The 56,705-nt window shown below is 72.0% G+C and carries 50 protein-coding genes and 2 pseudogenes (1 of these 52 running past the window's edge); 19 read left to right on the top strand and 33 right to left on the bottom strand.

The window, feature by feature from the left end:
• A partial coding sequence (locus tag ACIBBH_RS37085; protein ID WP_399412458.1) for an adenosylhomocysteinase occupies positions 1–1,038 on the bottom strand: 1,038 nt, incomplete at its 3' end.
• 418 nt (positions 1,039–1,456) lie between these two features.
• Here ACIBBH_RS37085 and ACIBBH_RS37090 point away from each other — a divergent pair.
• Together ACIBBH_RS37090 and ACIBBH_RS37095 are read left to right on the top strand one after the other, a co-directional pair.
• On the top strand, positions 1,457–3,568 hold the full coding sequence (locus ACIBBH_RS37090; protein WP_399412460.1) for a fructose-specific PTS transporter subunit EIIC: 2,112 nt from the start codon (positions 1,457–1,459) through the stop codon (positions 3,566–3,568).
• A gap of 82 nt (positions 3,569–3,650) precedes the next feature.
• Complete coding sequence (locus tag ACIBBH_RS37095; protein WP_399412462.1) at positions 3,651–3,824, top strand: hypothetical protein; 174 nt, start codon at positions 3,651–3,653, stop codon at positions 3,822–3,824.
• Here the strand turns inward: ACIBBH_RS37095 and ACIBBH_RS37100 are convergent.
• From ACIBBH_RS37100 to ACIBBH_RS37125, 6 genes are all read right to left on the bottom strand, one after another.
• Positions 3,821–4,801 (bottom strand): cation diffusion facilitator family transporter, encoded by a 981-nt coding sequence (locus tag ACIBBH_RS37100; RefSeq protein ID WP_399412464.1) that lies wholly within the window; start codon positions 4,799–4,801, stop codon positions 3,821–3,823. The two genes, ACIBBH_RS37095 and ACIBBH_RS37100, sit on opposite strands and share 4 nt — an antisense overlap.
• A gap of 133 nt (positions 4,802–4,934) precedes the next feature.
• On the bottom strand, positions 4,935–6,086 hold the full coding sequence (gene manA / locus ACIBBH_RS37105) for a mannose-6-phosphate isomerase, class I (protein WP_399412466.1): 1,152 nt from the start codon (positions 6,084–6,086) through the stop codon (positions 4,935–4,937).
• 96 nt (positions 6,087–6,182) lie between these two features.
• Positions 6,183–7,310 carry an SIS domain-containing protein gene (locus ACIBBH_RS37110; RefSeq protein WP_399412468.1) on the bottom strand — a complete coding sequence of 376 codons (1,128 nt, stop codon included), beginning with the start codon at positions 7,308–7,310 and terminating at the stop codon, positions 6,183–6,185.
• 57 nt (positions 7,311–7,367) lie between these two features.
• Positions 7,368–7,538 carry a Trm112 family protein gene (locus ACIBBH_RS37115; protein ID WP_360347509.1) on the bottom strand — a complete coding sequence of 57 codons (171 nt, stop codon included), beginning with the start codon at positions 7,536–7,538 and terminating at the stop codon, positions 7,368–7,370.
• Positions 7,539–7,687: 149 nt separating this feature from the next.
• Complete coding sequence (locus ACIBBH_RS37120) at positions 7,688–9,052, bottom strand: phosphomannomutase/phosphoglucomutase (RefSeq protein WP_399412470.1); 1,365 nt, start codon at positions 9,050–9,052, stop codon at positions 7,688–7,690.
• A 128-nt stretch (positions 9,053–9,180) separates the two neighbouring features.
• Positions 9,181–9,603, bottom strand: coding sequence for a DUF3499 domain-containing protein (locus ACIBBH_RS37125; protein WP_399412473.1), 423 nt, complete (start codon positions 9,601–9,603; stop codon positions 9,181–9,183).
• A gap of 308 nt (positions 9,604–9,911) precedes the next feature.
• Here ACIBBH_RS37125 and ACIBBH_RS37130 point away from each other — a divergent pair, with 308 nt between their 5' ends.
• Positions 9,912–10,364 (top strand): metallopeptidase family protein, encoded by a 453-nt coding sequence (locus tag ACIBBH_RS37130; RefSeq protein ID WP_399412581.1) that lies wholly within the window; start codon positions 9,912–9,914, stop codon positions 10,362–10,364.
• Between the two features lie 265 nt (positions 10,365–10,629).
• On the opposite strand, the gene ACIBBH_RS37135 is transcribed toward ACIBBH_RS37130, so the two are convergent.
• The 3 genes from ACIBBH_RS37135 to ACIBBH_RS37145 form a co-directional block, all read right to left on the bottom strand.
• Positions 10,630–12,147, bottom strand: a complete 1,518-nt coding sequence (locus ACIBBH_RS37135) for a DUF5719 family protein (RefSeq protein WP_399412475.1) — start codon at positions 12,145–12,147, stop codon at positions 10,630–10,632.
• The gene (locus ACIBBH_RS37140) at positions 12,144–15,833 is read right to left on the bottom strand and encodes a glycosyltransferase (RefSeq protein WP_399412477.1); all 3,690 of its coding nucleotides are present in this window, start codon (positions 15,831–15,833) and stop codon (positions 12,144–12,146) included. Before ACIBBH_RS37140 ends, ACIBBH_RS37135 begins: the two co-directional genes overlap by 4 nt.
• Positions 15,834–16,021: 188 nt before the next feature.
• The gene (locus ACIBBH_RS37145) at positions 16,022–16,285 is read right to left on the bottom strand and encodes a WhiB family transcriptional regulator (RefSeq protein WP_003975777.1); all 264 of its coding nucleotides are present in this window, start codon (positions 16,283–16,285) and stop codon (positions 16,022–16,024) included.
• A 676-nt stretch (positions 16,286–16,961) separates the two neighbouring features.
• On the opposite strand from ACIBBH_RS37145, the gene ACIBBH_RS37150 reads away from it, so the two are divergent.
• Genes ACIBBH_RS37150 through ACIBBH_RS37165 form a run of 4 tightly spaced genes read left to right on the top strand, consistent with a single transcriptional unit; the run spans position 16,962 to position 20,880 of the window.
• A complete protein-coding gene (locus ACIBBH_RS37150) occupies positions 16,962–17,504 on the top strand; it encodes a cysteine dioxygenase (RefSeq protein WP_399412479.1) in 543 nt (180 codons plus the stop codon).
• A gap of 33 nt (positions 17,505–17,537) precedes the next feature.
• Complete coding sequence (gene cofD / locus ACIBBH_RS37155) at positions 17,538–18,497, top strand: 2-phospho-L-lactate transferase (protein ID WP_399412481.1); 960 nt, start codon at positions 17,538–17,540, stop codon at positions 18,495–18,497.
• The gene (locus tag ACIBBH_RS37160) at positions 18,494–19,801 is read left to right on the top strand and encodes a coenzyme F420-0:L-glutamate ligase (protein WP_399412483.1); all 1,308 of its coding nucleotides are present in this window, start codon (positions 18,494–18,496) and stop codon (positions 19,799–19,801) included. Before cofD ends, ACIBBH_RS37160 begins: the two co-directional genes overlap by 4 nt.
• A 59-nt stretch (positions 19,802–19,860) precedes the next feature.
• The gene (locus ACIBBH_RS37165; protein WP_399412485.1) at positions 19,861–20,880 is read left to right on the top strand and encodes a DNA-3-methyladenine glycosylase family protein; all 1,020 of its coding nucleotides are present in this window, start codon (positions 19,861–19,863) and stop codon (positions 20,878–20,880) included.
• 251 nt (positions 20,881–21,131) lie between these two features.
• Here ACIBBH_RS37165 and ACIBBH_RS37170 read toward each other — a convergent pair whose 3' ends face one another.
• Together ACIBBH_RS37170 and ACIBBH_RS37175 are read right to left on the bottom strand one after the other, a co-directional pair.
• Positions 21,132–22,214: a sugar phosphate nucleotidyltransferase gene (locus ACIBBH_RS37170; RefSeq protein WP_399412487.1), complete on the bottom strand. Its 1,083-nt coding sequence runs from the start codon at positions 22,212–22,214 to the stop codon at positions 21,132–21,134.
• Positions 22,215–22,376: 162 nt separating this feature from the next.
• Positions 22,377–23,774: a peptidoglycan recognition protein gene (locus tag ACIBBH_RS37175; RefSeq protein ID WP_399412584.1), complete on the bottom strand. Its 1,398-nt coding sequence runs from the start codon at positions 23,772–23,774 to the stop codon at positions 22,377–22,379.
• A 111-nt stretch (positions 23,775–23,885) separates the two neighbouring features.
• On the opposite strand from ACIBBH_RS37175, the gene ACIBBH_RS37180 reads away from it, so the two are divergent.
• The 4 genes from ACIBBH_RS37180 to ACIBBH_RS37195 all read left to right on the top strand — a co-directional run bounded on the left by ACIBBH_RS37180 (position 23,886) and on the right by ACIBBH_RS37195 (position 29,727).
• Entirely contained in the window at positions 23,886–24,641 is a 756-nt protein-coding gene (locus ACIBBH_RS37180; protein WP_399412489.1) for a TIGR03089 family protein, read from the top strand.
• Positions 24,642–24,810: 169 nt separating this feature from the next.
• The gene (locus ACIBBH_RS37185) at positions 24,811–26,022 is read left to right on the top strand and encodes an LCP family protein (protein WP_399412491.1); all 1,212 of its coding nucleotides are present in this window, start codon (positions 24,811–24,813) and stop codon (positions 26,020–26,022) included.
• 233 nt (positions 26,023–26,255) lie between these two features.
• On the top strand, positions 26,256–28,022 hold the full coding sequence (locus tag ACIBBH_RS37190; RefSeq protein ID WP_399412493.1) for an LCP family protein: 1,767 nt from the start codon (positions 26,256–26,258) through the stop codon (positions 28,020–28,022).
• Positions 28,023–28,149: 127 nt separating this feature from the next.
• Positions 28,150–29,727, top strand: a complete 1,578-nt coding sequence (locus tag ACIBBH_RS37195; protein ID WP_399412495.1) for an LCP family protein — start codon at positions 28,150–28,152, stop codon at positions 29,725–29,727.
• A gap of 30 nt (positions 29,728–29,757) precedes the next feature.
• Here the strand turns inward: ACIBBH_RS37195 and ACIBBH_RS37200 are convergent, their stop codons facing one another.
• A complete protein-coding gene (locus tag ACIBBH_RS37200; protein ID WP_399412497.1) occupies positions 29,758–30,786 on the bottom strand; it encodes a glycosyltransferase family 2 protein in 1,029 nt (342 codons plus the stop codon).
• A 139-nt stretch (positions 30,787–30,925) separates the two neighbouring features.
• Here ACIBBH_RS37200 and ACIBBH_RS37205 point away from each other — a divergent pair, with 139 nt between their 5' ends.
• Positions 30,926–32,398: an LCP family protein gene (locus ACIBBH_RS37205; RefSeq protein WP_399412499.1), complete on the top strand. Its 1,473-nt coding sequence runs from the start codon at positions 30,926–30,928 to the stop codon at positions 32,396–32,398.
• A gap of 41 nt (positions 32,399–32,439) precedes the next feature.
• Here the strand turns inward: ACIBBH_RS37205 and ACIBBH_RS37210 are convergent, their stop codons facing one another.
• Complete coding sequence (locus ACIBBH_RS37210) at positions 32,440–32,997, bottom strand: acyl-CoA thioesterase (RefSeq protein WP_399412501.1); 558 nt, start codon at positions 32,995–32,997, stop codon at positions 32,440–32,442.
• Positions 32,998–33,116: 119 nt separating this feature from the next.
• On the opposite strand from ACIBBH_RS37210, the gene ACIBBH_RS37215 reads away from it, so the two are divergent.
• On the top strand, positions 33,117–34,430 hold the full coding sequence (locus ACIBBH_RS37215; RefSeq protein ID WP_399412503.1) for an LCP family protein: 1,314 nt from the start codon (positions 33,117–33,119) through the stop codon (positions 34,428–34,430).
• Here the strand turns inward: ACIBBH_RS37215 and ACIBBH_RS37220 are convergent.
• The 5 genes and pseudogenes from ACIBBH_RS37220 to ACIBBH_RS37240 form a co-directional block, all read right to left on the bottom strand.
• On the bottom strand, positions 34,427–34,879 hold the full coding sequence (locus ACIBBH_RS37220; protein ID WP_399412588.1) for a hypothetical protein: 453 nt from the start codon (positions 34,877–34,879) through the stop codon (positions 34,427–34,429). The two genes, ACIBBH_RS37215 and ACIBBH_RS37220, sit on opposite strands and share 4 nt — an antisense overlap.
• Positions 34,880–34,925: 46 nt before the next feature.
• Positions 34,926–35,228: pseudogene (locus ACIBBH_RS37225) on the bottom strand (class I SAM-dependent methyltransferase); the annotation flags it as partial.
• 131 nt (positions 35,229–35,359) lie between these two features.
• Entirely contained in the window at positions 35,360–35,731 is a 372-nt protein-coding gene (locus tag ACIBBH_RS37230) for a four-helix bundle copper-binding protein (protein ID WP_399412505.1), read from the bottom strand.
• A gap of 85 nt (positions 35,732–35,816) precedes the next feature.
• Complete coding sequence (locus tag ACIBBH_RS37235) at positions 35,817–36,638, bottom strand: SAM-dependent methyltransferase (RefSeq protein WP_399412507.1); 822 nt, start codon at positions 36,636–36,638, stop codon at positions 35,817–35,819.
• 112 nt (positions 36,639–36,750) lie between these two features.
• Entirely contained in the window at positions 36,751–37,908 is a 1,158-nt protein-coding gene (locus ACIBBH_RS37240) for an acyl-CoA dehydrogenase (RefSeq protein WP_399412509.1), read from the bottom strand.
• 182 nt (positions 37,909–38,090) lie between these two features.
• On the opposite strand from ACIBBH_RS37240, the gene ACIBBH_RS37245 reads away from it, so the two are divergent.
• Entirely contained in the window at positions 38,091–39,434 is a 1,344-nt protein-coding gene (locus tag ACIBBH_RS37245; RefSeq protein ID WP_399412511.1) for a UDP-glucose dehydrogenase family protein, read from the top strand.
• A gap of 137 nt (positions 39,435–39,571) precedes the next feature.
• On the opposite strand, the gene ACIBBH_RS37250 is transcribed toward ACIBBH_RS37245, so the two are convergent.
• Positions 39,572–40,078: a CGNR zinc finger domain-containing protein gene (locus ACIBBH_RS37250; RefSeq protein WP_399412512.1), complete on the bottom strand. Its 507-nt coding sequence runs from the start codon at positions 40,076–40,078 to the stop codon at positions 39,572–39,574.
• Positions 40,079–40,181: 103 nt separating this feature from the next.
• Between ACIBBH_RS37250 and ACIBBH_RS37255 the strand changes: the two genes are divergently transcribed.
• Positions 40,182–40,541 (top strand): VOC family protein, encoded by a 360-nt coding sequence (locus tag ACIBBH_RS37255; protein ID WP_399412514.1) that lies wholly within the window; start codon positions 40,182–40,184, stop codon positions 40,539–40,541.
• Between the two features lie 14 nt (positions 40,542–40,555).
• Positions 40,556–40,960, top strand: coding sequence for a VOC family protein (locus ACIBBH_RS37260; protein ID WP_399412516.1), 405 nt, complete (start codon positions 40,556–40,558; stop codon positions 40,958–40,960).
• Positions 40,961–40,973: 13 nt separating this feature from the next.
• On the opposite strand, the gene ACIBBH_RS37265 is transcribed toward ACIBBH_RS37260, so the two are convergent.
• From ACIBBH_RS37265 to ACIBBH_RS37285, 5 genes and pseudogenes are all read right to left on the bottom strand, one after another.
• The gene (locus tag ACIBBH_RS37265; RefSeq protein WP_399412518.1) at positions 40,974–42,089 is read right to left on the bottom strand and encodes a dipeptidase; all 1,116 of its coding nucleotides are present in this window, start codon (positions 42,087–42,089) and stop codon (positions 40,974–40,976) included.
• 110 nt (positions 42,090–42,199) lie between these two features.
• Positions 42,200–42,534, bottom strand: a pseudogene (locus ACIBBH_RS37270) (MerR family transcriptional regulator).
• A gap of 72 nt (positions 42,535–42,606) precedes the next feature.
• The gene (locus ACIBBH_RS37275) at positions 42,607–43,794 is read right to left on the bottom strand and encodes a dipeptidase (RefSeq protein WP_399412520.1); all 1,188 of its coding nucleotides are present in this window, start codon (positions 43,792–43,794) and stop codon (positions 42,607–42,609) included.
• Positions 43,791–44,315: a 5-(carboxyamino)imidazole ribonucleotide mutase gene (purE, locus tag ACIBBH_RS37280; protein WP_399412522.1), complete on the bottom strand. Its 525-nt coding sequence runs from the start codon at positions 44,313–44,315 to the stop codon at positions 43,791–43,793. The genes ACIBBH_RS37275 and purE overlap by 4 nt, the downstream gene beginning before the upstream one ends.
• On the bottom strand, positions 44,312–45,451 hold the full coding sequence (locus tag ACIBBH_RS37285) for a 5-(carboxyamino)imidazole ribonucleotide synthase (protein ID WP_399412524.1): 1,140 nt from the start codon (positions 45,449–45,451) through the stop codon (positions 44,312–44,314). The genes purE and ACIBBH_RS37285 overlap by 4 nt, the downstream gene beginning before the upstream one ends.
• Before the next feature lie 173 nt (positions 45,452–45,624).
• Between ACIBBH_RS37285 and ACIBBH_RS37290 the strand changes: the two genes are divergently transcribed.
• Positions 45,625–46,128, top strand: coding sequence for a GtrA family protein (locus tag ACIBBH_RS37290; protein WP_399412526.1), 504 nt, complete (start codon positions 45,625–45,627; stop codon positions 46,126–46,128).
• A 17-nt stretch (positions 46,129–46,145) separates the two neighbouring features.
• Here the strand turns inward: ACIBBH_RS37290 and ACIBBH_RS37295 are convergent, their stop codons facing one another.
• On the bottom strand, positions 46,146–47,417 hold the full coding sequence (locus ACIBBH_RS37295; protein ID WP_399412528.1) for an ATP-binding protein: 1,272 nt from the start codon (positions 47,415–47,417) through the stop codon (positions 46,146–46,148).
• Between the two features lie 160 nt (positions 47,418–47,577).
• Positions 47,578–48,255 carry a response regulator transcription factor gene (locus ACIBBH_RS37300; RefSeq protein WP_399412529.1) on the bottom strand — a complete coding sequence of 226 codons (678 nt, stop codon included), beginning with the start codon at positions 48,253–48,255 and terminating at the stop codon, positions 47,578–47,580.
• Positions 48,256–48,667: 412 nt separating this feature from the next.
• On the opposite strand from ACIBBH_RS37300, the gene ACIBBH_RS37305 reads away from it, so the two are divergent.
• Entirely contained in the window at positions 48,668–50,164 is a 1,497-nt protein-coding gene (locus tag ACIBBH_RS37305; RefSeq protein WP_399412531.1) for an oligopeptide:H+ symporter, read from the top strand.
• Between the two features lie 63 nt (positions 50,165–50,227).
• Here ACIBBH_RS37305 and ACIBBH_RS37310 read toward each other — a convergent pair whose 3' ends face one another.
• From ACIBBH_RS37310 to ACIBBH_RS37335, 6 genes are all read right to left on the bottom strand, one after another.
• Positions 50,228–51,547, bottom strand: a complete 1,320-nt coding sequence (locus ACIBBH_RS37310; RefSeq protein ID WP_399412533.1) for a hypothetical protein — start codon at positions 51,545–51,547, stop codon at positions 50,228–50,230.
• On the bottom strand, positions 51,544–52,629 hold the full coding sequence (locus ACIBBH_RS37315; protein WP_399412535.1) for a hypothetical protein: 1,086 nt from the start codon (positions 52,627–52,629) through the stop codon (positions 51,544–51,546). Before ACIBBH_RS37315 ends, ACIBBH_RS37310 begins: the two co-directional genes overlap by 4 nt.
• Positions 52,626–53,483 carry a hypothetical protein gene (locus tag ACIBBH_RS37320; RefSeq protein ID WP_399412537.1) on the bottom strand — a complete coding sequence of 286 codons (858 nt, stop codon included), beginning with the start codon at positions 53,481–53,483 and terminating at the stop codon, positions 52,626–52,628. The genes ACIBBH_RS37315 and ACIBBH_RS37320 overlap by 4 nt, the downstream gene beginning before the upstream one ends.
• Before the next feature lie 29 nt (positions 53,484–53,512).
• Entirely contained in the window at positions 53,513–54,223 is a 711-nt protein-coding gene (locus ACIBBH_RS37325; RefSeq protein WP_399412539.1) for an LPXTG cell wall anchor domain-containing protein, read from the bottom strand.
• Positions 54,224–54,754: 531 nt separating this feature from the next.
• Positions 54,755–55,303: an ATP-binding protein gene (locus tag ACIBBH_RS37330; protein ID WP_399412541.1), complete on the bottom strand. Its 549-nt coding sequence runs from the start codon at positions 55,301–55,303 to the stop codon at positions 54,755–54,757.
• Positions 55,304–55,689: 386 nt separating this feature from the next.
• Complete coding sequence (locus tag ACIBBH_RS37335; RefSeq protein ID WP_399412543.1) at positions 55,690–56,067, bottom strand: STAS domain-containing protein; 378 nt, start codon at positions 56,065–56,067, stop codon at positions 55,690–55,692.
• A 282-nt stretch (positions 56,068–56,349) separates the two neighbouring features.
• Between ACIBBH_RS37335 and ACIBBH_RS37340 the strand changes: the two genes are divergently transcribed.
• On the top strand, positions 56,350–56,705 hold the beginning of the coding sequence (locus ACIBBH_RS37340; protein WP_399412545.1) for an RNA polymerase sigma factor SigF. 538 nt of this gene lie beyond the right edge of the window; only the first 356 of its 894 coding nucleotides appear in the window; the start codon lies at positions 56,350–56,352; its stop codon lies beyond the right edge, outside the window.

The following is a 56,705-nucleotide window of genomic DNA, read 5'->3' on the forward strand; positions in this document are numbered from 1 at the left end:
CGCCTGGTGCTTCATCTTCGCCATGTCCGAGGCGAGGATGATGTCCTTGTTGCCGGTCGTGGTGATGAAGATGTCGGCGGTCTCGACGACCTCGTTCAGGGTGGTGACCTGGTAGCCGTCCATCGCCGCCTGCAGCGCGCAGATCGGGTCGATCTCCGTGATGATCACGCGGGCGCCCTGCCCGCGCAGGGACTCCGCGCAGCCCTTGCCGACGTCGCCGTAGCCGCAGACGACCGCGGTCTTGCCGCCGATGAGGGTGTCCGTGGCGCGGTTGATACCGTCGACCAGGGAGTGGCGGCAGCCGTACTTGTTGTCGAACTTCGACTTGGTCACGGCGTCGTTCACGTTGATCGCCGGGAACAGCAGCACACCGTCACGCTGCATCTCGTACAGACGGTGGACGCCGGTCGTCGTCTCCTCGGTCACGCCGCGGATCTCCGAGGCCAGCTGGGTCCACTTCTGCGAGCCGTCCGTGATGGTGCGGTGCAGGAGTTCGAGGATGACGCGGTGCTCGTCGGACTCGGCGGTGTCGACGGACGGGACCTTGCCGTCCTTCTCGTACTCGACGCCCTTGTGGACGAGGAGCGTGGCGTCGCCGCCGTCGTCCAGGATCATGTTCGGGCCGCCGGTGGGGCTGTCCGGCCAGGTCAGCGCCTGCTCGGTGCACCACCAGTACTCCTCCAGGGTCTCGCCCTTCCAGGCGAAGACCGGGACGCCCTGCGGGTTGTCGGGCGTGCCGTTCGGGCCGACGGCGACGGCGGCGGCGGCGTGGTCCTGGGTGGAGAAGATGTTGCACGAGGCCCAGCGGACGCGGGCGCCCAGGGCGACCAGGGTCTCGATGAGCACGGCGGTCTGCACGGTCATGTGCAGGGAGCCGGTGACACGGGCGCCGGCGAGCGGCTGTGCCTCGGCGTACTCCCTGCGGATCGCCATCAGGCCCGGCATCTCGTGCTCGGCGAGGCTGATCTCCTTGCGGCCGAACTCGGCCAGCGAGAGGTCGGCGACCTTGAAGTCCTGTCGGTTCTCGACAGTCGTCATTGCGAGCTGCTCCTCGGGGTTGGGGCGAGGTGGGTAGGGCTGGTCTGGTCTGCGCGGCGGCGGACACAGGGGTGCCCGACAAAGAGGACACAGGCATGCCCACGTGCGCGCAGCGCAGTCCGTCGGAGGCCCTCTCTCCCTCGGTCGGTCCTCTCGGGACCGCCCGACCGCCATCAGCAGCGACGTCTGGCTCCCTCCCAAGCTACACCGGAGGACCCTGCCGCCCCCAGCCCGTATCCGAACAGATCGCGCCGATCACGCGCCGTGAGGGAAAGGCGATCGGTGGTCGCGGCCGCTGACCGACGTCTTTCAGCCAGCGGGCGATTGGGGCAGGATGCCTGCCAGATCGGGAACCCCCGATCGACGTGCGGGGCGTCCGGGACGGTGGTCCGCGCGACGAAGGCGTGAGGAGACAGACGTGACAAGTCCGGCCGGCCCTCCCTCCGCGGGCAGCGGTGGCGACGAGCGGCAGCGGTTGAAGCTGCTCGCGGTGACCGCGTGCCCAACCGGCATCGCGCACACCTACATGGCGGCGGAGAAGCTCGCGCAGGCCGCCGCGAGCCGTGGCATCGAGATGAAGGTGGAGACACAAGGTTCCATCGGGGCCGAGAACGTCCTCGATGACAACGATGTCAGTACTGCGGACGGTGTGATCGTCGCCGCGGACAAGGATGTGGACCTGAGCCGTTTCGCGGGCAAGCGGGTCCTCACCGTGGGAGTCGCCGAGGGCATCCATCACCCCGAGCGGCTGATCGAGCGGGTGCGGACCGTGCCGGTGTACACGCCGGGTGGCGCGTCGTCGGCACCGGCGAGTGGCGGCGGCAGGGAACGGAGTGCGGTGTACAAGGCGCTGATGAACGGCGTCTCGTACATGATCCCGTTCGTGGTCGTCGGCGGTCTCCTGATCGCGGTGTCGCTCGCGCTCGGGGGCGATGCGACGGCCAAGGGTTATGTGATCCCGGAGGGCACCTTCTGGGCGCACGTCAACGCGATCGGCGGCATTGGCTTCCAGTTGATGATCCCGATCCTGTCCGGCTACATCGCGTACGCCCTCGCCGACCGGCCCGCGCTCGTGCCGGGCATGATCGGTGGCTGGATCGCCAACACCGGGGCGCTGTACGACTCCAAGGCGGGCGCGGGGTTCATCGGGGCGATCGTGACCGGGTTCCTCGCCGGGTATCTGGTGCGGTGGATCAAGAAGGTCAAGGTCCCGAAGTTCGTGCAGCCGATCATGCCGATCATCGTGATACCGATCGTGGCGACGACGGCGCTGGGACTGTTCTTCGTCTACGTCATCGGCAAGCCCATCGCCTGGGTGTTCGAGCACCTGACGAGTTGGCTGAGCGGGATGACGGGGACCAGTGCGATCCTGCTCGGCGCGATTCTGGGGCTGATGATCGCGTTCGACATGGGCGGTCCGGTCAACAAGACGGCTTTCCTGTTCGGCGCGGGGCTCATCGCCACCGGCAACCAGACGGTCATGGGTATGTGCGCCGCCGCGATCCCGGTCATGCCGCTGGGGCAGGGGCTGGCCACGCTGATCCGCAGGCGGCTGTACACCGAGCAGGAGCGGGAGACCGGTCTGGCCGCGCTGTTCATGGGCTGCTTCGGTATCTCCGAGGGTGCGATCCCGTTCGCGGCGGCGCGGCCGGCGCAGGTCATCCCGGCCAACATGCTGGGCGGCGCGGTGGCCGGTGCGGTCGCCGGGCTCGCCGGGGTGAAGGACGCGGTGCCGCACGGCGGGCCGATCGTGGCGGTGCTGGGCGCGGTGAGCGGCGTACCGATGTTCTTCGTGGCCGTGGCGATCGGCACGGTGGTCACCGCGCTGACGACCGTCACGCTGGTCGACCTGGATGAGCGGGCGCGGCCCCGCGTGCCGTCCGGAGCCGTGGCCGAGCCCGCGCTCGTCGGGGCGGGCGTGGGAGCGGGGGCCGCAGGGACCGTCGTACCGGGGCAGGCAGGGCCGGGGGCAGGGGCGCAGGGCACGCCTGCCCGCGAGGCGGCGACTTCCCTGGCCGAATCCGGCCCCACCGATCCCGCCTCCACCACGACCACGACCGCACCCGCGCCCACCACCGCCCTCTCCGGACACCTCACCGAGCAGACCGTCAAGGTCCGTCTCGGCGCGGCCGGCAAGGAGGACGCCATCCGGGAGATGGCGGCGCTGCTCGCGCGCAGCGGCAGGGTCGCCGATGTGGACGAGCTCGTGGCGACCGCGTTGCGGCGGGAGGAGCAGGGGACGACCGGGCTCGGCGAGGAGATCGCGATCCCGCACGCCAGGACGGACGCGGTGACCGCGCCGGTCGTCGGCTTCGCGCGGTCGGCGGAGGGCGTCGAGTGGGGCTCGCTGGACGGTACGAAAGCCAGGCTGCTCTTCATGATCGCCGTGCCGGAGGCGGCCGCCGGTGACGAGCACCTGCGGATTCTGGCGCTGCTGTCTCGGAAGCTGATGGACGCCGGGTTCCGGGAACGGCTGCTGGCGGCGCCGGACGAGCGGGCGGTCCTCGGCGTGCTCGGCGAGGTGGGCTGACCGGTGATGCGCGGGTCCGTGCATCACCGGTGATGCACGGACCCGTGCCCGGCGGGGTGCGGGCCCGCACAGGGTGTTGCACGTGAGCGGTCGTGACGCCGACGGGGTGCACCGGCCGTACGGCGTGAAGGTCCCGGCGGACGCCGAGCGGGGCCGGGTTACGGACGACCGTACGGTCCCCGCCCTGCTCGGAACGGCCTTGCTCCTCGGAGGCGTGCTCGCCCTGGCCGGCGCAGGTGTGAGGGCGTTCCTCTAGTGCTCGGCGGCGTGCGGGTTCGGGCCTCCGGGGGTCGCCTCCGGGTCCGGGCCCTTGACGGCCTCGGCCTCGCTGTAGATGTCGGGTTCGAGGTAGATGACGCGGGCGATGGGGACGGCCGCGCGTATGCGGGTCTCGGCGGCGTTGATGGCGCCTGCGACCTCGGCGGCGGTGTCGTCGTGCTGGACGGCGATCTTGGCGGCGATCAGCAGTTCCTCGGGACCGAGGTGGAGCGTGCGCATGTGGATGATGCCGGTGACCGTTTCGCCGTCGACGATCGCGGCCTCGATCTTCTTGACGTCCTCGGCGCCCGCGGCCTCGCCGAGCAGCAGGGACTTCGTCTCGGCGGCCAGAACGAGGGCGATGAGGACGAGCAGAACGCCGATGCAGACGGTGCCGATGCCGTCCCAGACGCCGTCGTCGGTGATCAGGGCGAGGCCGACGCCGCCGAGGGCGAGGACGAGACCGATCAGCGCGCCGAAGTCCTCCAGGAGGACGACGGGCAGCTCGGGCGCCTTGGCGCGGCGGATGAACTGCGCCCAGGAGAGCTTGCCGCGCAGTTCGTTGGACTCCTTGATGGCCGTGCGGAAGGAGAAGCCCTCGGCGATGATCGCGAAGACGAGAACGCCGACCGGCCAGTACCAGTTCTCCAGTTCGTGCGGGTGGCGGATCTTCTCGTAGCCCTCGTAGATGGCGAACATGCCGCCGACGGAGAAGAGGACGATGGAGACGAGGAAGGCGTAGATGAACCGCTCGCGGCCATAGCCGAAGGGGTGCTGCGGGGTCGCCTCGCGCTGGGCGCGCCTGCCGCCGACCAGCAGCAGGAACTGGTTGCCCGAGTCGGCGAGCGAGTGGACGCCCTCGGCGAGCATCGACGACGAACCGCTGAACGCGAACGCCACGAACTTCGATGCCGCGATCGCGAGGTTGGCGCCGAGTGCCGCCACGATCGCCCTGGTCCCGCCTGACGCGCTCATGTGTCCGCGTTGTCCCTTCGCCTTCGTACGTACGCCGTCCAGGCCTGGCGCCCGGTCCTTTGCCCGTCCTTTGCCGGTGGGTCATTCTTGCAGCCCCGTGCGGCAGCGTCGCGTCAGGTATCCACAGGCGCGGTCAGACAATCACAGTGGCGCGGAAGACGGTGCCCGCGCCGGACACCTCGGCCTTCTCACCGGCCGGTACGAAGACGGACTCGCCCGGGGTCAGCTCGTCCTGCCCCGCCCGTACGGAACCGGCCGTGCACAGCAGGATCTGCGGGGTGGGCAGGGTGAGGTCGTGGGTGGCGCCGCCCGCCGGAAGGACGTACCGGGACAGCCGGAACTCGTCGATCGGTGTCTCGTAGACCTCCTCGCCGTCCGGGGACGCCTCGGGGCGCAGCACGCCCGGGTCGCTCGGCTGGAAGCGGACGACGCGCAGGAGTTCGGGGACGTCGACGTGCTTGGGGGTCAGGCCGCAGCGCAGGACGTTGTCGGAGTTGGCCATGATCTCGACGCCGAGGCCGCTGAGGTAGGCGTGCGGGATGCCGGCGCCGAGGAAGAGGGCTTCGCCGGGCTGCAGGCGTACGTGGTTGAGCAGCATGGCGGCGATGACGCCCGGGTCGCCCGGGTAGTGGTGGGCGAGGTCGGCGTAGGGCGCGTAGGCGCCGCCGAGGCGGGTGCAGGCGGCCGTGGCGGCGGCGACCGTACGGGACATCTCCTCGGGGTCGGCCGTCAGGACGGCGGTGAGAACCTCGCGCAGGGCCGCGTCCTCGGGGTGGGCGTGCAGCAGGTCGACGTACGGCTTGAGGGAGTCGACGCCGAGTCCGTCGAGCAGGCCCGCGGCCTCGACGGGGTCGCGGAAACCGCACAGGCCGTCGAAGTCGGTGAGCGCGCAGATCAGTTCGGGCTTGTGGTTGGCGTCCTTGTAGTTGCGGTGCGGGGCGTCCACGGGGATGCCGCGGTGTTCCTCGTCCGCGTAGCCCTCCTTCGCCTGTTCCAGGTCGGGGTGCACCTGGAGGGAGAGCGGGGCGGCCGCGGCGAGGATCTTGAGGAGGAAAGGCAGACGGGGACCGAACTTCGCGACGGCCTCCGCGCCCAGTTCCCGCTCCGGGTCCGCCTCGATGACCTCGACGAGCGTGCCGCGCGCGGTGCGCGAGGGTGCGCCCGGATGCGCGCCCATCCACATCTCCGCCTGCGGTTCGCCGGACGGCTCGACGCCGAGGAGCTTGGGGATGGCGGTGGTGGAACCCCAGGCGTAGGGGCGGATGGTGTTGTCGAGGCGGTCCATCGTTTCTCTGTCTCCGTACGTACGCTGCTCGGCCGGCGCAGGCCCGGGACGCGGCCGGTGGGCCTGCCGCGGGTCAGTGGGCCCGGTGAGGCGAGATCACGCCCCCGAAGCGAGCGCCAGGTAAACGGCGGCGAAATCCGTGACGGCGATCAGTTCCGCGAGGGTTTCCAGTTCGGCGCCCTCCTCCGGCTCCAGCTCGCTGATCGGCGTGTCGTGGCTGAGGGCCAGGTCGCGGGCGGCGGGGGCGGCGGTGAGGCCGCCGATCGGGCGGTCGCGGAGCAGCACGACGCGCGCGTGCAGCGCGGGCGGCTCCTCGACGCGGTCGCGGAAGAAGTCCTCGGGGTCGGCGCTGGCGGCGAGCGGGCCGGCCAGGAGGGCGCTGTGGGCGGCGAGCGCCTCGGGGAGTTCGGCGACCAGGGCGGGGACGCCGGACAGTTCGGCGAGCGCGGCGGCGAAGCGGCGGCCCGCGGGCCCGGCCGAGGTGCCCTCGGTCCAGATCATGGGGAGCGCGTCGGCGAGTTCGGCGGCGAGGGTCTTCGCGGGGTTGCTGTAGGTGGCGATGGCCGGGCCGCAGCGTTCGGCGACCTGGTCGAGGCGGTCGGCGACCTTCTCCATGGCGTCGGGCGGGGCGGTGAGCAGGCCGATGCGGTCCAGAAGCGCGAGCAGCGGGGTGAGCAGCGCCCACAGGACGCCCGGGGAGGACGCGGCGAGGGGCTCCTCGTGGTCGTAGGGGGCAGTCGCCATCGGTACGAACAGTCCGTGGGCACCGGAGGCGGCCTCGGCGAGCGGGGTGCCGGCGGGGGCCACGGCGGCGACCGTGCAGCCGCGGCGGTAGGCCTGCTCGGCGAGCAGGGACAGGCTCGGTTCGGTGCCGTCCGGGGTGGCGATCAGCAGCAGGTCGACGGAGCCGGCCCAGCCGGGGAGCTCCCAGCGCAGGGCACCGGCCGCGGGGGCGACGCCGGTCGGGGCCAGGCGGATGACCGGGCTGCCGGGTCCGGCGAGCGTGCCGAGGAGGTCGGCGGCGTGGGTGGCGGCGGCGCCCGGGCCGGCGATCAGTGTGGAGCGGGGGCGGCCGTCCGGCTTGAGGTCGGCGATGCCGGCCTCGGCGGAGTGCCGGGCCGCGGTACGGACGCGGGCGCCGGCCTCAGCGGCGCCGCGCAGGAGGCCCCGGTGGTCGGCGTCGGCGAGCCCCTCCGGGGAGTCGAGCAGCGATTCGTCGAGCATGGGCGGCAGCCTCCGAACGCCGGGGTCCTGTTCAGCGGGGGTGGGAACGCCTCGTGGTCACGCGGGGCGGCGGGCCTCGTCGATGAGGAGGACGGGGATGCCGTCGCGAACGGGGTACGCCAGGCCGCAGTCCTGTCCGGTGCAGATCAGCTCGGTGTCCTGCTCCTTGAGAGGCGCGTGGCAGGCCGGGCAGGCGAGGATCTCCAGGAGGCCGGCTTCGAGCGGCATGGGGTGTCCCTTCGGGCGGGTGTCGGCGTGCAGTTCGGCGTGCAGTGATGTGCCTGGTCAGAGTACCGCCGTGGGCGGCGGGGCGGGGTGCGGGCGCAGGGTTTCACCCCCGCCTGCCCCACCAGTGCCCGCGGCGGTGGGAGGGAGTGTCAGCCGCGGATGATGGCCAGCGCCTCGTCCCTCACCTTCGCCATCAGCGCCTCGTCCCGCGCCTCCGCGTTCAGCCGCAGCAGCGGCTCGGTGTTGGAGGGGCGGACGTTGAACCACCAGTCGGCACTGGAGACGGTGAGGCCGTCGAGGTCGTCCAGGGTCACGTCCTCGCGGCCCTCGTAGGCGGCGCGGACCGCGGTGAGACGGGCCGTCTGGTCGCCGACGGTGGAGTTGATCTCGCCGGAGCCGACGTAGCGGTCGTACTGGGAGACGAGGCCGGACAGGGGGCCGTCCTGGCCGCCGAGGGCCGCGAGGACGTGCAGGGCCGCCAGCATGCCCGTGTCGGCGTTCCAGAAGTCCTTGAAGTAGTAGTGGGCGGAGTGCTCGCCGCCGAAGATGGCGCCCGACCTCGCCATCTCGGCCTTGATGAAGGAGTGGCCGACACGGGTGCGCACCGGCGTGCCGCCGTTCTCCCGGACGACTTCCGGGACCGACCAGGAGGTGATCAGGTTGTGGATGACCGCGCCCTTGCCGCCGTGCCTGGCGAGCTCGCGCGCGGCCACCAGGGCGGTGATGGCCGACGGGGACACCGGGTCGCCGTGCTCGTCGGTCACGAAGCAGCGGTCGGCGTCGCCGTCGAAGGCGATGCCGAGGTCGGCGCCCTCCTCGCGCACCCGCTTCTGCAGGTCCACGAGGTTGGCGGGGTCGAGCGGGTTCGCCTCGTGGTTCGGGAAGGTGCCGTCCAGTTCGAAGTACATCGGGACGAGGGTCAGGGGCAGGCCGGCGAAGACGGTGGGGACCGTGTGGCCGCCCATGCCGTTGCCGGCGTCGACGACGACCTTCAGAGGGCGGATGGAGGTCAGGTCGACGAGGGAGCGCAGATGCGCCGCGTAATCCTCCAACGTGTCGCGCGAGGTGATGGTTCCCGGCGTCGCGACCGGATCGGGGGCGCCCGATTCCAGCCACCGCTCGGCCAGTTCGCGGATCTGGGCGAGGCCGGTGTCCTGGCCGACCGGCGCCGCGCCCGCGCGGCACATCTTGATGCCGTTGTACTGGGCCGGGTTGTGCGAGGCCGTGAACATCGCGCCGGGCAGGTTCAACGCGCCCGAGGCGTAGTACAGCTGGTCCGTCGAGCACAGGCCGATCTCGGTGACGTCGACACCGCGCGATGCCGCCCCGCGCGCGAAGGCGCGGGACAGGCCGGGCGACGAGGGGCGCATGTCGTGGCCGACGACGATCGCGGCCGCGCCGGTCACCTGGGCGAAGGCGATGCCGAACAGCTCGGCCACGGGCTCGTCCCACTGCTCCGGGACCACTCCGCGTACGTCGTACGCCTTCACGATCTGCGACAGATCAGCAGCCACGGCCCAACCTTCCTGAATGTCCTATCGGTGCGCCCAAACTACCCGGCCGGGCCGACCGCCCGGCGCACGGAAACCGAGCCGTCCACACACCGTTACCGGACGGGCCGTCAAGGGCAGGCCGGGCGGCCTCAGTTGTCCGGGGAGCGCAGCACGCGCAGGTGGCCGCGGCGGGCGACCTCCATCGGGTCCGCGGCGCGTCCGCCGCCACCCGCCTGGGCCGCCTGTTCCTGGGGGCGGGCCGCCTCGCGTACGGCATTGGCAAGCGCTTCCAGGTCGTCGCCGCTGGGGCGGGCCGGGGCGGAGGCGTCGAGGAGGCGTACGACCTCCCAGCCGCGCGGGGCGGTGAGGCGCTCGGAGTGCTCGGCGCACAGGTCGTAGCAGTGGGGTTCGGCGTAGGTGGCGAGCGGGCCGAGGACCGCGGTCGAGTCGGCGTAGACGTACGTCAGCGTCGCGACGGCGGGTCGGCCGCAGGCGGTGCGCGAACAGCGACGTACAGGGCTCACGACGTTGGACGGTACCGCACTCTTGAGCGGGCCGCGACGACTCTCCACCAGGTCACTCCACCGTGTCGTCCTGTGAAACGCCCCACACAGGCCTCCGGGCCCGCCCTGCTGACCTGCGCGGACGGTGCCGTCCGAAATCCTGGACGGTCCTGCGTCCGGTCATGACTCGGTACAAACACCGTCAATTGTCTTGAGCTCGTCGGTCTCGGAGGGGTACGGAAACGAGCCCAACCTTGGCTGGAATGGTCATCCGGCGACATGCCGGTACCGGGGCCGGGCGGGGGTGACCGGTTGCCGTCGCGGTCGGCGCGTGGGGCGGGGCGGGCGAACCGCGCGGGGACTACGCTTCACCAGTGATGGACAACCGTGTACCGCCCCGTGCCGCCGGCCCCGGGCCCCGTCGTCGTGATCGCCACGGGCGGGGCATGCGCGGGCCGATCGCGCCACCGCAGGTGCCGCTGGCGGCCAGCCGTGCCGAGGTGTTCGCGGACCTGGTGCAGGACTCCGTGGAGCGCCTCGAGCGGCGGTGGCCGCAGCTGGCAGAGATCGACTTCATGGTGCTCGAGGTGCCGCGGCTGGATGGGCGGCCCGGGGACAACTGGAGCGATGAGGCGGTGCCGCTGGGCGGGATCATTCCGGCGCGGGACGGGCGGCGGGCGCGGGTCGTGGTCTACCGGCGGCCTGTGGAGATCCGGACCAAGGGGCGGGACGAGCGGGCGGCGCTGGTGCACGAGGTCGTGGTGGAGCAGGTGGCGGAGTTGCTGGGGTTGACTCCGGAGACTGTGGATCCTCGGTACGGCGAGGATTGAGCCGGGTTGTCCGGGCGCCCTGCTGGCGGGGGCGCTTCCGAGTGCCCGGCACCGGTGCCGGGGGGTGGGTCGCGCAGCCCGGCGCTTACGGGGTGCCGCCACGCCCACCCGCACCGCCCCAAGCGGCACGACTGCCCACAGCTGCGCAGGGGCCGACGGGCGCGGCAGCCCACGGCTACGTGGGCTTGATCACCGCTGACCGCAGCTGGGCGAGTTGCACGGGCACCCGTGACCACACCGTCGCGGTCGCGGCCCTGGCGGCGTCCTACTTCTGCAGTACCGCCACATCCTCGTCCGCCTCCGGTACCGACACCGTCCCCCGGTCGTCCGGGAGGGTTTGGATGGTGAAGCCGGGGATGCCGTCCTCGGTGGCCGCGAGCGTGCGGGCGCCGTAGACGGGGCCGCCGGAGAGGCGCTCCACCGTCAGGGCGTACGTGCCCTTGAGGCCGGCCGGGGTGGGGGCGGTGATGTCCTGGGTGGTGCCTGACTTGATCGTGTAGGTCTTCGAGACCGGCGTGCCGCCCCCGCTGCCCGCCGAGGCGGTGACCTTGACCTGGGCGGTGGCCGTGGGGGCCGTCAGGGACAGGGTGGTGCCCTTGCCGCTGTTGTCGGCGGAGGTCGCGCGCGTGCCGACGGCGCTGGTGGCGGGGATGAAGGCGGTTTCCTGCTTGACGCCCTTGCCGCGTACGACCCGCAGCGCGGCGACCACGGGGACGGACTGGTCGGTCGGGGTGAGGACCAGGGAGCCGGCCTCGCCGCGGGTGACGTCGCCGAGGTCGACCGCGGTGGTCATGCCGGATTTCACGTGCAGCGTCTCGTTCCCGGCGGGGGTGATCAGACCGTCGGGGGAGGCGAGCCGGACCTTCAGGTCCGCGTCGGTGTCGCCGGGGGTCAGGGCGATCAGGCGGACGGAGGTGGCGTCCTTCGGGATGCCGGGCAGGACCAGGCTGCCCGCCGGGTCGGCGGACGCGGCGAGCCAGTCGCCGCCCAGCTTGTCGTCCAGGGCCTGCACGGCCGCGCCGACCCGCCCGCTGCGCACGCTGACGTGCACGGTGAGGCTGTCCTGCTTCTCGTCGGTGAGCGTGGACAGCAGGATCGGCTCGCCGGCGTGCGGCTGGACCGTGATGCCGTCCCCGAACGCGGACTTGATGGCGCCGTCCTTGCCGTACAGCTCGACGTCGACGACGGCGGCACTGTCGTCGGGGTTGGTGAGGTGCACGTAGTCAGTGCGGTCGGCGGCGGTGCTGGCACCCGGGAACCAGAACTCCGTGTCCGGCGCGGTGCAGTTGACGCCCTGCAGGCCGCGCCCGGTGCCCGCGGCGACCTCGGTGGTCTCCTGGACGGTCCAGCCGGGGGCGAACTTCCCCTCGGCGGTGCCGACCAGCGCGGGCGCGTCCCCGCCGGAGGTGTCACCGGTCGCCGGCGTGCCGGGGCCCTTGGGTGTCAGGACCGGCTTGGCGGTCTTCTTCTTCGTGCTCTTGCCGCCCTTGCCGGAGGCGGAGTCGCCCGTGCCGTCCGCCGACTGCTCGGTGGCCGCCTGGAGTTCGGCCTTGCCGCCGCCCGTCGCGTCCTTGGTGACCGGTGTGAAGGACGTGTACGAGGTCTCGGCGATGTCGGAGATGCTCGGCGCCGGGCACAGCAGACTCGTGCGCTCCACGGGGAGCCGGGCGGCCGTCCTGGCCGCACCGGCGCCGGACGCGTCCGGTGTGTTGAGCGCGGCGAAGGCGGTGACGGCGGCGAGCGCGGCCGTGCCGGCGATCAGGGACAGGGTGGTGCGGTTCACTGCTGGCTCCCGTCGGGGCGCTCACTGCCGGTGCCGTGGGGGTGGTGCTGCGCCGGGTCGTACGCCGGGTCGTAGCCCTGCTGGTACGTCGGGTCGTACGGCGCCTGCGGGCCCGTGCCGTCGTACGCGTACGGGGCGTACTGGCCGTTCTGGTACCCGTCGGCCTGGTACGGGTCGGCCTGGTAGGCCTGCTGGTCGTACGCGCCCGGGTACTGCGCGGCGCCCTGGTACTGGTCGGCGGGGTAGCCGCCGTACTCGGCGCCCGCGTAGGTGGCGGGGTCCCTCCCCCAGGCCCGAATGTCCTCACCCGGGGGCACCCCCATGTCGTAGGACTGCTGGTGGGGTACGGCGACCGGTTCCTGGGCCGGGGACGGCACGGCGTCCGGGTCCTGCGGGTCGGTCTCCTCGGCCTCCGCCTGGGCGCGCAGGCGGCGGGCGCGGCGGCCCTCGCCCGCGGCGGGCTGGGCCGGTACGGGCTCCTCCTCGGGCAGGTCGTCGTCGACGTCGCGGCGGCGGCCGGGCAGGGCGAGCACGACCAGGACGACGGCGAGCGCGCCCTGGGCCCACAGCCATGCGGTGTGGCCGATCGGCGCGTCGTAGGTGACGTCCAGCTTCCCTCCTGTGGAGGGGAGTTCGAAGCCCTGGGCCCAGCCGTCGACCGTGGTGCGGGTGAGCGGCTTGCCGTCCAGGATGGCCGTCCAGCCCTCGGCGGCGGAGTCGGCCAGGCGCAGGATCCGGCCGTCGGAGCCGGACGGGATCGTGGTGTGGATCTCGACGGGGCCGGCGGCGACGGCCTTCGGGGTACCGGAGCCGGAGGCGGCGACGATGGCGGCGCGCGAGACCTCCTGGTCGACGCGCCACAGGGCACTGCCGTCCGCCTGGCTGAGCCGGCTCAGGCCGGGCGTGGCGTCCAGGACGCGGCTGACCTCGCGGGGTGCGCCCTTGTGGACGAGGACGTAGCGGACGGCGAACCTGCCGAGCTGGTCGGCCTGGTCGGCGCCGGAGCCGGCGACGAGGTTGGCGACGACCTTGCCGAGCTTGCCGTTCTCGCCGTCGGCGGCGGCGAGTTCACCGTCGCCCATGCGGGCACCGGAGCCGCGTACGAGGGTGTAGCGCACGCGCGCGGTGGAGTCGCTGTCGAGGACCAGGGTGCGGGCCTGGTCGCGGGTGCCGCTCTCCTCGGCGACGAACGCGGGCACCTGCACGGGGTCGCGCCGCTCCACCGGCCCGTCGGCCCCGCCGATCATCCAGCCGGCGGCGACGAGCAGCGGGCCCGCGGCCGAGGCGAAGGCGATCAGCGCGGCGACCGGCTGGCGCCAGCCGAAGCTCTGCTCGGCCACGCGCGCGCGTGCCCCGTCGGCGCCGAGCGCGGCGGCGGCCAGGAGCGCGAGGCCGTAGACGAGGGTGGCGGGCCCGGCCCAGGTGGAGCTGTTGGACAGGACCGCGAAGACGAGGCTCACCAGGGCGGCCGCCCAGGCCGTCCGGATTCCCAACTGGCGTTCGGAGCGCAGCAGTGCGGCCAGCGCGGCCAGCACGATACCGATGAGCATCAGCCCGTGCACGGTGCCGGGGCCGCCCGGGCTGGCGCCGAGCAGGTCGAGGGCGGAGGCGGCCGACGAGCCGTACTCCAGTCCGGCCTCCTTGAAGAAGCCGAACGGCAGCAGGGTCAGCGACCAGGGCGCGAGGACCAGCAGCGGGGTGCCCAGCTGGGCGAGGAAGCGCAGGCCGTAGGCGACGATCTCACCGCGGCGCACGGCCAGTACGCCGATTCCCAGGACCAGCGCGATGGGCCACACGATCGGCGTGAACGCGGTGGTGAGGGTCAGCAGCAGTGCGTACGCCCAGGTGGCACGCCAACTTCCGCGCGCCCCCGAGGCGTTCGCCAGGCCGCTCGCGGCGATGCCCGCGCGCGCGAGGAGCGGCAGCAGCACGGCGAGGACGGCGGTGCCGATGCGGCCGCCGGCGAGGGCGCCGGTGGCGGCGGGCAGGAAGGCGTAGGCGACGGCCGCCCACGCGCGCAGCAGGCGCGAGGTGACCAGCGGACGGGAGGCGAAGTAGGCGGTGAACCCGGCCAGCGGCACCGAGCAGACCATGAGGACGGTGACCGCGAGGCCGGTCGAGCCGAGGAGCGTGGAGGCCAGCATCGCCACGAGGGCCAGGTAGGGCGGTGCGGACGGAGTGCCGCCGGCGCCCACCGGATGCCAGGCGTCCAGATAGCGCGACCACAGCTCACCGGAGTCGGCCGGGGCGGGCAGCAGGGCGCCGCCCGCGAGCGCGCCCCCGCCCAGCAGGCCCCGGCAGGCGACGAACGAGACGAGCAGCAGCATCAGGAAGAGCACCGGGCCGGGCTTGCGGGCAATGCGCTTGAGGCGGGCGAACTGCTCGATCTCCAGGAAGTCGGCGTCGTCGCCGCCGGGCCCGGACTCGACGGCGCCGCCGTGCCGTCCGGCCGAGGAGACCTCCGGGTCGGAGCCGCCGAAGAAGTTGCCGGCGACCTGTTCGACGGTGGCCCGTACGGTCGCGCCGGGCGGCGGGAACAGGGGCCGCAGTTCGCCCTTGTCGACCTGCGGGCGGCCGCGCCTGCGCCGCCCGGCGATGATCCGCTCGGGCCGCAGCAGGGTGCCCAGCAGGCCGCGGATCTCGTCGACGGCCTGTCCGGGGACCTTGCCGACGAGGTAGGCGACGGTCCGCAGCAGCGTGCCGAGCACGAGCCGCAGCAGGACCCAGGGCAGCACGGCCGTGCGGGTGTTGACGAGCAGGGTGTAGACGGCGCCCGCCTTGTCGACCTTGTGCGGGGAGGCCGCGGTGCGGCCCACGCAGTCGACGGTGCGACGCTCGCGGGAGGCGGCCTCCGCGTGTCGTACGACGGCTTCCGGGGCGATGAGGACGCGGTGGCCGGCCGCGTGCGCGCGCCAGCACAGGTCGACGTCGTCGCGCATCAGGGGCAGCCGCCGGTCGAAGCCGCCGAGCTGCTCGAAGACGTCGCGCCGGATGAGCATGCCGGCGGTGGACACCGACAGTACGGGCCGGACGTGATCGTGCTGGCCCTGGTCCTGCTCCCGGCGGTCCAGTCCCGTCCAGCGGCGGCCGGAGTTGGCGATGCTGACGCCGACCTCAAGGAGCTGGCGGCGGTCGTACCAGCCGCGCAGCTTGGGGCCGACGACGGCGACGTCGTCGCGGCCCAGCTCCAGTTCGCTGTCCACCACGCGCAGCAGCTGGGCGAGGGCGTCGGGTTCGGGGGCACTGTCGTCGTGCAGCAGCCACAGCCACTGGACGGGCTCGCCGTGCGGGAGCTCGGGCAGGTCGTAGGCGTCGTCGCGCCACGTGCGCGTGACCGGGTCCCAGCCGCTGGGGCGCCGGAGGTACGACAGCTCCTCCGGGGTGAGGACGGGCGCCGAGCGGTTGGCCTCCTCGACGGCCTGGCCGAAGCCGGTGCGCCGGGCCAGGTGCAGCACGCGGTCGGCGCCGAGCGCGTCGGTGACCAGCTGGGCCGAGTCGTCCGCGCTGCCGGTGTCGGCGGCCACGGCGTACTGAACGGGGCGCTCCTGGCCGAGCAGCCCGGCGAGCGCGTCGGGCAGCCAGCGGGCGCCGTCGTGGGAGACGAGCACCGCGGTCACCACGTGACGCGGGAACTCAGGTGTGGCAGCGGCGTCTTGGTGGGCTGCCGTGTGGCTGTGCACGGACATCGAGGTACGGGCCCCGGTTCGATGGACTGCGGTGGACGCCCGCGCCCCCTGGGGGCGGCGAGGTGTCTCGGACGAGCGACCACACTATCGGCTGGGCATGACGGCGGCCCGCCGCCTGTGGATAACCACCCGCGACGGGCCGTTCACGACGTTTGTACCTGTGTACGCGAAGTCTCTGTGCCGTCCGTTCAGACCGCGGCCTTCTTCAGCCGGCGCCGCTCGCGCTCGGACAGGCCGCCCCAGATACCGAAGCGCTCGTCGTTGGCGAGGGCGTACTCGAGGCATTCGGAGCGCACCTCGCAGGCGAGGCAGACCTTCTTGGCCTCCCTGGTGGAGCCGCCCTTCTCGGGGAAGAAGGACTCGGGGTCGGTCTGGGCGCACAGTGCGCGCTCCTGCCAGCCGAGTTCCTCGTCCGCGTCGTCGACCAGCAGTTGCTGCACCAGCTCGGTCATGTGCGCCCCTCGTCTGTTCCTCGCGTCCCCGTGGTCGTGGCCGTTACCGATTCCGGCTGAACGACACGAGTGAAATTACAAGTGTGCCGCTCCGGGGGAGTCAAGCCGGGATCTGCTATCGGGCCCGTTATTCACTCTGCGGAACCAAGGCCATGCGGAAAGTGTTCAAATCGGCATAAACCTTGACCCACGCAGGTGGGGCCCGGGAAGGGCCTCCGACCCCGCACAGACACCAGTACGGAGAAGGACGCCCAGGAGTTCGATCGCGTTCCGACGAGGCTCGTGCGCCCGGATGGACGCCATGTGTCCCGGCAACCCGATGAACAAACCTTTCAGCTGAGGAATGAACCGGATGAGGTGAAACATGTCCCACATACCGGGCGTGGAGTTGACAGAGAAGGTGTGAACCGGTGTCCTTGTGGGCATGCTCGCGCACTTGGCACTCACCTCGACCCGCCCCGCCGGGTCCCACGGTGCTGCCCGCGCCCGCTGTAGCTGTTGTTGCTGTTCCAGCTGTTGAGCCCCACGCGCTCCGGCTCCCCTGAGTCCGTCCGACTCGGCTGCCTCTCTCTTTCCTGACCCACATCCAGGGCACTCCTCCCGCCCGCGATCCGGGCGGACGGTACGCGACACCCAGCCAGCCCCACTCTTTCCGCCGAGGACCCACCGCACCCCCATGAACAGCGACAACGACCTCCAGATCGCCGGCGACATCCTCGAAGTCCCGCACCTGCTCCAGGCCCCGCGCGAGCACCCGGCCACCGTCGCCGAGTTCGTCGGCCTGGCCCGCGACATCGCCGCCGACCGCTCCCAGTGGGCGCACCTCGTCCGGTACGACGCGACGAGCCGCTGGTCCCACCGGCTGCGCACCGGCCCGGGCTACGAGGTGTGGTTGCTGTCCTGGGTGCCGGGCCAGGGCACCGGCCTGCACGACCACGGCCACTCCTCCGGTGTACTGACCGTCCTGGAGGGCACGCTGACCGAGCGGACCGACCGGGGCACGCGCGCGTTGGGCGAAGGGACCACGGGGGTCCCCCCGCTCGAGCGAAGCCGGGAGTGGGGGAGGGTCTTCGCGCCGGGGTACGTTCACGAGGTCGTCAACGACACGCTGGAGCCGGCGGTCAGCCTGCACGTCTACTACCCGGGTCTGACGGAGATGCCGATGCACACCTCCCCGTACTGCGAGGGACGCGCCGAGCCCCGTCCGGTGACTGCCTGACGCGTTGTCGTACCCGCCTGCAAGACTTGGCCCATGCGCATTGTGGTTCTGGCAGGCGGCATCGGTGGTGCCCGGTTCCTGCGCGGTCTGAAGCGGGCCGTGCCGGACGCGGACGTCACGGTCATCGGCAACACCGGGGACGACATCCACCTCTTCGGGCTGAAGGTCTGCCCGGACCTCGACACGGTGATGTACACGCTCGGCGGCGGCATCAACGAGGAGCAGGGCTGGGGGCGGGCGGACGAGACCTTCCACCTCAAGGAGGAGCTCGCGGCGTACGGGGTCGGGCCGGAGTGGTTCGGGCTCGGCGACCGGGACTTCGCCACGCACATCGTGCGGACGCAGATGCTGGGCGCCGGTTATCCGCTGAGCGCGGTGACCGAGGCGCTGTGCGACCGCTGGAAGCCCGGGGTGCGGCTGATCCCGATGACCGACGACCGCGTGGAGACGCACGTGGCGGTCGAGGTGGACGGCGAGCGCAAGGCGGTCCACTTCCAGGAGTACTGGGTGCGGCTGCGGGCGTCGGTCCCGGCGGAGGCGGTCGTGCCGGTCGGCGCCGAGCAGTCGAAGCCGGCGCCGGGCGTGCTGGAGGCCATCGCCGCGGCGGACGTCGTGCTCTTCCCGCCGTCCAACCCGGTCGTCTCCATCGGCACGATCCTCGCCGTGCCCGGCATCCGGGAGGCGATCGCCGACGCCGGGGTGCCGGTGGTGGGCCTGTCCCCCATCGTCGGGGACGCGCCCGTGCGCGGGATGGCCGACAAGGTGCTCGCGGCGGTCGGCGTGGAGTCCACGGCCGCGGCCGTGGCCGAGCACTACGGCTCGGGGCTGCTGGACGGCTGGCTGGTGGACACCGTGGACGCGGGTGCGGTCGAACGGGTCGAGGCGGCCGGCATCCGCTGCCGGGCCGTACCGCTGATGATGACCGACGTCGACGCGGCCGCGCGGATGGCGCGCGAGGCGCTGACGCTGGCGGAGGAGGTGCGCGGGGCGTGAGCGAGGAGCGGTCCGAGTACCGGGTCTGGGCCCTGGCCGGGCTCCCCGAGGTGCAGCCGGGCGACGACCTGGCCAAGCTGATCGCGGCCGCCGAGCCGGGCCTGGTCGACGGGGACGTGCTGCTCGTCACCTCGAAGATCGTGTCCAAGGCGGAGGGCCGGGTCGTCGAGGCCGCCGACCGGGAGGCCGCGATCGACGCGGAGACCGTCCGGGTGGTCGCGCGGCGCGGCCCGCTGCGGATCGTCGAGAACCGGCAGGGCCTCGTCATGGCGGCCGCCGGGGTCGACGCCTCCAACACCCCCTCCGGCACCGTGCTGCTGCTGCCCGAGGATCCGGACGCGTCCGCGCGGGCCATCCGGGACGGGCTGCGGGACGCGCTGGGCGCCGACGTCGGGGTCCTCGTCACCGACACGTTCGGGCGGCCGTGGCGCGCGGGGCTCACGGACGTCGCGATCGGCGCCGCGGGCGTGCGCGTGCTGGACGATCTGCGCGGAGGCACGGACGCGTACGGCAATCCGCTCAGCGCCACCGTCGTCGCCACCGCCGACGAACTGGCCGCCGCGGGCGACCTGGTCAAGGGCAAGGCCGCCGGGCTGCCCGTCGCCGTGGTGCGCGGCCTGCCGCACACCGTGACCGACGATCACGGCGAAGGGGCGCGGGCCCTGGTGCGCGACGCCCGCGACGACATGTTCCGGCTGGGCACCTCCGAGGCGGTCCGGGAGGCGGTGACCCAGCGGCGTACGGTACGGGCCTTCACGGACGAGCCGGTCGATCCCGGAGCGGTACGGCGGGCGGTGACCGCGGCGGTGACCGCGCCGGCGCCGCACCACACGACGCCGTGGCGGTTCGTGCTGCTGGAGTCGGCCGAGGCCCGGACCCGGCTGCTGGACGCCATGCGGGACGCCTGGATCGCCGACCTCAGACGGGACGGGAAGACCGAGGAGTCGATCGCCAAGCGGGTGCGGCGCGGGGACGTACTGCGCAACGCGCCGTACCTGGTCGTGCCGTGCCTCGTCATGGACGGCTCGCACACCTACGGGGACGCGCGGCGGGACGGTGCCGAGCGGGAGATGTTCGTCGTCGCGGCCGGGGCCGCGGTGCAGAACTTCCTGGTCGCGCTGGCCGGGGAGCGGCTGGGTTCGGCGTGGGTGTCGTCGACGATGTTCTGCCGGGACGTGGTGCGCGAGGTGCTGGACCTGCCCGGGGAGTGGGACCCGATGGGAGCGGTGGCGGTCGGGCATCCGGCCGAGGAGCCGCGTCCGCGCCCGGCGCGGGAGGCGGGGGCGTTCATCGAGGTGCGGTGACCTGTCCGCGGGACCGCCTAGTCTCATAGGACACCTTCGGCATCCCGGGGACCTCATCCATGGCAGGACGCTTCGCTCCGCGGCCCACGCGTACGACCGTGCGCGGTGGGCATCTCCCCGTGCCCGCCGGCGGGAAGGCGGGGGCGGGCGTGCCGCGGCAGGCCGCCGGACCGGGGCGGGTGCGGACGTGGGTGCCGGACGGGCCGCTCGATCTCGGGCTGGTGCTCGGGCCGCTGCGGCGCGGGTCCGGGGATCCGACGTTCCGCGCGGCGCCGGACGGATCCGTGTGGCGGGCCAGCCGGACGCCCGCCGGGCCGGGCACGCTCCGGGTGTCGGCGTACGGCGGTGAGGTGCGCGGGCAGGCATGGGGGCCAGGGGCCGGGTGGCTGCTGGAGCAGTTGCCTGAGCTGCTCGGTGCCGCCGACGATCCCTCCGCGTTCGCGCCCCGGCACCGGGTGGTGGCGATGGCCCGGCACCGGCGGCCGGGGCTCAGGCTGACGCGGACCGGGCTCGTGCTGGAGTCGTTGATTCCGTCGATCCTGGAGCAGAAGGTCACGACCGCCGAGGCGTATCGGGCGTGGCGGTTGCTGGTGCGGAAGTTCGGGGAGCCGGCGCCGGGGCCCGCGCCCGGGCGGATGTATGTGATGCCGGAGCCTCGGGCGTGGGCGCTGATCCCCTCCTGGGAGTGGCATCGCGCCGGGGTCGACAACAAGCGGGCGTCGACGATCCTGCGGGCCGTACGGGTCGCCGCGCGGCTGGAGGAGGCGGTCGGGATGGCGCCGGAGGCCGCGCGGGCGCGGTTGGAGGTCGTGCCGGGGATCGGGCCGTGGACGTCGGCGGAGACCGTGCAGCGCAGCCATGGGGCGGCGGACGCGGTGACGGTCGGGGATCTGCACCTGCCCGGGATCATCGGGTGGGCGCTGGCCGGGGAACGGAACGCGGACGACGACGTGATGCTGGAGTTGCTTCAGCCGTATGCGGGGCAGCGGCATCGGGCAGCCCGGCTGATTCTGCTGAGCGGGCGTGTGCCGCCGCGGAGGGCTCCGCGGATGCCTGTCGGCGACATCGGCCGCCTGTGAGGCGTCAGCCCTGCCGCACGGCTGAGGTGGTGGCCCGGCCGTGCAGTGTGTCGTCGGCGTCGACGACCGGTGCCGGTCCTCGCTGTGCACCGCGCCCTCCTCGCCGCACCCGGACAGCAGCACCGGGCGGCGCGCGCCCTTCCTGACGGCCGACTCGGAGAGGGCGCCCAGCGGAAAGGCGGAGTGCCCGGGCGTGAGCCGACGCGCACCGGCAGGCCTCGGGCGGTCACTCGCTCCGCTACCCGCACCGGCTACTGGTCCGAGGAGAAGCGCACCGCCCCCGCCGGAATCCGCGCGTCGCACCACACCCGTACGCCCTCGCGCAGTTCGTTGTCGGGCCCGACCACCGCGCCGTCGCCGATGACCGTGCCGGTGAGGACGGAGCGTTCGCCGACGCGGGCGCGGGTGCCGATGAGGGAGTCGGTGATGACGGCACCCGGCTCGATGACGGCCCCCGGCAGGATCGTGCTGCCGGACACCCGCGCGCCCTCCGCCACGAACGCGCCCTCGCCGACCACCGTGCCGCCCGTCAGCTTCGCGTCCGGCGCGACCGTGGCCGTCGGCAGGACCAGACGGTCGCCGCAGCGGCCGGGGACGGCGGGGGACGGCGCCCGGCCCAGGACCAGGTCGGCCGAGCCGCGGACGAAGGCCGCGGGCGTGCCGAGGTCGAGCCAGTACGTCGAGTCCACCATGCCCTGCAGGTGGGCGCCCGCCGCCAGCAGGTCCGGGAACGTCTCCCGTTCCACCGACACCGGCCGGCCCGCCGGGATCGTGTCGATGACCGAGCGGCGGAAGACGTACGCCCCGGCGTTGATCTGGTCGGTGATGATCTCCTCGGGGGTCTGCGGCTTCTCCAGGAAGGCGAGTACGCGGCCGGTGTCGTCGGTGGGGACGAGGCCGTAGGCGCGCGGGTCTGTCACCTTGGTGAGGTGCAGGGACACGTCCGCCGACGTCTCCTCGTGCGTCCGCACCAGGGCCCTGATGTCCAGTCCCGTCAGGATGTCGCCGTTGAAGACGAGTACCGGGTCGTCCGCGCCGGAGTGCAGGCGCGAGGCCACGTTGCGGATGGCTCCGCCCGTGCCGAGCGGCTCCTCCTCGGTGACGTACTCGATGTGGAGGCCCAGCGCGGCGCCGTCGCCGAAGTACGGCTCGAAGACCTCGGCCAGATAACTCGTCGCGAGCACGATGTGTTCCACGCCCGCCGCTCTCGCCCGGGCCAACTGGTGGGTGAGGAACGGGACCCCGGCCGCCCGGACCATGGGCTTGGGGGTGTGCACCGTGAGCGGACGCAGCCGGGTGCCTTTGCCGCCGACCAGGAGGATCGCTTCTGTCACCTGTCGTCTCTGCTTCCTGCCGGGACCGGCCGAACTGTGTTTCGGCCGGCCAGTGTATGCAGACCGTGCGACGGCGCCCTCGACGGCCGCGCGATGTCCCGCGACATCGGCGTGCGGATTCCCCCGACTGCCCCCGGCGGCGATGACCGTGCGCCCCGCCCGTCAGCGCCCCTGATAGCGCGCCGCGGTGGAACGGGCCGAGCCGAGTTTGGCGTAGAGCTGCTTTCCTGGGCACTCGGTGGAGAATCCGTCCCTATGGCCGGAGATCACGTTCAGTCGTACGTTCTTCCCCTTTGGGTAGAGATTGCCACCCCCTGACGTCAGGTATGTCTTTCCGCGCGGATTGGCCCCGTAGAGCCCGAGCTTCCAGGCGGTGAGCCGGGCGATGGCCTTCACGGCGGCGGCGGACGGCTTGCTGGAGCCGTAGGTGCCGATCACGGCGATGCCCATGCTGTTGGTGTTGAACCCGAGGGTGTGGGCGCCCCGGACCGCCTTGGACACGCCCCCGGCGCGGCCCTCGTAGATGGTTCCGCACTTGTCGACGAGGAAGTTGTAGCCGATGTCGCGCCAGCCCATGCTGCGGACGTGGTAGCGGTAGATACTGCGGATGACGGACGGGGCCTGGGAGCAGCGGTAGTTGTTGCCGGAGGCGGTGTGGTGGATGAACGCCGCCTTGACCTTCTTCGTGTAGACGAACCCCTTCTCGCGCAGCGACTCGTCCGCGCCCCAGCCGCGCCGGGTCACGATGCCGGGACGCGGCCCGATGTACGGCTTGCTCCGCTGGGCTTCGGTCAGTTGGTCGCCGCGCAGGGCCATCAGCTGCATCTCGGTCTCCGCCCTGCCGAGCGCGGGGATCTCGGTGGCGGCGAAGGGCGCGAGGTCGGTGTTGACGGCGGAGGCGGCGGCTTCGGCCTCCTTCAGGGTGCCGATGGGCGGGTTGCCGGCCGGGGGTCCCGCGGGCGGAGGGTCGTCGCCGGGGTCGACGAGTTCCAGGCGCAGACCGGAGGGGAGCGGGGAACGGGCGTTCATGGTCTGGGTCCCGTCGGCTCCGTCGGCCTCCGCCTCCGCTCGGACGCGTACCTCGACCCCGTCCGAGTCCCCCACCCACAACGGGGCGGTGGCACCGCGCACCTGACCGGAGGCGCGCTCCGCCGTGCCCGGGTCGGCGCCGTGGTCGGCGTTGTGCGTCTCGACGTCCTGCCAGCCGGACCACCTGCCGGTGCCGGCGGCCCGGGTACGGACCTGGACGCGGCCGTGGAGTTCGGTGTCGGGGTTGTCCCAGACGACGCCGACGAGCGAGAAGTGCCCTACGTCGTCGCGGTACAGGCCCTGTTCGGGGGCGGTGCCGTGGGCGCTGTCCCGGGTGAGGGGCACCAGGGGCAGGGACCGGGTGTCGCCGGGGACGGCGGATCCGGCCGTACGGGCCCCGACCGGTCTCGCGGGAGCGGCCGCTGCGGGCAGGGTCAGCGGCAGGGCGAGGACGGCCGCGCAGGTGACACCGATCGAGGAGGCGCCGATCGAGGAGGTGAGGAATCCACTCATGGCCCCGATCCTGGACATAGTCATACATATCTGTCCATCCGGGAACTGACGGTCCGTCGGCTGACGTTCCGCCGAACCGGTGGCCCCGCCGCTCGGTGCGCAAAGGCTCGGCCGCGTACGCTTGCGCGGGTGAACGCCACCGATCGCACCCCTGCCGACCTGCTGCGATCCGCGCTCGCCGCGGATCCCGGACGCCCCCTGGTGACCTTCTACGACGACGCCACGGGCGAACGCGTCGAACTGTCCGTGGCCACCTTCGCCAATTGGGTGGCCAAGACCGCCAACCTCCTCCAGGGCGACCTCGCCGCCGGGCCCGGCGACCGGGTCGCGCTGCTGCTGCCCGCGCACTGGCAGACGGCCGTCTGGCTGCTGGCCTGCTCGTCGGTGGGCGCGGTCGCGGACGTGGCCGGGGACCCGGCGGCGGCCGAAGTCGTCGTCAGCGGTCCGGACTCACTGGAGGCGGCGCGGGCCTGCCGTGGGGAGCGGGTCGCGCTCGCGCTGCGGCCGCTCGGCGGGCGGTTCCCGCAGACCCCGGAGGGTTTCGTGGACTACGCCGTGGAGGTGCCGAGTCAGGGGGACCGGTTCGTGCCGTTCTCGCCGGTGGATCCGGAGGAGCCCGCGCTGATCGTCGCGGGGGCCGAGCTGACGGGCGCGGAGGTCGTGGAGCGGGCTCGGGGGGATGCGCGGGAGCTGGGTCTCACCGGGCCCGGGTCCCGGCTGCTGTCCGCTCTGCCGTACGACACGTGGGAGGGCCTGAGCGCGGGGCTGTACGCGCCGCTGGCCACCGGGGGGTCGGTGGTGTTGTGCCGGCATCTGGAGCGGTTGGACGAGGAGGCTCTGGCCAAGCGGATCGAGAGTGAGCGGGTGACTGCCTCGCGCCACTGAAAGGGGCGGTGCCCCGCGCTCCGGGCAAGGGGTCCTTGCACCATGAGCGACCAGGGCGGGCGTAGTGCAAGGACCCCTGAGCGCAGTCACCCGTTCGGAGCAGCAACAGCCCCCTCCCCCGCCGCCCGCACGCCATCGTCGTAGGAGCAGGACGACACGCTCGTACGCCATGAGGGGTGGCCCAGCCGTGACCGACACCGCAGGTACGCCCTCCGGACGGACCCCGGGGCCCGGTGCCGGCGCCTCCGCCACGGGTGACGGGCTCATACGCAGGCGCCGGCGGCGGTGGGCGGAGGGGGCGGCCCTGGGGGTCGCGATCCTCGTCGCGGCGGCCGCCGGGGGCGGGTGGGCGGTGTACGCCAAGCTGAGCGCCAACATCACGGCCGACGACGCGGCCGCGGCCGAGCTCGCCCGGTACGAGCGGGAGCGGCCCACGGCGCTGGTCCGGGACGCGCAGAACATCCTGCTGATCGGGTCGGACACGCGCTCGGGGCACGGCAACGACGAGTACGGGCGGGACCTGGGCAGCGAGCGGTCCGACACCACGATCCTGCTGCACCTGGCCGCCGACCGGCGCAGCGCCACCGCCGTGTCCCTGCCGCGCGACCTGATGGTGGACATCCCGAGCTGCCGGCGGGCGGACGGGAGCCGGAGCGAGCCGATGTTCGCGATGTTCAACTACGCCTTCCAGATGGGAGGCTCTGCCTGCACCATCCGGACCGTGGAGAAGCTGACGGACATCCGGATCGACCACCACGTCGTCGTCGACTTCCGCGGCTTCAAGGAGATGGTCGACGCCGTGGACGGCGTTGAGGTGTGCCTGAAGGAACCCATCGACGACAAGGCCGCCAGGCTGCGGCTGCCGGCGGGCAGGGTGACGCTCGACGGAGAACAGGCGCTCGGCTACGTGCGGGTCCGCAAGTCCCTGGGCGACGGAAGCGACACCGACCGGATGGAGCGGCAGCAGCGGTTTCTCGGGGCGCTCGTCAACAAGGTCCGCAGCGACGACGTCCTGCTGAACCCGGTCAAGCTCTATCCGGTGCTGGACGCGGCCACCTCGGCCCTCACCACCGACCCGGAACTGGCGAGTCTGCGCGGCCTCTACCAACTCGTGCGCGGATTGCGGGACATCCCCACCGAACACGTGCGTTTTCTGACTGTTCCAAGGGAGTCGTACGTTTACAACGCCAATCGGGACCAGCTCGTGGAACCCGATGCCGAGAAACTCTTCGGGCGGCTGCGGGCGGACCAGCCGGTGGCGGTCGCGCGGAAAGTCTCACCTGATTCTCATGCCGCCGGCCGCCCCGGCGACGGGGAGAACACCCCCTCCCCCACCCCGACCTTCCGGGGAAACACCGCCGCCGAGGACACCTGCGAGTAAAGCGAGCGCCAAGGCGGCGAACTTCCGTTCAGGAAAATGGGACGGATTGCCCGGTTGTAGGAAGGTGGAATTTGTCACCGGCGTCGCTTGACGCTGAACTGGGCGGATAGTGTGAGCGATCCGGTGCACCCGACCGCGAGGTCCTTCCTGGGGTCGTGCACTGATTGACCGAGACCCGAGCGCCTTGTGGGGGGAAAGGCGCCGCGTGGCCCCGACGGAGGATTCGGACAACCGTGGACGCGCAAGGCCGTGGGCGGGCGGACAACATCGACCCCGCAGACCAGTGGGTACTCAATCCGAACACCGGCGAATACGAACTGCGACTGACTCCTTCCGCTCCGCAGTCGACGGTACCGGGACCGCGCAGATCCGCCTCCCCGCGCGGGAGCGCCGGCGGAAACGCTGCGCGCGGCCGGACCGCCGCGCCCGGGACGCGCGGGAGGCCGGACGGCGACACGCGCGGCACGCCCGGGCGCGAGGTCCCGGGCCAGCGCCGGCGCCGGGGCGGTCCGCCCGAGCCGCCGCCGGGGCGGCGCACCCGGCGGCCGGTGAAGAAGAAGTCGAAGGTCAAGAAGATCCTGGCGTGGACCGCCGGCGGCACGGCGTTCGTGCTGGTCGCCGTGGGCACGGCCGGCTACCTCTACCTCAAGCACCTCAACGACAACATCACCTCCGTCTCCGACGACGGCGCGAGCACCGGCGGCTTCAGCAAGGACAAGGCGATCAACATCCTGCTGATCGGCACCGACAAGCGCACCGGCAAGGGCAACGAGGGCTACGGCGACAGGGGCAGCGTCGGACACGCCGACACCAACATCCTGCTGCACGTCTCCAGGGACCGGTCGAACGCCACCGCGCTGAGCATCCCCCGCGACCTGATCGTGGACGTACCGGACTGCCCGACGAAACAGGCCGACGGCACTACGAAGGTCATCCCGGGCACGCAGAACGTCCGCTTCAACACGAGCCTCGGACAGGACGACCGGACGCCGAGCTGCACCATGCGCACGGTCACCGAGCTGACCGGAATCACCCCCGACGACTTCATGGTCGCCGACTTCAACGCGGTCAAGACGCTGACCACGGCGGTCGGCGGGGTCGAGGTCTGCCTGGCGAAGGACATAAACGACCCGGACTCGCACCTGAAGCTGTCGAAGGGCACGCACAACATCTCGGGCGAGCAGGCGCTGGCGTACGTGCGCACGCGGCACTCCGTCGGCTTCGGCGGCGACCTGAGCCGGATCGGGCTGCAGCAGCAGTTCCTCAGCGCGCTGATGCGCAAACTGAAGTCCAACTCCACGCTCTCCAGCCCCTCGAAGATGCTGAAGCTGGCCGAGGCCGGCACCAAGGCGTTGACCGTCGACGACAAGCTGGACAGCATCGGCAAGCTGAAGGAACTGGGTCTTGAGCTGGGCAAGCTCAATCCGAAGAACCTGACCTTCACCACCGTGCCGGTCGTGGACAACCCGGCGGAGAAGGTCAAGGCGACCGTCGTCCTCAACAAGTCGACCGCCCCCGCGGTCTTCGGCGCCATCAAGAACGACGTCTCCTTCAGCGACGTGAAGAAAAAGAAGAAGGCGGCCAAGGACGCGCAGGCCGCCCGTCTGAAGGGCACCAAGTCCGCCGCATCCGAGGTGCGGGTGCGCATCCTCAACGGAGGGGCCGCGACCGGCAGCGCACAGGCTGTTCTCAACTGGCTGCAGAATGATGAGGGCGTGTCCAGGTCGGAGAACGCCGGCAACGCCCCCGCGGAACTGAGCAAGACCACGCTCGAGTACGCGCCCGACCAGGCAGCCCAGGCACGCAGGCTGGCCGCCATCATGGGCCTGTCCGGATCCGCGATGAAGCCCGGCAAGAGCGTGACGAACACCCAGGGGCTGCCGGCGATGACGCTGACCCTGGGCAAGGACTTCAAGGGTGCGGGCGTCCCCATCACCACTCCGGCAAAGGCGCCGGATGTGGACAAATCCACGGCAGACAAGGTGAAGTGCGCCTCGTAGGTAACCCAACGAGTGTCTCGCGCGTCTAACCCGGCGCGGGAGGGACCCGGGTCAGGCGCAGGGTGGGGAGGGCAGGGAATTGGCGCAGAGCAGTGTGCGGGGGGAGGTTCCTGCGGTCGAGGACACGATGTCTCTCACACCGCAGGGCCAGGAGAGGGCGGACTGCGGCCGGCACGGCGGCGGAAGACGCGGAGGCGGCCCGAACGGCGACCGGCGGCGCAGACGACGCGCCCTGCGCTGGTCGGCGACCGTGCTCGCGGTGGTGATACTGGGCACGGCGGGCGCCGGCTACCTCTACTACCAGCACCTGAACGCCAACATCAAGAAGGACCCCCTGAACATCGGCGACGCCAAGGACAGGGCGGCCGAGTCCAAGGCGAACGCGGCCGGCCAGAAACCGCTGAACATCCTGCTGATCGGGTCGGACGGGCGGAACAACGCCGAGGACCAGAAGCTCGGCGGCGCCAAGGACACCTTCAACTCCACGCCCCGCGCCGACGTCCAGATGCTGCTGCACCTCTCGGCGGACCGCAGCAACATGTCGGTGGTGAGCATGCCGCGCGACACGCTGGTGGACATCCCCAAGTGCACGGACCCCGACAGCGGCAAGGTCTACCAGGCGCTCACGTCGCACATAACGAACGACTCGCTGGGGCGCGGCGGCCCCGGCTGCACGGTGGCGACCTGGGAGAAGCTCACCGACATCCACATCGACCACTTCATGATGATCGACTTCGCGGGTGTGGTGTCGATGGCCGACGCCATCGGCGGCGTACCGGTCTGCGTGGACGCCAACATCTACTCCAAGGACAGCAACGGCCACGGCTCGGGCCTGAAGCTGAAGGACGGCACCACCTACATCAAGGGCGTCCAGGCCCTGCAGTGGCTGCGGACCCGGTACGGCTTCGAGGACAACACCGACATAGCCCGGGCCAAGGCCCAGCACCAGTACATGAACGCGATGGTCCGCCAGCTGCGGGAGAACGCCACGCTGAGCAACCCGGGCAAGCTGAAGGACCTCGCCGAGACGGCCACCAAGGCGCTCACGGTCGACAACGGGCTCGGCACGGTGGCGAAGCTGTACGACCTGAGCAAGGAGCTCAAGAAGGTCCCCACCAAGCGCATCACCATGACGACGATGCCGTGGCAGTACGAGTCGCTCACCAGCGGCCGGGTGATCCCCAAGTCGGGTGACGCGGCGAAGCTGTTCCGGCTCGTCCGCGAGGACGTCGCCCTGGACGGCAAGGACAAGAAGAAGTCCGCCGCGGCGAAGACGAGCTCGGACCCGGCCGCGGCCGACGACAAGATCGCCGTACAGGTGCAGAACGGCACCCGGTCCGACACGCTTGCGCCGGTCACCGGCCGGGCGAACGCCATCGCCCAGCTCCTGGCCGGCAAGGGCTTCACGCAGGCCGTGGCGGACTCCTCGGCGGCGCCCAGCGAGGGCACGACCGTGATCCGCTATCCGAGCGCGGACCTGGAGGGCGACGCCCAGCGGGTGGCCAAGGCGCTCGGCATTCCGGCGTCCGGGGTGAAGAAGTCGACGGACGTCTCCGGGATCACGCTGGTCGTCGGCGCCGACTGGCGCTCGGGCACCCGGTACACCGCCCCGAAGGAGGACGACTCGACCCCGGACTCGGCGCAGGTGATCAACGGCGCGGACAAGGGTCAGTGCATGCACGTCAACAAGGACTACACCTGGTGAGTCGGGTCGGCTCGCGCCTCGCGGGCTCGCTCAGTCGGTGCCGAGCACCGCGGGGCGCCGCGAGGCGATGACCTTCCTGGCCAGGGAACGGGGGCTGGTCAGGAAGCCCCAGCCCCAGGACATGTGCATGGTGGCCAGGGCGAGAGGGATGCGCAGCCGTGCCTTCAGCGGCAGGCCCCTGCCCGCGGGGACGGACCCGGCGGCGATGGCCGCGAGGTAGCCGCCGGGGACCACGAAGCCCCAGGGGGTCAGGGCCGCGCCCACCACGATCCCCGCCGCGATCGCGCACACCGCGGTCGGCGGGGCGAGGTAGCGCAGGTTGATGGAGCCCTCGTGGTAGCGGGCGACGACGTGCCGCCAGCGGCCGTAGTCCTTGTACTGCTTGGCCAGCGCCCGCACGCTCGGGCGCGGCCGGTACGACACCTTCAGCTCCGGCGAGAACCAGATCAGCCCGCCGGCCTCGCGGATGCGGAAGTTCAGCTCCCAGTCCTGGGCGCGGATGAACTCCTCGTTGTAGCCGCCCTGCCGCTCCAGCGCCTCGCGCCGGAAGACGCCGAGGTAGACGGTCTCGGCCGGGCCCGCCTCGCCGCCGGTGTGGAAGGCGGCGTTGCCGACGCCGATCTTCGAGGTCATCGCGGCGGCGACCGCGTGCTCCCAGTCGTTCTCGCCCTCGGCGTGCATGATGCCGCCGACGTTCTGCGCGCCGGTCTCCTCCAGGAGCCGTACGGCCGTTGCGATGTAGTTCGGCGAGAGCATGCCGTGACCGTCGACGCGTACCACGATCGGATGGCGGGAGGCCTTGATCGCGGCGTTGAGCGCGGCGGGCGTCCGGCCGGTGGGGTTCGGGACGGTGTGCACGCGGGGGTCTTCGGCGACCAGCTCGGCGGCGATCTCGTCCGTGCGGTCCGTGGACGGACCGAGGGCGATGACGACCTCCATCTCGCCGGCGTACTCCTGCGCGAGGATCGCTTGGACGGCCCCGCGCAGATGCCGCTCCTCGTTGAGGACGGGCATGATCACAGAAACGGCGGGGAGCCGCACGTCGGGCTTGGCGTTCATAGGGGGCTCACGTTACCGCGAACGGGGGACACCGGTGCGCGCCGCCGGGTCGCTGCCGCGGGATGGAGATCGTATGGGCCTACGGTGCTCAGGATCCCTCGTACGGCCCCGGGCGCGAAGCCCCAGCGGAGGTGTCCCCATGCCCGTCACGCCGCCACGCTCTCCCGCACGGCCTCAGCGGCACCCGCGTCCGCCCCGGTCGCGGGCACCGCGGCCGCCCATGCGGCGGAAACGGCCGCGCTGGGCCATGCGGGCGGTGGCCACGCTGTCGGTGGTGGTGCTCGCCTCCGCCGGGATCGGGCACGCGGTGGTCAGCAGCCTGGACGCGGGCATCGCCCGGGTCGACGCGTTCAAGGACATGAAGAACCGCCCGCGGGGCGGTCACGGCATGAACGTCCTGCTGGTCGGCACCGACGGCCGGGACAAGATCGACGAACGGGCGCGGCGGAAGTACCGGCTGGGCGGCGAGCCCTGCCACTGCACCGACACGATCATGATCGTGCACATCTCTCAGGACCGGGAGCGGGCGAGCGTGGTGAGCCTGCCGCGCGACTCCTACGCCGAGGCGCCCGCGCACGTCGCCGAGACCACCGGGCAGCGCCACGCGGCGCATCCCCTCAAGCTGAACGCGGCCTACGCGGAGGGCGGGCCGCAGCTGACCGTGCGCACGGTCGAGAACATGACCCACGTCAAGATCGACCACTACCTGGAGGTCGACTTCACCAGCTTCATGAAGACCGTGGACGTGCTCGGCGGCGTCCGGGTCTGCACGCCGCTGCCCCTGAAGGACAGCTTCACCGGCCTGGACCTGCCGGCCGGGACGCACATGCTGGGGGACGGCCAGGCCCTGCAGTACGTCCGCGCCCGGCACGTCGACGGCGCCAGTGACCTGGGCCGGATGAAGCGCCAGCAGCGCTTCCTGGCGGCACTGGTCGAGCGGGCGACCACCTCCGGGGTGCTGCTGAACCCGATGCGGTTCCGGGACGTGACCCGGGCGGTGCTGGGCTCGGTGCGGGCGGACAAGGGCTTCGGCACGGACGAACTGCTGGACCTGGGCCGGGCGATGCGCGACTTCTCCCCCGCCTCGTCCGAGTTCGCGACCGTCCCCATCGGTCAGATGGCCTACCAGGTGAAGGGGATCGGCTCGACGCTGAAGTGGGACGGGCCGAAGGCGGAGCAGCTGTTCCAGTCCCTGCGCGACGACCGGCCCCTGGCCACGCACGCGCCCCGGCGCGAGACGGTGGTCCCGGTGGAGGTGGCCCCGCAGCGGATCCGCGTCCAGGTACAGAACGGCACCCGCACGGTGGGCCTCGCCAGGCGCGTGGACGCGGCCCTCGCCGCCACCGGCTTCGCCACCACCCACCTGCCCGTCGACGCGCCCGTCCACAACGTGCGCCGCACGGTGGTCCTCTACGACCCCCGCTGGGACCGCTCCGCCAAGTCGCTGGCCGCCGCCCTGCCCGGCAGCGAGCTGCGGCCCGTCAACGGGCAGGGACCGGTGATGAAGGTGATCGCCGGATCGGACTTCGGAAACGTACGGAAGGTGCGGGCGGAGGCCCCGGGCGGCCAGGCGGAGACGACGGTGGTGCGCGGGGACGAGGTGCAGTGCTGACGTCGGCCCCGCGTCTGCGGCAGGTTCCGCCGGACAGGTCCTCAGTCCTCGTACCCCTCCGCCGCCCGCTTCTCCCGCAGCTCCCGGATGGCCCGGCGGCGGGCCAGGCGGTGGGTGCGGCGGATCTGGGCCTCCTGGTAGCGGCGCCTGTCCCGTTCGGTCTCCGGGACGACCGGCGGGACCCGGCGGGGCCTGCCGGCGGCGTCGACCGCGGCGAAGACCAGGTAGGCGGAGCCGACCTGGGTGGGCGGGGTGGACTCGTTCCAGCGCTCGGCCAGGACCCGGACGCCGACCTCCATCGAGGTCCGGCCGGTCCAGTTGACCTGGGCCTTCACATGGACCAGGTCGCCGACGCGGACGGGCTCCAGGAAGACCATCTCGTCCATGGACGCCGTGACGGCGGGGCCCCCGCTGTGCCGGCCGGCCACGGCGCCCGCGGCGTCGTCGACCAGCTTCATGATCACACCGCCGTGCACCGTGCCGAGCAGGTTGGTGTCGTTGTGGGTCATGATGTGACTGAGTGTGGTGCGGGACGCGGACGTGGGCTTGCCGGGGATGTCCGGAGTGTCCGACTCCGCTTCGGTGGCCTGGTCTGTCATGGCCCCCACCTTATGCCGAGGCGACATTCGCGGAATTTGTGTCGGGTTCGCAACAGCGGCGCTCTGATTTTCCGACAAGCCTTGTAAGGCACATGGCCGCGCCCTGCACACTGGGGCCCATGAATGACTGGCCCGAGGCATGGTCCGACGAAAACCGCGGCACCCGGTACGGACGTGGGAGTGCCGGCGCGCAGCCCGAGGGCGCCCGCGTGATGCGCCAGGTCCGGCGCGGCCCGGCGGTCCCGCCCGGCCGGCGCGGGTACGGCGACGCCGGCCCGTCCGCACCGCCGTACGCCGCGGGCGTCCCGCAGCAGCCGTCGTACGTCGACGGCCAGGGACACGACGGCGGCTACGGCGAGTACGACAGCGGCTACAACACGGGCCAGGTCTACGGCGCCCCCGGAGGCGGTCCGGGCGGCCCCGACGGCACGCCCGTCCGGGGCCCGCGCCCCGCGCCGAACTGGCGGCGGCGCATCAAGTGGACCGCGATCACGCTGGCCACCGTGCTGGTCGTCACCTCGGTGGCCACCTACTTCTGGGCCGACTCCAAGCTGCACCGCGACGTCGACCTGTCGACGGTCATCGACCGGCCGGAGGCGGGCGAGGGCACCAACTACCTGATCGTCGGCTCCGACAGCCGCAAGGGCCTGTCGGCCGAGGACAAGAAGAAGCTGCACACCGGCTCCGCCGACGGGCAGCGCACGGACTCGATGATGATCCTGCACGTCGGCGACAGCGGCGACACGCTCATCTCGCTGCCGCGTGACTCGGACGTGGAGATCCCGACCTACAAGGGGTCCGCCTCGGGCAAGACGTACCAGGGCACGGGCCGGCACACCAAGCTGAACGCGGCCTACGCGGAGGACGGCCCGACGCTGCTGGTGCGCACCGTCGAGTTCAACACCGGCCTGCACATCGACCACTACGTGGAGATCGGCTTCGCCGGCTTCGCGAAGATCGTGGACGCGGTCGGCGGTGTCGAGATCACCATCGACCAGGCCTTCAAGGACAAGTACTCGGGCGCGGACTTCAAGGCGGGCAAGCAGAAGCTGAACGGCGAGCAGGCCCTCGCCTTCGTCCGCACCCGGCACGCCTTCGCCGCCTCCGACCTGCAGCGCACCAAGAACCAGCAGAAGTTCCTCTCGGCGCTGGCCCACCAGGTGGCCACCCCGTCGACCGTGCTGAACCCCTTCAGGTTCTACCCGACCATGGGCGCCGGCCTGGACTCGCTCACCGTCGACAAGGACATGAGCCTGTGGGACCTGGCGTCGATGTTCTGGGCCATGAAGGGCGTCAGCGGCGGTGACGGCACCTCGATGAACATGCCGGTCTCCGGCTCGACCGGCGGCAACCTCGTCTGGGACAAGACGAAGGTCAAGACACTGGTGAACGAGCTGAACAACGACGAGAAGGTCACCGTCTCAGCGAACTAGAGGGCCTGTTGGGGCACCAACAGGCCCTGGGCCGTCGCGGCGGCGAGCAGCGCCTCATGGGGAAGGGCCAGGCACCCTTCCCCGTCGGCGGACTCGGCGCTCAGCCGCTCGTACTCCCGCCGGATCCGGGCGACCGTCTCCGCGTCCTGCGAAGTGACGACGAGGCCGATGGTGGCGACCCCGCCGGCGGCTCCGCCCCACCACTCCTCGACGGTGGTCCGGTGGTCCCAGGACAGCTCACGGGCCTCGACGGCTCCGAATCCGGCCGCCTCCGGCAGTTCCCGGAACCCCTGAGCCGTACGCGCGAAGTCCTCCGCCGGATCGAGCCGGGGCAGATACGCCGGGGGCACCGCCCCGTCCGCCGTGCCGGCCCGCCCGAGCAGCTCCTGCCCGGCCCCGCGCCGCGCGCCCCACAACGTCACGGCGAGCCGCCCTCCCGGGCGCAGCACGCGGCGCAGCTCGGTGAGCGCTGGCCCGGGGGCGGCCGACGTGGTTGAGGACGAAGTTGCCGACCACGGCGTCGAACTCGCCGTCCGGGAAGGGCAGTTCGGGCAACACGGCGATCCGCGCGCCGATCCCCCGCTCCCGTGCCGCCGCCACCCTCCCGGCATCGGCGTCCACGGCCCGTACCCGTGCCCCGCGTGCGAGCGCGGCCAGGGCCGCCGTACCGGTCCCGGTGCCCACGTCCAGGACCCGCGTCCCCGGACCGACCCCGGCGGCGTCCAGCAGCGCCCCGACGGAATGCGCGCACAGCCGCGCGAAGCTGTCGGCGTGGGCCTGCGCCCGTCCGGCCCACATGGCCCGCTCAGCGGCGTCGAAGGCCTCGGTCGTCTCCGTGACGCCAGTCACGAATCACGAGTCTCCTACCGGCACGACCGAGGGCACCCGCAGGGGTTGCGGGCGCCCTCGGTCACACGCTCAGACGCGGGTCACATCCTGGCGCCCGTCATCGTCCGGCACATCTCCGCGCAGCGGCGACACGCCTGTGCGCAGCGCATCATCTGCTGGTCGTCCGGCATGGACATACACGCCTCGGCGCACATGTCGCACGCCTTGGCGCACATCGCGCACATCTCCTGGGCCATGGGCGAGCGCCGCATCATCATGTCGGCACACATCCGGGTCATCTCGGAGCAGTCCATGAGGGCGCGCATGATCTGCATCTGGGCCTGGCCGCCCATCTGCATGCAGGAGCTCATGGTCTCCTCGCACATGGTGTGGGCCGCCATGCACGCCTCGACGCAGTCCTGCATCTCCTTGCTCATCGCACTCATGCCGGGCTGGGTTCCGGGCTGGGTCATGGCTCCTCCTCAGAGGCAGGGGTGCCCGGGGACGGGCTCCGTGTGCTTCCGTCCTACGCCCGACCCGCGGGTACTGCCATTCGTACTACGGCTTTCTGCCGACCCCGCCGAAGTGGGTGACCGGGACGGGTTCCCGGCCGTCCTCGGGGCGCCAGTGGGAGCAGGAGACGATGCCCGGTTCGAGGACCTCCACCCGGTCGAACAGGCGGACCAGGTCGGCGCGGCCGCGCAGGGTCATGGGGGCCGAGCCCTGGCTGTTCCAGTACTCCACGGCCCGGGTCATCGCCTCGCCGTCCACCTCGGTGGTGGGATGGGAGATCACCAGGTGGCTGCCGGAGGGTACGGCGTCCAGGAGCCGGTGGACGATGGAGACGGCCTCGTCCGTGTCCATGACGAAGTTGAGGATGCCCAGCATGGTGATCGCGACCGGACGGCCGAAGTCCAGGGTCTCGGCCGCGGCCCGCACGATCTTCTCCGGGTCGTGCACGTCCGCCTCGATGTAGTCCGTGGCCCCCTCCGGCGTGCTGGTGAGCAGCGCGTGGGCGTGGGTCAGGACGAGGGGGTCGTTGTCGACGTACACGATCCGGGACGCCGGGTCGACGCGCTGGGCGACCTCGTGGGTGTTGTCGGCGGTCGGCAGGCCCGTGCCGATGTCCAGGAACTGCCGCACCCCCGCCTCCCCGGCCAGGTACCGCACCGCCCGCGCGAGGAAGGCCCGGTCGGCCACGGCCGAACGGGGCAGCGCCGGCACGAAGCCCAGGATCTGCTCGCCGACCTCCTCGTCCACCGGGTAGTGGTCCTTGCCGCCCAGCCAGTAGTTCCAGATGCGGGCCGAGTGGGACACGTCGGTCCGCAGCCGGGCCATGCGCGCGACACCTTCGTCACCGGCTGCTGGGTTGTCGGACATGACCTCGGGTCTCCTTCGGACGATCAACTGCCGGAATGCGCACCAAAATAGACAGAAGGCGCCCCTCGGGGCGCCTTCTTGCGAAACCTGACAGCCGACAACTATGCGGCCACTACGGCAGGTTGCGGGCCATCACGATCCGCTGCACCTGGTTCGTGCCCTCGTATATCTGCGTGATCTTCGCGTCCCGCATCATCCGCTCCACCGGGTAGTCCCGCGTGTAGCCGTACCCGCCCAGCAGCTGCACCGCGTCCGTGGTGACCTCCATCGCCACGTCCGAGGCGAAGCACTTGGCCGCCGCACCCTGGAAGGTGAGGTCGCTGTCGCCGCGCTCGGACTTGGCGGCGGCCGCGTAGGTGAGCTGGCGGGCGGCCTCGATCTTCATGGCCATGTCGGCGAGCATGAACTGGATGCCCTGGAAGTCGGCGATCGGCTTGCCGAACTGCTTGCGCTCCTGGACGTAGCCCCTGGCGTAGTCGAAGGCGCCCTGGGCGACACCGAGGGCCTGGGCGGCGATGGTGATGCGGGTGTGGTCCAGGGTCTTCATGGCCGTCGCGAAGCCGGAGCCCTCCTCGCCGATCATGCGGTCGGCGGGGATGCGGACGTTGTCGAAGTAGACCTCGCGGGTCGGGGAGCCCTTGATGCCGAGCTTCTTCTCCGGGGCGCCGAAGGAGACACCCTCGTCCGACTTCTCGACGACGAACGCCGAGATGCCCTTGGAGCGCTTCGAGGGGTCCGTGACCGCCATCACCGTGTAGTACTCGGAGACGCCCGCGTTGGTGATCCAGCGCTTCACGCCGTTGAGGATCCAGTGGTCGCCGTCGCGGACCGCCTTGGTCTTCATGCCGGCCGCGTCCGAGCCCGCCTCCGGCTCGGAGAGGCAGTACGAGAACATCGCCTCGCCCGCGGCCAGGGGCGAGAGATACCTCTTCTTCACGTCCTCGGAGCCGGAGAGGATCACCGGGAGGGAGCCCAGTTTGTTCACCGCGGGGATCAGGGAGGAGGACACGCAGGCCCGCGCCACCTCCTCGATCACGATGACCGTGGCGAGCGCGTCGGCGCCCGCGCCGCCGTACTCCTCGGGGACGTGCACGGCGTGCAGGTCGCCCGCCACGAGGGCGTCGAGCGCCTCCTGCGGGAAGCGGGCCTCCTCGTCCACCGCCGCGGCGTACGGCGCGATCTTCGCCTCGACCAGCGAGCGGACGGCGTCACGGAGCATGTCGTGCTCCTCGGACGGGCGGTACAGGTCGAAGTCAGCCGATCCGGCCAAGGTCTCTCACGCTCCAACGCTAATTACCGTTAAGTAACAGAAAGTTTAGGGGTCCACCAGCGGCACGCATACGTGACCTTCGCGACAGCGGAAAGCTGCCCTCGGAAGCGCCCGGCCAAGCCACGCGGCCTGCCTTGGCTATGCTCGGGCGCGCACCTCCCGCGTACCCCTCTGGAGCATCCATGAGCCTCAAGATCACCGTGATCGGCACCGGCTATCTCGGCGCCACACACGCCGCGGCCATGGCCGAACTCGGTTTCGAGGTGCTGGGGCTGGACGTCGTACCGGAGAAGATCGCGAAGCTGGAGCGCGGCGAGGCCCCGATGTACGAGCCGGGGCTCGAGGAGCTGTTGAGGAAGCATGTCGCGGGCTTCGAGGGTTCCTCGGGGCGGTTGCGGTTCACCCAGGACTGGGCCGAGGTCGGGGCGTTCGGCGACGTGCACTTCCTGTGCGTGAACACCCCGCAGCGGCACGGGGACTACGCGGCCGACATGTCGTACGTGGACGCGGCCGTCGCCTCCCTCGCCCCGCACCTGACCGGTCCCGCGCTCGTCGTCGGCAAGTCCACCGTGCCCGTCGGCTCCGCCGACCGCCTCGCCACCTACCTGGCCGAGCACGCGCCGGCCGGCGGGGACGCCGAGCTGGCCTGGAACCCGGAGTTCCTGCGGGAGGGGTTCGCCGTCGAGGACACGCTGCATCCCGACCGGATCGTGGTCGGGGTGCGCAGCGAGCGCGCCGAGAAGCTGCTGCGCGAGGTGTACGCGACGCCGCTCGCCGACGGCACGCCGTTCGTCGTCACCGACTTCCCGACCGCGGAGCTGGTGAAGACCGCCGCGAACTCCTTCCTCGCGACGAAGATCTCCTTCATCAACGCCATGGCGGAGGTGTGCGAGGCCGCGGGCGGCGACGTCGCCAGGCTGGCGGAGGCGATCGGCTACGACGACCGGATCGGGAAGAAGTTCCTGCGGGCCGGGATCGGCTTCGGCGGAGGGTGCCTCCCGAAGGACATCCGGGCCTTCATGGCGCGCGCCGGCGAGCTGGGCGCCGACCAGGCGCTGACCTTCCTGCGCGAGATCGACTCCATCAACATGCGCCGCCGCGGCCAGATGGTCGAGATGGCCCGCGACGCCCTCGGCGGCGGTTCCTTCCTGGGCCGGCGGGTCGCGGTGCTCGGTGCCACCTTCAAGCCCGACTCGGACGACGTCCGGGACTCGCCCGCGCTCAACGTGGCGGGCCAGATCCACCTCCAGGGCGGCCAGGTCACGGTGTACGACCCGAAGGGCATGGACAACGCCCGCCGGATCTTCCCGACCCTCGGGTACGCCGACACCGCGCTGGACGCCGTCCGGGGCGCCGACGTGGTGCTGCACCTGACCGAGTGGCGGGAGTTCCGGGAGCTGGACCCGGCCGCGCTGGGCGAGGTCGCGGCGGGCCGGGTGCTCCTCGACGGGCGCAACACCCTCGATCCGGAGCTGTGGCGGCGGGCGGGGTGGACGTACCGCGCGATGGGGCGTCCGACCGCCTGAGCGTGAACGGGTGACGCCGGTTCGGCCGAGGCTCAGTCGGCCGAACCGGCGTCTTCACGCATTCTGCACCACGAGACCGGTACCTGGCCGCTGAACTTCCTGTGGACCGTGGGGATTCGGAGCCCTTCTCGGGGCTCTCACGCCTCCCTGGCCCGGTACCGGCGCATCTTGGCGCGCGCGCCGCACACCTGCATCGAGCACCAGCGGCCGCGTCCGGCCGGGCTGCGGTCGTAGTACGCCCAGTGGCACGTCTCGGCCTCGCAGGCCTTGAGCCGGGTCCAGGTGCCGGCCACGAGCGCCTCGGCGACGGCGGCGGCGACGCGGGAGAGGAGGGGGTCCGCGTCGGCCGGGGCGAGGGTCGCCGAGCCGTCCCGTTCGTCGACCGCCACCAGAAGCGGGGCCTGTGCCAGCAGCTCGCCCAGGGGTGTCACGGCCCGGTGCGGCCGATGGCCGGCGTGGGCGAGCAGGGCGGCGCGCAGGGATTCGCGCAGGTCGCGGGCCGAGGGCAGTTCGTCCTCCGGGATGCCGAAGCGTGCCCGGCCCTCGCTCGTGTCGAGCGCGTCGGCGCCCGACTCGATGTCCAGGGTGTTCACCAGGGATTCGACCAGCGCCAGGCCCCCCGGTGCGGCCGATCTCTCAGTCATGCTTGCGACGTTACCCCCCATGCGGGAGTATGCAGTAACCGTTACCGGTTGCCAGCCTCTATGGGTAACGCGGTTGCTTCACCGTCGCTTCAAGGAGGAAGTCATGGCTCTCGCCAAGCTGGGTGCCGTCGTCCTGGACTGTCCCGACCCGCGCGCGCTCGCCGGGTTCTACGCCGAGGTGCTCGGCGGCACCGTCGAGGGTGACGCGGAGTGGGTGGACCTGAACGTGCCCGGCGGGCAGGCACTGGCCTTCCAGGCCGCACCCGGGTTCGTACCGCCGAGGTGGCCCGCGCCCGACGACTCGCAGCAGTTCCACCTGGACCTGGTCGTGGAGGACCTGGACGCGGCGGAGAAGGGCGTCCTGGCCCTGGGGGCGAAGCCGCTGGACGCGGAGGACCGCTCGCGCACCTTCCGGGTTTACGCGGATCCGGCCGGGCACCCGTTCTGCCTCTGCGCCTGCTGAGACCGGGAGGGCTCATGCCTGCTGTCGCACGTTTCCGCTCCGTCGTTGTCGACTGCCCCGACCCGCACGCGCTCGCCGCCTTCTACGCCGGGCTCCTCGGCGGCACACCCCGCGCCGAGGAGGGCGACGACGAGGCCGACTGGGTCGTCCTGGAGGTCCCGGGCGGTCCCCGGCTCGCCTTCCAGCGGGCCGAGGAGTACACGCCGCCGGAGTGGCCGCGGGGTGACCGGAACGCGCAGCAGTTCCATCTCGACCTCGACGCCGGGTCCACCTGGGAGGAGATCGACGCGGCGCACGAGAAGGTGCTGGCGCTGGGGGCGCGGCCGCTGGACCTGGAGGACCGGGAGAAGAAGGACTTCCAGGTGTACGCCGATCCGGCCGGGCATCCGTTCTGCCTGTGCCGGATCGAGCACGCCTGACACGTGGGGTGCCCTACCCGTCCAGCTCGGCGATCTTCGCCGGGGACGGCTCCCGGCGCTGCTGGGCGGCGCGGGCCACGAAGTCGCCGCTGCGCAGGACGCGCTGGGCGTTCTCCCAGGTCAGCAGGGCCAGCTCGGTCTCGGACCAGCCGCGGCGGAGCAGTTCGGCGACCAGGTAGGGGTAGCGGGAGGCGTCGGCGAGGTCCTGCGGGTGGGCGGCGCCGGAGTCGTAGGTGCCGGACAGGCCGACGCACTCCGGGCCGGCGACGCGCCGGACGTGGTCGAGGTGGTCGGCGACGTCCCGGACGTTCGGCCCGGTCTGCTCGGCCGTCAGCGGCACCATGCACAGGCCTCCGGCGGCGCCCAGCCCGGTCAGCAGGTCGTCGGGGAGGTTGGCCGGGTGGGGGCGCAGGGCGCGGGCGGCGGAACGCGTGCACAGCACCGGGGTCTTGGACAGGGCGGTGGCGCGGCTGATGGTGGCCTCGGAGGCGCCGGAGAGGTCGGCGATCACGCCGAGCCGGTTCATCTCGCGCACGACCTCCTCGCCGAACCGGGTCAGCCCCGCCTCACTCGCCCAGGAGGTGCCCGCCAGGGTGAGCACACGCAGGCCGAGGGCGTGCAGAACGCGCAGGATGCCGAGGGAGTCGTCCAGTGCGGCGGCCGTGGCCGGGCCGAGGACGACGGCGACCCGGCCGCGGTTGCGGGCGTCGATGACCTGCCCGGAGGTACGCACCAGGCGCAGGCCCTCCGGGTGCCCCTCGGTGACCGTGCGGACCAGATCCAGCTGCTCCAGGGTCGCGCCCACGGCCCGGTCGCCGGCCAGCCCCTCGGGCAGGTGCAGCGACCAGAACAGCGCGGCGACGTGCCCCGCCCGCATCCGGGGCACGTCCGTGTCGACGGCGGTCTCGCCCAGCTCCAGGTCGTACCAGGGCAGGTGCTTCAGCGCCCAGGGCAGGCCGCTGTAGCCGTCGGCGACGGGGTGGGCGGCGAGCAGGGCGTGGGCCCGCTCCAGCGGCTCGGCGTCCTGGTCGGGGGCGGGGGCGTACGGCTCGGGGAAGGAGCCCGCCGGCAACGTCTCGGTTTCGCCGACCTCGGTCGCGGCGGGGATGTCGTCCTGGAGGTCGGCCATGGCGGGCTCCGTACGTCGTCGTGAGCTACGTCGTGCTGCGGCGATACGGCCACCGTCGCACGAGGGACCAGGGCGTTTCCTGGTGGGCGGGGCGTTCGGGGGTACGGCCCTCAGCGCTCGCGCGCCGCCTCTATGAGCTCGTCCAGCGTGTCGCGGGAGCGGACGGGTCCGGCGATCACGCGGTCGACGCTGTCGCGCTCCTCGGTGAGGTCGGCGACCAGCTTCGGGGCGGGCCACGGCGGAGGGTCCGCCGTCCGCGTCCCGCATGCAGGGCAGCAGCTGCCTGATCTTGGAGCTGCGCAGGCCGGCCGCGTACAGCTCCTGGATCCGGATCACCCGATCGACGGGCCGCCTCCGGGCAGTCCCGGTGTCCACCGGGCGTTCGCCCGGCCGTCAGCAGCCCCCGGGGTCCGGTCGGCCGCCTGCGCCTGGGCGTGCCGCTCACCCCGGTGCGGGACCGCCACCTGAAGTACGCGGGCGGGGCGACCGGCTACACCGACTGCACCGCCCTCGGCGATCAGCCGTCGAGTTCCTCGATGGTGGCGTTGGACGGCCCCCGCGTCGCCTGAACGCCACGGGCCACGTCCTCCGCCGCGCCCAGCACCCGGACCGCGTTCTGCCAGGTCAGCTTGGCCAGGTCGGACTTCGACCAGCCGCGGTCGAGGAGTTCGGCGAGGAGATTCGGGTAACCGGAGACGTCGTCCAGGCCGTCGGGGGTGAAGGCCGTGCCGTCGTAGTCGCCGCCGATGCCGAGGTGGTCGACGCCCGCGACCTCGCGCATGTGGTCGAGGTGGTCCGCGACGGTGGCGGCCGTGGCGACCGGGCGCGGGTTGCGCTCCTCGAAGGCGCGGTGCACCTTCATCGCCTCGGCGGTGGTGTCGAGGTGGTGGAAGCCGTGCGCGCGCATGTTCTCGTCGGCCGCGGCCGTCCAGTCCACGGCGGCCTGGAGCACGAACTTCGGTACGAACGTCACCATCGCCACGCCGCCGTTCGCGGGCAGCCGCTCCAGGACGTCGTCGGGGATGTTGCGCGGGTGGTCGCACACGGCCCGGGAGGAGGAGTGCGAGAAGATCACCGGGGCGGAGGACGCGTCCAGCGCGTCGCGCATGGTGGTCGCCGCCACGTGGGAGAGGTCGACCAGCATGCCGAGCCGGTTCATCTCCCGCACGACCTCGCGGCCGAAGGCCGACAGGCCGCCGACGCCCGGCTCGTCCGTCGCGGAGTCCGCCCACGCCACGTTGTCGTTGTGGGTGAGGGTCAGGTAACGGACGCCGAGCGCGTACAGGCCGCGCAGGGTGCCGAGGGAGTCGGCGATGGAGTGGCCGCCCTCCGCGCCCATGAGGGAGGCGATCCGGCCGTCCTGACGCGCCTTCTCCATGTCCGCGGCGGTCAGCGCGGGGGCCAGGTCCGCCGGATACCGGTCCAGCAACTGCCGTACGCAGTCGATCTGCTCCAGCGTCGCCGGCACCGGGTCGGGCAGGTCCGCGCGCACGAACACCGACCAGTACTGCGCGCCGACGCCGCCCTGGCGCAGGCGCGGGATGTCGGTGTGCAGGTGGGCGTTCTGCCGCCGGGCGATGTCGCGGGCGCCGAGGTCGTAGCGGACCTGCTCGCGCAGCGCCCAGGGCAGGTCGTTGTGCCCGTCGGCGACCGGGAACTCGCGCAGCAGCTCCCGGGCTGCCTCGACAGAGCTCACCGCGGTCATTTCCCGAAGCCGAAGCCGCCGGCGGAACCCTCGACCTTGGATCGCAGCCGCTTGCCCTTCTCGGTGGCCTGGTCGTTCAGGTCCTGCTGGAAGTCACGCATCCTGGCGAGCAGGTCCTCGTCGTGCGCGGCGAGGATGCGGGCCGCGAGCAGACCGGCGTTGCGGGCGCCGGCGACGGAGACGGTGGCGACGGGCACGCCGGCCGGCATCTGCACGATCGACAGCAGGGAGTCCATGCCGTCGAGGTACTTCAGCGGCACGGGCACGCCGATGACCGGCAGCGGGGTGACCGAGGCGAGCATGCCGGGCAGGTGGGCGGCGCCGCCCGCGCCCGCGATGATCACCTTCAGCCCGCGGTCGGCGGCCTGCTCGCCGTACGTGATCATCTCGCGCGGCATGCGGTGCGCGGAGACGACGTCGACCTCGTACGCGATCTCGAACTCGTCGAGGGCCTTGGCGGCGGCCTCCATCACGGGCCAGTCGGAGTCCGACCCCATGACGATGCCTACTACGGGGCTCATTCGGTGATCGTGCCTCTCAGGTAGCCGGCAGCGTGACGTGCGCGCTCCAGCACGTCGTCCAGGTCGTCGCCGTAGGTGTTGACGTGGCCGACCTTGCGGCCGGGCTTCACGTCCTTGCCGTACATGTGGATCTTCAGCTGGGGGTCGCGGGCCATGCAGTGCAGGTACGCGGAGTACATGTCCGGGTAGTCGCCCCCGAGGACGTTGACCATGACCGTCCACTTGGCACGCGGGCGCGGGTCGCCGAGGGGCAGGTCGAGAACCGCGCGGACGTGGTTGGCGAACTGCGAGGTGATCGCGCCGTCCATCGACCAGTGGCCCGAGTTGTGCGGGCGCATCGCGAGCTCGTTGACGAGGATGCGGCCGTCGCGGGTCTGGAACAGCTCGACGGCGAGGTGGCCGACGACGCCGAGTTCCCTGGCGATGGTCAGGGCCATCTGCTCGGCCTTGAGCGCGAGGGACTCGTCGAGGTCGGGGGCGGGCGCGATCACCGTGTCACAGACGCCATTGACCTGCTGGGACTCGACCACCGGGTAGGCGACCGCCTGGCCGTGCGGGGAGCGTACGACGTTGGCGGCGAGCTCGCGGACGTAGTCGACCTTCTCCTCGGCGAGGACCGGTACGCCGGCGCGGAACGGGTCGGCGGCCTCCTCGGCGGAGTCCACGACCCACACGCCCTTGCCGTCGTAGCCGCCGCGGACGGTCTTGAGGACGACCGGGAAGCCGTCACCCTCAGCCGCGAAGGCGGCGACATCGGCCGGATCGCTCACGATCCTGTGCCGCGGGCACGGGATGCCGATCGCGTCGAGCCTCGCGCGCATCACGCCCTTGTCCTGGGCGTGCACGAGCGCGTCGGGACCCGGGCGGACGGGGATGCCGTCCGCCTCCAGGGCCCTGAGGTGCTCGGTGGGTACGTGTTCGTGATCGAAGGTGATCACATCGCACCCGCGCGCGAACTCACGCAGCGTGTCCAGGTCGCGATAGTCGCCGATGACGACATCGTTCACGACCTGCGCCGCGGAATCCTGAGGAGTGTCACTGAGGAGCTTGAACCTGATGCCCAACGGGATGCCCGCCTCGTGTGTCATACGCGCGAGCTGGCCCCCGCCGACCATGCCGACTACCGGGAACGTCACACCCCTAGGGTATCGGTCACGCCACCGCGCCCTGATTCCGCGCCGATCCTGTGGCTCTTACTCCGCACTTTCCGGGTTCTTTCCGACCTGAGAGCCCGTCCGCAGGAAACTCCGCGGGGGGGTGGATAGCATGGCGGGGTTGACGAAACCTACGGACGGGAGCCTGCACGACCATGGAACGTGGTTCCTCGGGGCTTCAACGTCTCGTACGCGAGGTCGCCAAGTTCGGCGCCGTGGGCGGTGCGGGCATCCTCGTCAATCTCGGCGTGTTCAACCTGGTACGGCACGTCACCGACCTGCAGGTCGTCCGGGCCAGCGTGATCGCCACCGTCGTGGCGATCGCCTTCAACTACGTCGGCTTCCGCTACTTCGCCTACCGGGACCGCGACAAGAACGGCCGGACGAAGGAACTCACGCTGTTCCTGCTGTTCAGCGCGGTCGGCCTGGTGATCGAGAACGGCGTGCTCTACATCGCCACGTACGGATTCGGCTGGGACAGCCCGCTGCAGAGCAACGTCTTCAAATTCGTCGGCATCGGGGTGGCGACCCTCTTCCGCTTCTGGTCCTACCGCACCTGGGTGTTCCGGGCGCTCCCGGGCCATGAGGCCGTCGCCCACGCGGAGTCCCTCCTCGCGCAGGAGTCGAAGAAGCCGCGGCCCACCCAGCGGGTTCCCTAGGGCCTGTCGGACTCTCCTCAGCGAACCGTCGGGCTGCCCTCGGCCGGCTTGCGGGACGGTGGCGTCCTGGACAGGAACAGCCCGAAGACCGGCGGCTGGGCCTGGAGCAGCTCCAGGCGGCCGCCGTCGGCCTCCGCGAGGTCACGGGCCACCGCCAGGCCGATGCCCGTCGAGTTCCGGCCGCTGATCGTGCGCTCGAAGATGCGGGCGCCCAGGTCGGCCGGGACACCGGGGCCCTCGTCGGTGACTTCGACCACCGCCTGGTTGCCGGTGACGCGGGTGCGCAGGGCGACCGTGCCGCCTCCGTGCATGAGCGAGTTCTCGATCAGCGCCGCCAGCACCTGCGCCACCGCCCCCGGAGTGCCGACCGCCTGCAGGTGCCGCTTGCCCGAGCTGACGATCGCCCGGCCGACGCTGCGGTAGGCGGGCCGCCACTCGGCGAGCTGCTGCTGGATGACCTCGTCGAGGTCGAAGGAGACCGCGGAGCCGGTGCGCGGGTCGCGGGAGTTCGTCAGCAGGCGCTCCACCACGTCCGTCAGGCGTTCCACCTGCGTCAGCGCGATGGTCGCCTCCTCCTTCACCGTTTCCGGGTCGTCGGTGAGGGTGATCTCCTCCAGCCGCATCGACAGCGCGGTCAGCGGTGTACGCAGCTGATGGGAGGCGTCGGCGGCCAGCCGGCGCTCGGCGGTGAGCATCCGACCGATGCGCTCGGCGGAGGAGTCCAGCACGTCCGCGACCCGGTCCAGCTCGGGGACGCCGTACCGCTTGTGCCGGGGGCGCGGGTCGCCGGACCCGAGGCGCTCGGCGGTCTCCGCCAGGTCGGTCAGGGGCGAGGCGAGCCGGTTGGCCTGGCGCACGGCGAGCAGCACGGCGGCGACCACAGCGAGCAGTGCCACCAGCCCGATGATCAGCAGCGTGCGGCCGACCTCCCGGGTCACCGTCGAGCGGGGCTCCTGGACGGTGACCGTCTCGCCCTCCTCGCCGTCCTGGGTGGCGCGGATGACGTCGCCCCGCGGCTCGGTGCCGAGCTCGATCGGCCGGTGGCCGGGGATGCGGATCACCGCGTACTGGTCCTTGGTCACCTGGTTGTGCAGCAGCTCGGCGGTGATGTCCTCCGCGCCGATGATCCGGCTGTCCACGATGCTGGCCAGCCGGACGGCCTCGGAGTCCACCCGTTCCTGGGCACTGTTGCTGATCGTCCGGGTCTCGACGATGACGAGCGACACACCGAAGACGGCGATCACGACGAGCACGACCGCAAGGGTGGACTGGATCAGACGACGACGCACGAAGCCCTCCGGGCGGTGACTCTACGACTGTGGCGGCACCCACCTGCCTGGGGGCGCGGGGCGTCACACCATGCGGCTCCGCCGCGTGGGGGCGACCAGCCGCACGGCCCCGCAGCCACGCTGCCCGCACAAGCCAGGACGGCGCAACGCGCGTAGCCGGCTAGCTCTTCTCGAAGCGGAACCCGACCCCGCGCACCGTGGCGATGTACCGGGGGTTGGCCGCGTCATCGCCGAGTTTCTTCCGCAGCCAGGAGATGTGCATGTCCAGCGTCTTGGTCGACGACCACCACGTCGTGTCCCAGACCTCGCGCATCAACTGGTCCCGGGTGACGACCCGCCCCGCGTCGCGCACCAGTACCCGCAGCAGGTCGAACTCCTTCGCGGTGAGCTGCAGCTCCTCGTCGCCCATCCACGCCCGGTGCGACTCGACGTCGATCCGCACTCCGTGCGTCGCGGGCGGCTGCTGCGGCTCCGCGGCGCCGCGCCGCAGCAGGGCCCGGACCCGGGCGAGGAGTTCGGCGAGCCGGAAGGGCTTGGTGACGTAGTCGTCGGCGCCCGCGTCCAGGCCGACGACGGTGTCCACCTCGTCGGCGCGCGCGGTCAGGATGAGGATGGGCACGGTGTGGCCCTCGGCGCGCAGCCGGCGGGCGACCTCCAGGCCGTCCATGCCGGGCAGCCCCAGGTCCAGCACGACCAGGTCGACGCCGCCCTGCATTCCGGCGTCGAGCGCGGCGGGTCCGTCCTCGCGCACCTCGACCTCGTAACCTTCCCGGCGCAGGGCGCGGGCCAGCGGCTCCGAGATGGACGCGTCGTCCTCGGCGAGCAGTACACGGGTCATGAGGTGATGGTAGTCCGCTTGCGCGCGCTGCTGGGGTGTGATCCAAACGAGGGATTCTTACCTTGGGACACACTGGTACGAACCTATGGCTGAGGGGTGCGATCCTAGGAGAGACCTTCGAAACCGTTGCGCAGTTCCGCCGACACCTGTGATCCGTGTCTCAAGTCCTTCCATATCAGGCAGTGTCCTGACGTATGGTGACTGCGAACGCCTGTAGTACGCAGGGGACCTTCGGCGGGCACGTGACGCCGAAGGTCTCTTTTGTGTGCGGGCCGGCCCGAGCCGGCCTTGAAAGGAATGATCTCTGGCCGGGCGGCGTGGGGGCTGGACGACCGATCCCCGCCGGTGCCGGCCCACTCCCCCACCGGGCGCGCAACACTCCGCCGCGCGTCCCGACCAGCAAGGAACGACCATGGCGTCCAGCCTGACGAAGGACTCGGTCCGCCCGGGCACCCCCGGTTCCGAGAAGACCTTCTTCGGCCACCCCCGCGGACTGGCCACCCTCTTCATGACCGAGATGTGGGAGCGTTTCTCCTACTACGGCATGAAGGCCCTGCTCCCGCTGTACCTGGTGGCACCGGGCGGCCTGCACATGAACGCGGCCACCGCGACCGCGATCTACTCCGTGTATCTGTCCCTCGTGTACCTGCTCGCCCTGCCGGGCGGCTGGTTCGCCGACCGCGTCCTCGGACCCCGCAAGACGGTCGCCGTCGCCGGCGCGGTCATCATGCTCGGCCACCTCACCCTGGCCCTGCCGGCCGCCGGCACCTTCTTCGCCGGCCTGGGCCTGGTCGCCATCGGCTCCGGTCTGCTCAAGGCCAACATCTCCACGATGGTCGGCCACCTGTACGACGGCCCGGACGACCCGCGCCGTGACGGTGGCTTCACCCTCTTCTACATCGGCATCAACCTGGGCGCCTTCGCCGCGCCGCTGGTCATCGGCACCGTCGGCGAGAAATACAACTGGCACCTGGGCTTCGCGCTCGCCGCGCTCGGCATGGCCCTCGGTCTCGCGCAGTTCCTGCTGGGCACCCGCCACCTGAACTCCCGCTCGGACGTCGTCCCGACGCCCCTGACGGCCGAGCAGAAGACCGCCACCCTGCGCAAGGCCGCCCTGTGGGCGGGTGTCGCCGTGGTGTTCTACGCGATCGTCGGCTTCTCCGGCGTCTACACGCTGAACTGGCTGCTGGTCCCGATCACCCTGGCCGGTCTGATCATCCCCGTCCTGGTCATCGCCCGCATCAAGCGGGACCGGGAGCTCGACCGCGCCGAGCAGTCGAAGATGACCGCGTACATCTGGTTCTTCGTCGCCGCCGCCGTGTTCTGGATGATCTACGACCAGGGTGGCTCGACGGTGTCGCTGTTCGCCGAGGCCTCGGCGAAGAACACGGTCCTCGGCTGGGAGTTCCCTGTCTCCTGGTACCAGTCGGTCAACCCGGTCATGATCATGGCGCTGGCGCCGGTCTTCGCCTGGATGTGGCTGGCGCTGGCGCAGCGCGGCAAGGAGCCGAGCACCGCGGTGAAGTTCACCATGGGCCTGGTTCTGATCGGCGCGTCCTTCTTCCTGTTCCTCGCCCCGCTGACGATCGCCGACGGCGGCCACAAGGCGGCCGCGATGTGGCTGGTGGCGGTCTACTTCGTGCAGACCGTCGGTGAGCTGACGGTGTCCCCCGTGGGTCTGTCGGTCACCACGAAGATGGCGCCCGCGAAGTACGCCTCGCAGATGATGGGCGTCTGGTTCCTGGCCGTCACCGCCGGTGACGCCACGACCGGTCTGCTCTCCATCGCCGGCGTCGACCTCAACAAGACGGGCATGGTGGCCCTGGAGGCCGTCCTCGCCGTGATCGCCGGTGCGGCGGTGTGGATGTACCGCAGGAAGGTCAAGGAGCTCATGGGCGACGTGCACTGACGTACGCCCGAGGCTGTCGAGGAGGCCACCGCACCGGCGAGGTGCGGTGGCCCTCCTGTCGTTTCAGCGGGTACGCCGTCCCGGCATGAACGTGAACACCGCCCCGCCCAGCAGGATCGCCGTCCCGGCGACCAGGCCGAGGGCCTTGAGGGCGCCGTGGTCGCTCGCGCCGGTCTCGGCCAGGCCGCCGCCGCTGCTGCCGCCGGAGGAGGACGTGCCGCCGGAGGCCGGCGAGCCGCCCGACGCGCCGCTGTCCTGCTCGGTGGTGTCCAGCGTCAGGGAGACCTCCGACCTGGCCGGGGTGCAGGTCGTCGTCGTACCGAGGGCGTTGATCGTCAGGACCCCCGGCGACAGCGTCGACCGGCCGCCGGCACCCGGCTTGTAGGTGCCTGTCAGGTCGGGGATCGCGATCGGGTCACCGGACTTGATGTCGGAGGAGTTCGTCGGGCCCTCCGCGTGCACCGTGCCCTTGTCCGCGCCGCCCAGCACTACCTCCATCGACGGCTTCACGGAGCCCTTCGGGATGTCGGCGGGGCTGTCCATCACCGACTTCTTGAACTGCACGGTGAGGCCGAAGCTGCCGCTGTCCTTCTTGGCGTTGATCTGCACCGGCGAGGTCGCGTTCTTGTCGCCGATGGGCGTCTTGCACGCGTAGGGCACCTGGACCTCCTTGCCGGTGAAGTCGGTCTGGCCGGTGCCGTCGCCGGCGCTGGCGGAGGTGGTCGGCGTGCTCGTGGCGGTGGCCGTGGGGATGGCCGTCGAGGTCGGGGTGGGGGTGGCGGTGTTCGTCGGCGTGCCCGTGCCGGTCCCCCCACCGTCCGTCACCTGGATCGTCGCCGCGGGCTGCACCGTCTCGGTCGGCGTGCACTTGGTGTCCGTCGACATGGCGTTCACGATGTACGCCTCCGGTGTCAGCGTCACCGCGCCGGGTGCCGTCAGCTTCAGCGTGCCCTTCATGTCGGACAGCACCATGGCGCCGCCCTTGGGGATCGCCGGGTTCTCGCGCGGCCCCCGCATCGCGATGTCCGCGGTCTGCGCGCCGGCCGCCTTGAGGGTGCCGGACGGCTGGACCGAGTTCGCGGGCAGGTCGATGATGTCGGGGTTCTTGGAGGCGGCCTGCGTGAACTTCCACCCCACGTCGACCGTGTCGCCCACCTTCGCCGTGGCCGGCGCGGTGATCTCGACCTTGGTGGTGCCGTCGACGGGGTCTATGCCCGCGGGCGGCACGCAGTGGGTGGCGTACGAGACCTCGGCGGCCTCGGCGGACCCGGCGCTCACGCCGAGCAGCACGCCCGCCGAGCAGAGCACCAGCGCGGCACCCACCGCGCCCGCTCGCCGCACGCCGGGTCCGCCGGTCGGTGTCACTCTCCTTCGCTTGCTCACGTGGGTCCCTTCCTGGTGGGAGTCGTAGGACTCGTCGGGCTGTCGTCGTGCGGTGCGGAGAGCCGGCCGGCCGCCCCCGGATGGGAGTCCGGGGTGAACCACGGCAGGGCCGAGGCGGGGGTGGGCTGCGCCTCGGGGGTACGGGACTTCATCAGCCGCAGGGTCAGCGGGGGCCGGCGTCGCCCGCGCCGGCGGCCGCCGCCCGCCCTGCGCGGCCGGATCCGGTCCACCACCGCCATCCCGGCGCGGAACAGCGCGGCCGGGACGACCACGCAGAGCAGCAGCCAGAACAGCGTCACGCCCCAGGGCCGGCCCACACCCCAGGGCTGCTCGGCGAGCACCCTGCCGCCGTACCTCAGGGACACGGTGTAGTCGCCGTGCGCGCCCGCGGTGAGCTCGACCGGCAGTCTGATCTGCGCCTTCCTCCCAGGCGCGAGGGTGCCGTGCCACTGCTGGTCGTCCCACTGGGGGGCGAACACGCCGTGCGCGGTGCCGACCTGGAAGACGGGGTCCCTGATGCTGGACGACCCCACGTTGCCGACGGTGAGGACCAGGGTGCGGGACGGGGGTGCCCCGAACCAGGTGAGCAGTCCGCTGGACCCCGCCAGCCGGGTGTCGCTGAGGAGGGACAGTCGCCCGCCGGAGGACTCGGCGGGCAGCGGCTCGACGGGGTGCCCGGCGACCTTCAGGACCGCGTCGGCGTCCGCGTCGGCCCCGGTCACGGTGGCCACGTGCACGACGCACGGACACGGCGCGGGCGGCTCTGCGACCGGCAGCTTCCTGCCGAAGCGGCCCTTGGCGTCGGTGGTGACGGCCCGGCCGTCGGCGTTGGCGCAGGAGTTGGTGCCGCCGATCACGCCCCGGGTGGGGGTGGCCTGCCCGCAGATCAGCATCATCAGCAGCGCGTGCGGCCGCCAGCCGCTGCCGCTGACCGTGATCGAACCGCCGGTCCCGGCCTGGGACTTGGACAGCTTCACGGTCGGCCCGGTGGCCGCCGCCGCTGGGGTGGTCCCGTTCGTGAAGGGCAGGAGGAGCAGCGCGAGGACCGCCACCAGCGCCGGGATCCGCCTCTTGCCGGTCACCGCACCGCTCCCGTCAAGCGGGCCCGCCCGACCGGGTGTCCGGCTTCCGCGGTACGGCGCCTGCCCCGCCGTACGCGGACGACGGCGGTGGCCGCGGCGGCGCACACCGCCCCCGCCGCCCCCGCCACCGCTCCCCAGGGCACGAACCGCGCCGACGTGCCCGCCGTGGCGTGCGCCCCGCCCGACGCGGTCGCCGTCAGCCGTACGTGGACCGCGTCCAGCGCGGGCCGATCGGGCCACGGCTCGTCGAGCCGCAGCCGCTCGCCCGGGGACAGCCGGACGGGCAGGGTGCGCGGGGCTCGGTCCAGGACCCGCCCGAGGAGACCCTCGGCGCGCACGGCGAGCCGCGGTACGAGGACCGTCGTACCGCGGTTGACCAGCTCGTACGAGATGCGGTCGCCGTGTACGGCGACGTGCTCGACGGTGAGCGCGGGCAGCACCGGCCCGCCGGCCCTGAGACGCACGCCCACGGTCGCCGCACGGCCGTCGCCGTCCCGCGCGACGATCGTGCCGGCGCGGTCGCCGGGTGCGGCGCCGGCCGGGACGGTCACCGTGAACGGCACGTCGGCGCGGGTGCGGGCGGGGACGCGGACGCGGGTCTCGGCGAAGGCGAGGCGGACGCCGGTGCCGCTCAGCCGTACCGCGACCGGCTTCTCGCCGCGGTTGGTCACGGAGACCGTGTCCCGCAGGACGGCCCCCGGCGCGCCCTCGGCGTAGACCGACGGGCGGTCGCCGCCCAGGGGGGCGAGGGACCAGCCGCCGGCGGCCGAGGCGGGCGGGGCGGTGGCGAGCAGGCTCAGCACCGGCAGCACCGGTAGCAGGGACAGGCGCAGGACGCGGGTGGCGGACGGCATGGGCGGCTCCAGCGGTCTTGCCCGGGTGTTCAGCGGCGTACGGCCTGGTTCCGGCGCGTCAGCCACAGCGCGCCGGCCGCGCCCGCGAGGAGGACGGTGCCGCCGAGGGTGCCGAGGGCGAGGGCGGAGTCTCCGGGGCCGGTCTGGGGGAGTTGACCGCCGGGGGTGCCGCTCTGCGAGGAGGAGCCGGAACCGGACCCCGAACCGGAACCGGACCCGGAGGAGCCGCCGCTCGCGGCCGTGACGTCCAGCGCCAGGGCCGGCTTGGGGTTGTTGCCCGGGCTGCAGGTGGTCGTCGTACCGAGCGCCTTGATGGTGAGCACGCCCGGCGTGAAGGTGACCTTGCCGGTCTTCTTCGGAGTGTAGGTGCCGCTCAAGTCACTGATCTTGATCGGAGTGTTGGCGGGAATCGCGGCCGGGTTGGCCGGTCCCGACACCGCGAGCGTGCCGCTGTCGGCGCCGCCGAGCCTGATGGTGGCGCTCGGGTTCATCGCACCCTTGCCGAGCTCGACCGGGCTGGAGGAGACGCCCTTCTGCCAGGACATGGTGATCTTGTAGCCGCCGCCGCTCCTGACGCCCTTGATGCCGATGGGCGAGACCGCACTCTTGTCCCCGATCGGCGTCTTGCACTGGTAGTTGACGTCGACGACCTCGGCACGGGCCGCCGGCGCGGCCAGCAGCACCACCGAGCCGGCCAGGGCCGCGGCGGACGCGAGCGCGGCGGTTCGTTTCGGGTCCACGGCCCACCTCATTCCTGACGGCACATCAGATCGGGCCGTCAAGGTACGCCCGGGGCCGTAAGGAGGGAAGACACAGCGCACCCCCGAGTTGTGACGATCCGGCGCGCGCGGGGAGGGGGCTGAGTGGAGAGGGTGACCGTGGGTAACCGATGGTCGGGCGGGGCGCCGCGGCGCAGACGGGGCTGACGGAGGCACGGGGGAGACGCCGGCGCCCTTGCGGCGAGGGGCTGGGGACACCGATACCGGAGGTGGGCGGGGTGGCCGGCGCGGCGAGCGGCGGGGCAGCGCGCGGTGCGTACGGGCGGTGCGTTCGGGTGGTGCCGGGCGCGGCGGGCCTGCCGGCCGAGGAGGGCCGCGGCGCAGCCGAGCCACAGGCCTGCGGGTGCGGCGCCGGCTGCGCCGGGCGCGGGCGATCGGCAGGTCGTCGCCTCACGTCACCCGGGCAGGCCCGGCGCGGCGAACAGTCGGCGCAAGCGGCGGGCCGTGTCCGGCCCAGCGGGGGCGGCGGGTCGGCGTGGTGGGCCAGGAGGCCTACGCCGGTGCGCCCAGTTCCGCCCAGACCGTTTTGCCCGACGCGCCAGGGGTGCGTACGACGCCCCAGTCCAGGCAGAGGCGCTGGACGATGAACATGCCGTGGCCGCCGGGGCGCCCGGCACGGTGGGGGGTGCGGGGGGCGGGCTGGCCGGTGCCGCGGTCGGTGACCTCTATGCGGATCACCTTGTTGTCGCAGGCAAGGACCAGTTCCTCGGGACCCTCGGCATGCAGGCAGGCGTTGGTGACCAGCTCGGAGACGACCAGCAGCACGTCCTCGGCGGCGGCCCGCTGGTCGGCGGACGCGGCGGGCAGCCAGCCCCAGGCGTACAACGCCTGGCGGGTGAAGTCGCGGGCGAGCGGGACGACACCGCTCTCACCGTCGAGGCGCAGCCGCCGTTCCTGGCGGGGCCTGCGGCCCCCCTCCGACGGCACGGCCGCTGCCCCCGCGGACGCGCCGGTCTCCGGCGCACCCCCCTCGGACGCCCCGGAAGCGCCGCTGGGCTCCGGGCCGCGGTCGCCCGGCGAGTAAGGCCGGGTGGTGCTCATCAGCGCTTCACCTCACCGATTCACCATTCACGATTCAGAAGCCGTTCAGGTCGATCTTTGATGCCGATCTTCATGCCGATCCCCACGCCGGTCTCGATCCCTACCGATGGATTACCGATCGGTACCGATCAATACCGGTTGACGCCGACGGATTCAGGTCAGTTCCGCTCGGTCCGGTCGGTTCCGTTCGGTTCCCGTCCGCACCCACCGGCTCCGGCCGCCACCGCGTCCGCCGGTGCCCGTTGATACGTACGTCGCACACGGGCCGTTCGTCGGTTCCACGGTGGTCCCGCACCCGGGGGCCGACAGGTCCAGGATGTCTCCTGCCCGGGCGAACCAGGGCGACACCCCTCTGCTCGGCGTGGCCGGTGCGGGCGTGCGGCGACTCAGCCGGACTCGTCCGCCAGGGCCGCCTCGATGGAGTCATGGACGGTGAAGACCGCCTCCGCCCCCGTGATTTCGAACACGCGTGCCACCACCGGCAGCATCCCCGCCAGGTGCACACCCCCTCCGGCGGCCTCCGCCCGCAATCGCGCGCCGAGGAGCACGTTCAACCCCGTGGAGTCGCAGAACTCCAGCCGCGAGCAGTCCACGACGAGTCGCGAGAATCCCTTGTCGAGGAGGTCGTCGAGGGGTTCGCGCAGTAGATCGGCGGTGTGGTGATCGAGCTCACCCGCCGGTGTCACTACGGCGCTGGAACCCTCTTCCCGCACCTCCACCAGAAGCCGGCCCGACTGTGCGCTGCCGACCGTCCCGCGGTCCATGCCGTCTCTCTCCCGAGGTCGTGGCTGCTGACTGATGTCCTGCTGAGGCCTGGCCGATGCCATGCCGATGCCCTCGAACACTACGCCTTCCGTACGCACTCCGACAGCCGAACAACCCCACACAAACGGACATATCCCCTCAAAACGCACTTGCGATGGCCCTGCTGAAGCGGGTAGGGCTAGTAAGGACACGTACCCGACACGGCCGGCTTTGGAGGCGCCGCACACCGCAGTGCACGCACGGCTTCGGCAGCCTAATGCCGAGAACGATGGAGGACACCCATGTCACCCCGGCTCGACGCATCGCATACCCGGACGGCGACGTCGACACCCCCACCGGAACAACTGGATCCCATCGATCCCGTGGATCCCTTCGAGGGACTCCCCGAGATCCCCCCGTACGACGAGATCGCCCCACTCGACGCACGGGCCCTCTCCAAGACCCTCTTCGAGCGGCTGGAGTCGCTGGAGGAAGGGACGCCCGAGTACTCGTACGTCCGCAACACCCTCGTCGAACTCAACCTGGCGCTGGTCAAGTTCGCCGCCTCCCGCTTCCGCTCCCGCAGCGAGCCGATGGAGGACATCATCCAGGTCGGCACTATCGGCCTGATCAAGGCGATCGACCGCTTCGAACTCTC

It is taken from the genome of Streptomyces sp. NPDC051636 (assembly GCF_044453765.1).
Taxonomy (GTDB): Bacteria; Actinomycetota; Actinomycetes; order Streptomycetales; family Streptomycetaceae; genus Streptomyces.

Excerpts from the sequence above, each read along its gene's own strand:
- ACIBBH_RS37100 (WP_399412464.1), bottom strand. The coding sequence starts at position 4,801 with ATGAGCGCGTCAGGCGGGACCAGGGCGATCGTGGCGGCACTCGGCGCC.
- manA (WP_399412466.1), bottom strand. The coding sequence starts at position 6,086 with ATGGACCGCCTCGACAACACCATCCGCCCCTACGCCTGGGGTTCCACC.
- ACIBBH_RS37110 (WP_399412468.1), bottom strand. The coding sequence starts at position 7,310 with ATGCTCGACGAATCGCTGCTCGACTCCCCGGAGGGGCTCGCCGACGCC.
- ACIBBH_RS37115 (WP_360347509.1), bottom strand. The coding sequence starts at position 7,538 with ATGCCGCTCGAAGCCGGCCTCCTGGAGATCCTCGCCTGCCCGGCCTGC.
- ACIBBH_RS37130 (WP_399412581.1), top strand. The coding sequence starts at position 9,912 with ATGGACAACCGTGTACCGCCCCGTGCCGCCGGCCCCGGGCCCCGTCGT.
- ACIBBH_RS37140 (WP_399412477.1), bottom strand. The coding sequence starts at position 15,833 with ATGTCCGTGCACAGCCACACGGCAGCCCACCAAGACGCCGCTGCCACA.
- ACIBBH_RS37145 (WP_003975777.1), bottom strand. The coding sequence starts at position 16,285 with ATGACCGAGCTGGTGCAGCAACTGCTGGTCGACGACGCGGACGAGGAA.
- ACIBBH_RS37150 (WP_399412479.1), top strand. The coding sequence starts at position 16,962 with ATGAACAGCGACAACGACCTCCAGATCGCCGGCGACATCCTCGAAGTC.
- cofD (WP_399412481.1), top strand. The coding sequence starts at position 17,538 with ATGCGCATTGTGGTTCTGGCAGGCGGCATCGGTGGTGCCCGGTTCCTG.
- ACIBBH_RS37165 (WP_399412485.1), top strand. The coding sequence starts at position 19,861 with ATGGCAGGACGCTTCGCTCCGCGGCCCACGCGTACGACCGTGCGCGGT.
- ACIBBH_RS37175 (WP_399412584.1), bottom strand. The coding sequence starts at position 23,774 with ATGTCCAGGATCGGGGCCATGAGTGGATTCCTCACCTCCTCGATCGGC.
- ACIBBH_RS37185 (WP_399412491.1), top strand. The coding sequence starts at position 24,811 with ATGAGGGGTGGCCCAGCCGTGACCGACACCGCAGGTACGCCCTCCGGA.
- ACIBBH_RS37195 (WP_399412495.1), top strand. The coding sequence starts at position 28,150 with ATGTCTCTCACACCGCAGGGCCAGGAGAGGGCGGACTGCGGCCGGCAC.
- ACIBBH_RS37200 (WP_399412497.1), bottom strand. The coding sequence starts at position 30,786 with ATGAACGCCAAGCCCGACGTGCGGCTCCCCGCCGTTTCTGTGATCATG.
- ACIBBH_RS37205 (WP_399412499.1), top strand. The coding sequence starts at position 30,926 with ATGCCCGTCACGCCGCCACGCTCTCCCGCACGGCCTCAGCGGCACCCG.
- ACIBBH_RS37210 (WP_399412501.1), bottom strand. The coding sequence starts at position 32,997 with ATGACAGACCAGGCCACCGAAGCGGAGTCGGACACTCCGGACATCCCC.
- ACIBBH_RS37215 (WP_399412503.1), top strand. The coding sequence starts at position 33,117 with ATGAATGACTGGCCCGAGGCATGGTCCGACGAAAACCGCGGCACCCGG.
- ACIBBH_RS37230 (WP_399412505.1), bottom strand. The coding sequence starts at position 35,731 with ATGACCCAGCCCGGAACCCAGCCCGGCATGAGTGCGATGAGCAAGGAG.
- ACIBBH_RS37235 (WP_399412507.1), bottom strand. The coding sequence starts at position 36,638 with ATGTCCGACAACCCAGCAGCCGGTGACGAAGGTGTCGCGCGCATGGCC.
- ACIBBH_RS37245 (WP_399412511.1), top strand. The coding sequence starts at position 38,091 with ATGAGCCTCAAGATCACCGTGATCGGCACCGGCTATCTCGGCGCCACA.
- ACIBBH_RS37250 (WP_399412512.1), bottom strand. The coding sequence starts at position 40,078 with ATGACTGAGAGATCGGCCGCACCGGGGGGCCTGGCGCTGGTCGAATCC.
- ACIBBH_RS37255 (WP_399412514.1), top strand. The coding sequence starts at position 40,182 with ATGGCTCTCGCCAAGCTGGGTGCCGTCGTCCTGGACTGTCCCGACCCG.
- ACIBBH_RS37260 (WP_399412516.1), top strand. The coding sequence starts at position 40,556 with ATGCCTGCTGTCGCACGTTTCCGCTCCGTCGTTGTCGACTGCCCCGAC.
- ACIBBH_RS37265 (WP_399412518.1), bottom strand. The coding sequence starts at position 42,089 with ATGGCCGACCTCCAGGACGACATCCCCGCCGCGACCGAGGTCGGCGAA.
- ACIBBH_RS37275 (WP_399412520.1), bottom strand. The coding sequence starts at position 43,794 with ATGACCGCGGTGAGCTCTGTCGAGGCAGCCCGGGAGCTGCTGCGCGAG.
- purE (WP_399412522.1), bottom strand. The coding sequence starts at position 44,315 with ATGAGCCCCGTAGTAGGCATCGTCATGGGGTCGGACTCCGACTGGCCC.
- ACIBBH_RS37290 (WP_399412526.1), top strand. The coding sequence starts at position 45,625 with ATGGAACGTGGTTCCTCGGGGCTTCAACGTCTCGTACGCGAGGTCGCC.
- ACIBBH_RS37300 (WP_399412529.1), bottom strand. The coding sequence starts at position 48,255 with ATGACCCGTGTACTGCTCGCCGAGGACGACGCGTCCATCTCGGAGCCG.
- ACIBBH_RS37305 (WP_399412531.1), top strand. The coding sequence starts at position 48,668 with ATGGCGTCCAGCCTGACGAAGGACTCGGTCCGCCCGGGCACCCCCGGT.
- ACIBBH_RS37320 (WP_399412537.1), bottom strand. The coding sequence starts at position 53,483 with ATGCCGTCCGCCACCCGCGTCCTGCGCCTGTCCCTGCTACCGGTGCTG.
- ACIBBH_RS37330 (WP_399412541.1), bottom strand. The coding sequence starts at position 55,303 with ATGAGCACCACCCGGCCTTACTCGCCGGGCGACCGCGGCCCGGAGCCC.
- ACIBBH_RS37335 (WP_399412543.1), bottom strand. The coding sequence starts at position 56,067 with ATGGACCGCGGGACGGTCGGCAGCGCACAGTCGGGCCGGCTTCTGGTG.